The following is a 56538-nucleotide window of genomic DNA, read 5'->3' on the forward strand; positions in this document are numbered from 1 at the left end:
GGGGGGGGGGGGGCCGGGGGGGGGGGGGCCCCGGGGGGGGGGGGGGGGGGGGCCCCCCCCCCCCCCCCCCCCCCCACCGCTGCGCACCGATCACTCAGTGGACGACGGCCGCCACCGGCTCCGGCCGACCGGACGGGAGGCGGTGCGGCTGGACCACCAGGAAGTAGACCAGGGTGGCGGCCAGCATGCCGCCGAAGACGACGACGGCCATCGAGACCGCGCCGACGCCGAGCACCCCGACCAGCGGCGCCGCCAGCGCGCCGACACCGAACTGAACCGCGCCCAGCAGGGCGGCCGCGGTGCCCGCCGCCTCGCCGTGCCGGGACAGCGCCAGCGCGGGGGCGTTCGGCATGGCCAGGCCGACCGTGGCGAGCACCAGCCAGAGCGGGATCAGGATGCCGGCCAGGCCGCCGATCCCGGTGGCGGCCAGGACGAGGAACACCAGGCCGAACCCGAGGCCGGCCAGCAGCGAGCCGCTCATGATCTGCTGAGGTGTCCAGCGGCGGAGCAGGCGCACGTTGAACTGGGTGGCGCCGATCAGGCCGACCGCGCCACCGGCGAAGGTCAGCGCGAACTGCTGCTCGCTCATGCCGAAACCGTCCTGGAAGACGTAGGACGACCCGCTCACGTAGGCGAACAGCGCCGCCATCGCCAACCCGGCCACCAGGATCAGGCCCACGTACACCCGGTCGGTGAGCAGCCTGCCGTAGTCACGGACGGTGCCCAGCACGCCCCCGTTGCGGCGCTTCGCGGCCGGCAGGGTCTCCGGCAGGACCAGCGCGGAGACCGCCATGATCGTGACACCGGCGACGGTCAGGACCACGAACACACCGCGCCAGGACGTCCAGTTCAGCACCAGGCCGCCGACGGTCGGGGCCAGGATCGGGGCCACCCCGACGACCAGCATCAGGCGGGAGAAGAGGCGGGCCGCGGCCCGGTCGCTGAACAGGTCGCGCACCATCGCCATCGCGACGACGGCGGCCGCCGCCGCGCCGAGCCCCTGGAGCACCCGGAGCGTGCCGAGCACGGCCACGTTGGGAGCGACGACGCAGAACACCGAGGCGAGCACGTGCACCGCGATGCCGGCGAGCAGCGGCCACCGCCGCCCGAACGCGTCGGAGAGCGGCCCGATCAGCAACTGCCCGAACGCCAGGCCGGCGAGCGTGCCGGTCAGCGTGAGCTGCACGGCCGCGGCGCTCGTGGCCAGGTCGGTGGTGATCGTCGGAAGCGACGGCAGGTACATGTCGATGGTGAGCGGTCCGAGTGCGGTGAGCAGGCCGAGCACGAGAACGATCCGGAAGCGGCGCCCCAGCGGGAGTCGCTCTCCGGGAGAGAGGTCGTCGTCGGGTGGGGTGATGGTGCGAGTCTCAGCCACCCTTTCGGCAAGTTGCCCCGCGCCCGGGTTCTTCCTGCTTCGCCCGATTGGTAACGGCGGTCACAACGACGCTGGGGCCGGTGTCCTCCGATGGGGTGTTTCTCCTGCTACTTGCGCGTACCGGAGGTGAAGATGTGTTTTCTGGTGTGGGCGCCGCAGGCCGTCCCGGCGGGCCGGCACACGGCGGCGTGCCCCTCGAGGCACAGGCCGCCCGCAGCCCTGGTGCCGGACTAGTGAGTCGCGCGCCGGGAGAGCCGGATACGGTTGGCGACTATGACGACCTATTCCGGTCCGGCGAGGCTGACCCTTGTCGACGGCACACGCGTGCCCGGCATGGCCTCGCTGAGCACCAATCAGCGCGGGGGCATCGAGGGCTGGGGCGGCACGTTCCGCCCGGACCAGACGAATGCGGACATCCGCAACGCGAGCGACGGGCTGTCCCTGGAGTTGCCCTACGACCAGATCGGGGCGGTGGCCGTCACCGGTGTCCGAAAACTGCTCGCGACGCAGATACTGGTGTCGCTCTCCGGCAGCGGGCCCGCACCGTTCTGACCCGTCCATCACCCCGGTTCCCGCCGGCGGCGTGCGCGCCGGCGGGCCATGAGCTCGCACCGCCGGCGGTCGCGGCCCTCGACGGCCGCGACCTCGGCCCTTCGCCGTAGGTGAGAGCGATGTCCGGGGCAGCCGTAGGCGAGAGCGATGTCCGGGGACACCGCGGGACCCGGCGGTGAGCCCGGCCGGCGATCACGGCCGGGCGGGCGCGGACACCAGCAGGACACGGTCGTCGCGGACGATGAGGACCCGGCCGTCCTCGGAGGCGGCGAGCACCTCCCGCCCGGCAATCTCCACGCTGTCCAGGCTCTGGCGGCCGCAACCGGCCGGCCCGCACCTCCAAAGCACCTGCCGCCAGTGTTCGGGCTGCGCCGGCTCGGCCGACGTGCCGATCCTGACGTACAGCCCCGGTGGCTCCGTCGCTTCGGCGGCGGTCGCGTACACCTCGGAGCCGACCGTGGTCACCGCTCCCGACCATGGCGCGATCTCGTTGCTCTCCAGCGGCATCAGCTGCTCCCCGATGCGCAGGCTGCCCGGTTCGAAGCTGACGGTCTGCCCGGTGACGGCGGGAAGCGCGGCCCAGGCGGTGTCCTGGTCGCCGGAGAAAGTCGACGAGGTCCGCGGGTTCGCGCAGGTCACCGGGTCGCACGTCACCAGGTTGGTGAGCGGGCCGGTGCGGATGGCCAGGACCGGGCGCCCGTCGGCGCCGATCGCCAGGGCGGTCCGGCGCCGGCCGGCGAAGTCGTCGTCGGGAAGACGCTCGACGGTGCCGGCGCGATGACGTTCCGGCGCGGCGCAGGTGGCGTCCGGGCACCGGATGAGGGTGACGCCGAAGGTGGGCTCGCCGGGTTCCTCCTCCTCGGAGGCCGTCGCCAGGCCGAACCAGACCGAGTGGTCGGGAGCGACCGCGACGGCGAGTTCCGGCCATCCGTACGCCTCCTTCGCCGAAGCCCGGACCGGCACCCACACCTGTCGGCATCCCTCGCGGGTGCAACGCGCGAAGTCGATGAACGGGCCGCCGTCGTCCGGGCCGCCGGTCATCGCGGCTTTGACGACGGCGGTGCCGTCCACGCTGATCGCGGCCGCGCCGCGACCGTCCCATACGCTCGGCCCGCCGTCCCGCGTCACATGCTCGTCGCACACGTCGTTGTCGCAGAACCGGGCGCCGCTGACGGTCGCGATGACCGGATGGCCCCCGGCGGGCCAGGCCACCGCCGCCGCGCCACCGATCAGATCGGAGTGCGATCGTACGGTCAGCGCGCCGAACGGGTTCACGGCGGCGACCACGGCCGGCGCCAGTAGCACGAGCACCGTCGCCACCGGGGCGGCCCAGGGCCGGCGTACCGGCTCTCCGGAGAGCGTGGCCAGGCGGGCGTCGACGGCCGCCAGATCCACCGCGTCCCGCCCGTCCGTCCGGGGTTCGGCGCGCTGCAGCAGGTGGACGTGGGCAAGGAGGCCGGCCTGCGCCGCGACCACTCCGGTGATCAGGATCGCGCCGATCACCCGTGCGACGACGGGGTGGATCAGGTCGCCGGTGAGAGGCTCGCCGGCCGCCCACGCCAGGACCAGCGGAACGACGACGCCACCTAGCAGGACGGCTCCGGCGGTGCCGGTGACGCGCCCGCTGGTCAGCTCGAGGCCGAGTCCGCCGCCCTGTCGAGCGAACAGGCCGATCAGCAGTCGTGCCGCCAGGACGGCCGCAACCGTGAGCGTGCCCAGGGCCACGATGAGGCCCGGTAGTCCCTCGGCGATCGCGGTGACCATCGTCAGCAGCAGCGTCGCGCCGATCGCCACCGAGCACAGTCCGATCGCGTAGACCGGGAGACGCTTCAGGGCGGCCACGACCGCCGCCCGTGGGCGGACGGTCCGGCCCCGTGCCGCGCCGGTCGCGGCCAGCGCCGCCGCATCGAGCCCGATCAGCCAGAGAACCGCTGCCAGAGCCGCCTTCGCCGTGGTCAGGGTCGCGCCGGCGTGGACGAGCGGAGCGCCGTCGACGATGGTCGTCCGGCCCCGCCCCAGGAGCACGTCCAGCAGGAACAGACCGAGGAGCGCGACGGTCAGGACGGGCAGCAGCACGGCCAGCAGCCGCCGCCGGTGGACCAGTGCCAGCCGGTAGCCGGCCGCGACGTTCCCGAGCAGTCCGAAGGAGGTGTGGGGTGGGGAGGGCACCGCGCGAGACTAGACGACCTGCTCAGCGGGCAGATCCCCTGATCAGACCGGAGACGCGCGGCGTTCGGTGAGCCGGGGAACCCGGCCGTCACGCCGTCAGGGCAGGACGGTCTCCGCGGGCCGGCGAGCGCCCATGACCCGGTCGCGGCCGGCGTGCTTGGCCGCGTAGAGCCGTTCGTCGGCGTGCGCGAGCAGAGACTCCGGCGAGACCGGACCTCCGGTGTAGGTCGCGACACCGATGCTCACCGTGACGGGAATGGCGCCGGCCAGCGCGCTCCAGTCCGTGCTCCGGACCAGGTCGGCGAGCGCCTCGCACCGGTGCAGCGCCGCCGTCGCGCCGGCGCCGGGGAGCAGCAGCAGGAACTCTTCGCCGCCCAGCCGTGCGGCGCACTCGGAGCCCGTGGTGAAACGCTTGAGCAGCGCGCCCAGCTCCTGGAGGACGGCGTCTCCGGCGGCGTGCGACAGGACGTCGTTGATCCGCTTGAAGTGGTCGGCGTCGATCACCGCGACCGAGAGCGGTTCCCCGTCGCGCCCGGCGGCGGCGACCGCGGCGGTCAGCCGCTCGTCGATGTAGCGGCGGTTGTGCAGGCCGGTGAGCGCGTCCTGGTAGGCGAGCGCCTGGAAACGCTCGGAGGACCGCCGGGCCTCCGCCGCCTCGAACACCGCCTGCATCGTGTAGGCGCGGGCCTCCCGCTCGGCCGAGTGCAGAGCCTCCGAACGGGCATGGAAGACCCGGTATTCGTCGTACGCTTCGCGGTACCGGCCGGCCGCGGCGTACCACTCGGCTCGCGCGTGGTGGACCCGTGCCGCCACCCCGGCGAGTCCCCGCTGGTCACAGATGGCGCTGGCCCGGTCGAGGGTCTCGCCGGCGAGGTCGGCGCGGCCGGTCCGTTCGTAGATCTCCACGAGCGTCAGCAGGCACTCGGGGAGGCTGTCCCCCTCGCTGACCAGCGGGCCGTTCGGGTCGTCCAGCACCGGCTGCAGGGCGGCTTCCGCCTCGTCGAAGTGGCCCTGCATGAGCGCGATCCGGGCCAGGGTGTCCAGGTGGAGGCCGTCCAGCGTGATGCCCCGATCGGCCGCGAGTGTGCGCATCTGCCGGGCGAGGTCGTTCGCCGTGTCGACGTCCTCGTTCTCGAAGGCCGTGAACGCCATGTTGTTGATGATGGTCAGGGCCTGGTAGGCGTCGTCGTGCTTCTCCGCGATCTGCAGGGCCTCACCGAAGCGCCGGGACGCCTCCTGATACTGGCCGTTGAGATCCAGCACCAGGGCCAGGGTGATGAGCTGACTGCCGCGCAGCGGTTCGGGCAGGCTGTGGGAGTGCTGCAGTCCGGTGACGGCGTGCGCCAGCGATTGGGCGTTGTCGCCGATGCGGCGGAAGAAGACGGCCAGCAACCGGTTGCCCCGGGCCAGCAGGACGTCGTCGCCGTGCTGCTCGGCCCACATGGTGACGGCCCGGGCGACCCGGCCCAGCTCGGCCACGTCACCTCGGCGGCCCGCGACGTCGGCGAGGATGAGCTGGGCGCGCTGTGCCAGGTCGTCGAACCCGTGGTTGCGGGCCTGCAGCTCCACGGTGGCAGCCGGAGCCGAGACGGCCTCGAAGTTCGAGGGCGTGGAGAGTTCCAGTTCCTCGAGGTACGCGACAAGACGGTCACGTATCGTGGGCTCGTTCGGCGGCGACGCGGTCACGGCACTCGTTTCGGCAACTCGGTCCACTTCTTGAGGCATCGTCCACGGCGGCCCCGGTAGACATCAACCTAGTGCGGCGATCGCGAACAGTCACCGGATGGTTCGCGACCGCCGCGGCTGTCGAGTCGGTCAGCGGCCGGACGCGATGATGAGCTCGTCGTAGGAGACCGGCAGATGGATCGAGCGGGTGATCGAGGCGGGGCACGAGCAGGCCGAGCACGGTCGCCGGGTCTGAGCGGCGAGGGCTGACAGCAGCGTCCAGCCCTCGTACGAGGGCATGGTCGTCGTCCTTGTCTCAGGGGCGGCGGCGCAGGGAGGCGTCGAGCAGCGCCGGCGGCGTGTCGAACTTCTCGTGCGGGGCGAGGTCGACGCCGGGGGCCACGATCGCGTCGATCGCGTCGAGCACGTCACCGGGCAGCACCGTGTCCGCGGCGGCGAGCTGGGAGCGCAGGTGGTCCAGGGTGCGCGGTCCGATAATTGCGCTGGTCACCCCCGGGTGGGCGGTGACGAACCCGAGAGCGAGCTGGATCAGGGTGAGACCGGCCTCCTCGGCGACCGTCACGAGCTGTTCGACCGCGTCGAGCCGGGCGCGGTTGGCGGGGACGGCGAGGTCGAAGCGCTGCCGCATCAGGGCGGAGCGGTTCGTGCTGATCTCCCGCCCGGCACGGATCGCGCCGGACAGCCATCCCGAGGCGAGCGGGCTCCAGGCGAGCACGCCCATGCCGTACTCCTGGGTCACCGGCAGCACGTGGGTCTCGATCCCGCGCTGAAGGACGGAGTAGCCGGGCTGCTCGGTGACGTAGGGGCTCAGGTGGTGTTCCCGGGCGGCCCACCGGGCCTGCACGATGCGATAGGCGGGGAAGGTCGAGGAGCCGAAGTAGCGGATCTTCCCGGCGCGCTGCAGGTCGGTCAGCGCCGCGAGGGTCTCCTCATCGCCGGTCCTCGGGTCCCAGCGGTGGATCTGGTAGAGGTCGACGTGGTCGACGCCGAGCCGGCGCAGGCTGTCGTCCAGGGCGGTGACCAGCCAGCGGCGGGAGCTTCCCTGGTGGTTGCGCTCCTGCCCCATCGGCATGGTGGCCTTGGTGGCCAGCACGATGTCGTCGCGGCGGCCGGCGATGGCCTTGCCGACCATCTGCTCGGACTGGCCGTTGCTGTACATGTCGGCGGTATCGATCAGGTTGATCCCGGCTTCGAGCGCGGCGTCGACGATGGCGGTGGCGTCGTCCTGGGTGGTGTCGCCGATGCCGCCGAAGTTCATCGCGCCGAGCGCCAGGGTGCTGACCTGGACTCCGGTGCGGCCCAGAGTGCGGTACTGCATGGCTGTTCCTCCTGGGGATCTGGCATGCTGGAAGTAAGCGGAACAACGTTCCGCTCTGACGACGAACATACGGAACATCGTTCCGTTTACCAAGAGGCGTGACGGGGGTAACAGTCCAGTGGTCGACGACGGCACCGGATCCGACGCGGCAGTCCCACGAAAGCGATCCGACGCCCGCCGCAACCAGGAGGCGCTGCTGGACGCGGCGGCCGCGGCCTTCATCGCGGCCGGCGTCCATGTGCCGGTGCGCGACATCGCCACCCGGGCCGGCGTCGGCGTCGGCACGATCTACCGCCACTTCCCGACCCGGGCCGACCTGATCGTCGCCGTCTACCACCACCAGATCGAGGCGTGCGCCGCGGCCGGCCCGCGGTTGCTGGCGAGCGCCGGCACCCCGCACGCCGCCCTGGCCGGCTGGATCGACCTCTTCGTCGACTTCCTGGTGACCAAGCACGGCCTGGCCGAGGCTCTGCGGTCCGACGACGCCACCTTCGGAAAACTGCACGCACACTTCCTCGACCGCCTGCTCCCGGTCTGCGCCCACCTGCTCGCGGCAGCAGCCGCCGCTGGTGAGATCCGCCCGGACGTGGGCGCCCTGGAACTGATGCGCGGCGTCGGCAACCTGTGCATCGGCGACAACAGCGACCCCCGTTACGACGCCCGCCGGATGGTCGGGTTCCTCGTCGCCGGACTGCGCCTGCCCGCCGTCCCGTGATTTTTCCCGGCGATCTCCGGCGAGGACGTCAAGACGGCGGCGGCGGCTCCGACCACCCGGCGACGACAGCTCACGAACGAGGAGTACGACATGCGGTTCCTGATCAGCCTGCACATCAACCCGGCCGTGCTGGACGCGCTGACCGACGAGGAGAAGACGGCGATCGGTGACGGGCACGGCGCGTTCATCGAGGCGCTGAAGGAGTCCGGCGAACTGATCACCACCCTGGCCCTGGCCGACCCGTCGCAGTCCGCGGTGGTGTCGGTGCGCGACGACCAGCCGGTGGTCACCGACGGCCCGTTCCTGGAGGCGAAGGAGTTCCTGGGCGGCTTCTACCTGATCGACTGCGAGAACCGGGAACGGGCGATCGAACTGGCGTCGCGGATCCCGGACACCCGGATCGACGGCCTGGGCGTCGAGGTCCGCCAGGTGATGTTCGCCGACGGGAACCTGGACGCGTGACCGTGCCGGCCTTCGAGGACCTGCTGCGTGCGCTCACGCCGCAGGTCCTCGGCGCGCTGGTCCGCCGGTACGGACAGTTCGAGGGGTGCGAGGACGCCGTGCAGGAGGCGGTCCTCGCGGCGACCGTCCAGTGGCCCGCCGACGGGCTGCCGGACAATCCGCGTGGCTGGCTGACGACGGTGGCGTCGCGGCGGCTCATCGACCAGATGCGCAGCGATCACGCGCGTCGGGAACGGGAGTCGGCGGTGGCCGCCGAGGTGGCTCCGCCGGACGTTCCGGACACCGACGACACGCTGGTGCTGCTGTTCCTCTGCTGCCATCCGGCGCTGACCCCCGCCTCGCAGACGGCGCTGACGTTGCGGGCCGTCGGCGGCCTGACCACCGCCGAGATCGCGCACGCGTTCCTGGTGCGGGAGGCGACGATGGCGGCCCGGATCAGCCGGGCCAAACAGAGGATCAAAGCGGCCGGCGGTACGTTCACTCGGGACCCGCAGCGCCTTCCGACGGTCCTGCACGTGCTGTACCTGATCTTCAACGAGGGGTACACCGCGTCCTCGGGCAGTGCGCTGCACCGCGTCGACCTGGCCCGCGAGGCGATCCGGCTGACCCGCACCGTGCACGCGCGGCTGCCGGACGACAGCGAGGTGGCCGGACTGCTGGCGCTGATGCTGCTGACCGACGCGCGGCGGGCGACACGGACGACGCCGGCCGGCGATCTGGTGCCGCTCGGCGAGCAGGACCGTACCCGGTGGGATCGTGCCCTGATCGACGAGGGGACACGGCTGGCGAAGGTGTCGCTGGGCGGGACGGCGCTGGGGCCGTACCAGTTGCAGGCGGCGATCGCGGCGACGCACGCCGACGCGGCGACCGCGGAGGAGACCGACTGGCGGCAGGTGCACGCGCTCTACCTGATCCTGGAGCGGATCGCGCCGAACCCGATGGTGACGCTGAACCGGGCGGTCGCGCTGGCCGAGACGCGGGGCCCGGCGGCGGGCCTGGAACTGCTGGCCACACTGGACGGCGACGAGCGGATGGCACGTCATCACCGGCTGCTGTCGGTGCGGGCGCATCTGCTGGAGAAGGCGGGGGACCCGGCGGGGGCGTACGACTGCTACCGGCGGGCGGCGCGGTTCACCGCCAGCCTCGCCGAGCGGCGTTACCTGGAGTCCCGGGCCGTCCGCTGCGCGGCGCCGGACGCCTAGACCGGGCATCCCGCTTCGCCGCGTCCGAAGAGGACTCCTCCCGGGTGCAACGGTTCGCCGTGTCCGGGCGTGTCATCCTCGTGGTGATACAAGAGGCTTACGCTCGCGGCACGCCGGAGGCGCGGACGGCCATGACCGACCCGTTGTCCTTCGACGATCTGTACGCCGCGCACTACGCGGACCTGACCGTGCAGCTGCACCTGTACTTCGGGGACCGCCAGGAAGCACACGACGTCGTCCAGGAGGCGTTCTGCCGGGCCTACGCCCGGTGGCGGACCGTTTCCGGCTACGAGGACCCGGTCGGCTGGGTGCGCCGGGTCGCGTGGAACCTGGCGCTGAGCCGATGGCGGCGTACCCGGTCGGCGCTGTCCTTCCTGCGCCGGCAGCCCCGCACCGAGAGCCATGTCGCGGGACCGGGCCCGGACCGGGTCGCGGTGATGGCCGCGCTCGCCGAACTGCCCGCCCAGCAGCGCCGGGCGGTGGTTCTGCGATACCTGGCCGACCTCACCGTGCCGCAGATCGCCGACCGCGAGGGCGTCGCCGAGGGCACCGTCAAATCCTGGCTGCACCGCGCCCGCACGACCCTGGCCGACCGCCTCGGCGCCGACGAGAACGAGGAGACACCATGACCGACCCCATCGTGCGGTTGCTGGAGCAGGCGCGCGCCGACGCCCTGCGCGACGTCCGCCCGCCGGGCCCGGACGAGGTCCGCCGCACCGTGCGCCGCCGTCGTGGCATCGTCGCCGGCATCGGTACGGCCGTCGCGGTCGCCGGGATCGCGGCCGCCGGCGCCCTGGCCGTGCCGCCGTCTCCCGGCGCGGTGGCGCCGGGCGCCGACTCCTCGGCGATGCCGTCGCAGTTCCCGGTGATGCCGGAGCCCGATCCCGCCACGTTGCAGCGCATGGCCGTGGCCAGCGCGGCGCTCGGCGACTGGAACACCACCCCGTGGGTGATGGCCACGGACGGCGTGGTGAGCGCCGACTACCAGAACTTCGTCAACGACATCCCCGCCGGCACCTACGACCTGCACCTCTACTGTGTCGGCGAAGGTAAGGCCGACGTGGTCGTGAAAGCCGACCGGGCCGGCGACGACAAACTGGCCGCCGGATCGGTGACGTGTGCCGCCGATCCGAAGCCGGCCCGGCTGACGGTGCGGCAGCCGGTCCACGGCTACCTGCGGATGTACCTCAGCGGCGACGAGAAGGCGTCCGGCACGTCGGCCTTCTCCTTCAAGTTCGTCCGCGCCGACCCCACCGCCACCGCCGGGCCGGACACCACCGCGAACGCCGGTGGCGCGGCGGCGCTGCTGGCCGGGGCCACCCCGGTGACCACCGAGCGGGACAAGACCGTCGAGAAGCCCCTCGGGGCGGGGAACCATCTGGTCAGCTTCGCCTGCAAGGGGCCGGGGACGCTCGCCTTCACGGTCCGCTCCGCCGGTGTCCTGCGGGACGGGACGGTCGCCACGACGGGCCGTACCGAACTGGCCGTGGACAAGGCGTGCTCGTCAGCCGAGAACGCCACCGTGGAGGTGCCGATCACCCTCCCGGCCGACTCGGCGATCACCATCACGGCCGCCGCGGACGACGCCGCCCGGGACAAGGCGGGATGGGCGTACACGATCCGCCCGGCGTGACCCGGAGGATGCGGGTTCCCGGCGGGGCCCGCATCCTCCGGCGGTTAGGCTGACGCGGCCCGGCTTCAGCTCGACAGAGTGGATCGTCGATGGATATCAGCACTGACCGCCGGTCGGAGAAGGTGGTTCACGTCGTCGTATCCGGCGAGATCGACATGGAGACCGTCGACGCGGTGCGGCGGGCCGTGACCGAGGCGCTCCGGACCACCGGTGTCGAGGACGTGCTGGTCGACATGGCCGGTGTGACGTTCTGTGACTCCTCCGGCATCGCCGTGTTCGACGAGACCTATCAGACGGCCGCCGAGCAGGGCGTCCGCTTCCGGCTCTTCGGCGTGCGGCCCGGGGTGCGCCGGGTCCTCGAGATCGTCGGCCTGCTGGAGCCGCTGACCGCGCCGCTCAGCCCCTGAGCGCGCACCTCTCGGCCGGCACCGGGTCCGGACCGGTCCCGCGACCCTGACGGAGCCGCGGTCGGTTTCCGCCCGGGATCGCCGGGCGTCTCAGGAGTCGGCGGCCCGGCGCGCGCGCAGCGCGCGCAGTTTGTGGCGGTTGCCGCAGCGCTCCATCGCGCACCAGCGCCGGGCTCCGGGGCGCGACGAGTCGACGAACACCAGCGCGCAGTTGTCGCCGGCGCACTCCCGGAAGCGCCCGGCCAGCGGCCCGGTCAGCAGGCCGATCATCTCCCGCGCCAGCGTGGACAGGGCCTGCTCGGCAAGCACCGGAGCCGCCCACGGCGAGGTCGTGCCCTCGTCGGTGAGCTGGGGAACCAGCGGCGGCGCGGCGGCGGCCCGGTTGATGACCGCGATGGCGCCGGCGTCGAGGGCCCGGCCCGCGGCGCGGGCGTGCGCGGTCGCCCAGACGGCCTGGCGGAGCGCCTTCGCCGCGCTCAGGTCGCGGGCCGTGGCGGGCGCCGTGAGGACGGCGGCCGGAGGCGCCTGAGCCAGCCAGGCGGTGAGGTCGCCAGGCTCGTGGAGGGTCTCGAACACCGCGTATCGGCCCTCGCCGCCGGTGTGCGCGAAGTCCAGGCAGACGGCGCCGGCGTCGAACCAGAACGACCCCCCTTTGGGGTCGTGCAGCAGCCGGCCGGTTGCGTAGTGGCGCATGACACCACTATAACTGGTGTCGAGGAGCAACCACTTATACCGGTTTCGCGAGCAGAGAGGGTGATCCGTGAGCACACGGCACATCAACCCCGAAGGAGTCCACCGCAGCCCCGCCTTCAGCCAGGCCGTCGTGGTGGAACAGCCGGCCAAGACGATCTACATCGGCGGGCAGAACGGTGTCGGCGCCGACGGGAAGGTCGTCGGACCCACCGTCGGCGAGCAGGCCCTGCAGGCCCTGCGCAACCTCGCGATCATCCTGGAGAGCGAGGGCGCGACCCTGGCGAACGTCGTCCACTGGCGGGTCGCCGTCGCCGACGGCAGCGCGATCAGCGAGGGGGTGGCCGCCTTCCAGCAGGTGTGGAACCCGGCCGACCCGCCGCCGGCCATCACGGTGCACGTCGTCGCGGGGCTGGGCCCCGGATTCCTCGTCGAGATCGACGCGGTCGCCGTTCTCTGACCATGGTGGTCGTACCCTGGTCTGGCCTGTCAGGCGCCGGCGTCGGTCAGGGAGATCGCATGCGGAAGCTCGTGTTGCCCGACGAGGACGCCTGTGGATCGCGTTCGACACCGGCGGTGACCGGGCCGCCTGGGCCGAGATCATCGACGATTACACGATCATCCAGCCGTTCCCTCAGGTGGTCCGCGACGTGCGCGGCCTCGCCGCGGAGTGAGGCCACGCGGTCCGCGCGACGGGACCTAGTTCAGGCGGAGGGCGGCCGTCATCCTCGACCGGAACTCGGCGAGCGTGATCACCGCCGCGTTCCGGTCCTCCACCGGGAAGATCGCGATGTTGGCCTCGTCCTCCTCGAGCTGGGGCAGCCACTGGTTCAGGAACGCCTCCGTGGTGATCCTGATGGGGTGCTCGCCGTCGACCTCGCCCTCGTTCTCCATCCGGGCTACGGTCGCGTGCGGCCAGATCGGCAGCAGGGTGCGGCGCTCCCCGTCCTCGCTGAACAGGACCTCGTCCTCGTCGCCCCAGACCCACAGCGCGCCGGAGTCGGCGAGGATCTCGAACGTCCTGGTGGCTCTGGCCGCCTCGGTCAGGCCGCGCAGCCGTTGCGCTTCGCCGCGCGAAATGTCATCCCGTGTCACATGAACTCCGATTATCCGATCGCCTACGTTCTGCGGCGATGCTATCGGTCACCTCACACGGGCCGTCCGCTGACCGGCGCCGGGAAGGCCCCCGCGACACGTCGAGGGGCCGGGCGGTCAGAGGTCGCGCAGCAGTCCGAGCACCCGGTCCGGGCCGTCACGCAGGACGTTGTGCGTGGTGTCCCACTCCTCGTAATGCCAGGCCGGGTCGTCGCGGACCTTCACCATCGCCGACGGCGCCTGGGGGCCACCGGGCGTGTCCAGGGCCGCGGCGAACCGTTTGACGGGCACTTCGCGCCAGGCGCCGGTCAGGCGTGACTTCTGCAGGAACGTCGCCAGCGGGTGCGGGCGGGCGCGGGAGTCGAAGAACGGCAGCGGGGCCACGCCGAAGCCGTCGTCGCCGATGCCGTCGAGAAACGTCCGGCGGATCGCGTCGGTGGTCACGTCCCACTGTGACTCGCCGTCCTCGACCATGTCGCTGTCCAGGTGGATCAGGGCGCTGATCCGGCGGGGATCACGGTCGGCGACGGCGTTGACGATCAGCCCGCCGTAGCTGTGGCCGACGAGCACGACCTTCTCACCACCCGAGGTGAGCTGGTCCACCAGCGCGTCGAGCTGGTCGACGTGGGTGGTCAGGTTGACGGGTGTGACGGTGAGGTCGTCGTCGGGGCCCAAGCCCGCGAGGGTGACGGCGTGGGCTCGGCGCCCCTGTTCCCGCAACGCGGTCACCAGGGGGTCGTACCACCATCCGCCGTGCCAGGCGCCCGGAACGAGAACGAGAGCACTCATGGTCCTCATGATCCGGGCGCCGGCAGCGGTCCGCATTCCGAACCGGTCAGTCGATGCGCCGGCGGTCGGCGAGCATGTCGTCGAAGGGCAGGTCCACCGCGAGCGGGGCCACCAGGGTCGCCGGAGCACCGGCCCAGCGGCGGAGCATGGCGGTGGCCGCGGCCGCGTCCGCCGGGTCCAGCCGGGAGATGTTCGCGCCGTGATTGGCGCCCGGGGCGACGAACAGCGCGGAGTCACGCTTGTTGGGCGTGAAGCGTTCCGCGCCCCACGGGTCGTTCTCGCCGTAGATGAAGAGCATGCGCTCGGCGTTCGTACGAACCCAGAGGTCCACGTCCAGCATGGGCAGCGGGTGGTGGGCCCGCCGCAGCTCCGCCGGCAGGGACGCGTTCGCGGTGTACAGCCCGGGGTGGGCGCGCAGCCCGCGCAGGTGCTCGAAGCGCAGACTGGGCCAGCCCAGCTGGGAGGCGGCCTGGTAGTAGTACGGCCAGTAGTACTCGAGGGTCTGGTCGGTGTAGAAACTCCACCCGGCAACGTCGTCGATCCAGCCGTACAACGCGTCGTCCGTCGCGGTGGCCGCCGGCACCGTCGCGCAGTCGGCGGCGGAACTGTACTGCCAGAACGCCCACACCGAGTCCAGGACCGTCATCTCGAACGACCGGTCGGCGGTGCCGATGGTCCGGCCGAACGTCCAGCCGCCCGCGGCCGCGGCCGCCTCCAGCCGGGGGACGAGCCGGTCCCGGCGGCGCAGCGCCTCCTGCTGGACGCCGTCGAGGGCGGCACGGCACTCCGGGGTGCCGACGGTGTCGAAGAACCGGTCGTACGCCCGGTCGGCCGGGTTGACCACATCGTTCGGCGCGACGTACGCGACCACGCCGTCGACGTCGTTCGGGTAGAAGCGCCGGTGGTAGACCGATGTCATGCCGCCCTTGCTGGCCCCGGTCTGGATCCAGCGTCCGTCGTAGACGGTCTTGAACGCGGTGACGATCCGGTGTTCGTCGGTCGCCTGCTGCCAGATGTTCAGGTGCGACCAGTCGGCCGGCGCGGGGCGCGACGGGCCGAAGAAGCGGTGCTCGACCGACACCTGGTTGGCACCCAGGAGAGCGGTCGGCTCGGTCTGTGCCGGGCGCGGGGCGGCGGCCAGGCCGTACCCGTTGGTGGCCAGCACCACCGGGGCGTCGCTCGATCGATGCAGGAGCGTGAGGCGCTGCTCGAACGCGCCCTGCCCGGGGTGGCGGTGGTCGGCCGGCTGGCGGTAGGTCAGGACGAAGAACCGGTAGCCGGCGCCCTGGGTCTCGGAGATGACGGAAAGCCCGGCGATCGCCCTCAGCTGGTCGAGCAGAGGATCCTCGGCGGCGCGCGCGGCGGTGGCGGGGGAGAGAACCACCAGGATGGACGCAAGGACTGCCATGATGCGAAGTCTCACGCCGGCAACCATATCGACGGATCGCTATCGCTGGGTGCCCGCCGCCCGCCGTCGACGGCGGGCGGCGGGCGGCCGTTCATGGCGTGCCCGTGCCAGAGGGGCGCCGGCGGTCAGAAGGACAGCTCTGCCAGGTGCCGCATCCGCTCGTACTCGGGGACCCGCATGCCGTGGCCGATCTGCTCCACCGCGGCCTTGAACGTGGCGTAGGTCGTCGCGGCCCGGTCGCCGCGCTCGCCCAGCGGGGTGTCGAAGGCGTCGAAGTGCGCCGGGACGACGTGGCGGGGATATCCGAGGACCCGCAGCAGCCGTGGCAGGTAGTCGTGCGTCGGTGTCGTCGCGGAGGGATTGACGATCACGACGTCGGGACGCAGTCCCTGGTATTCGCGTTCGATGAAGTTGCCCGCGCCGTGGAACAGCACCGACAGCCTGCCGGGCACGGTGACCAGGTAGGACAGGGTGTTGCCCTCGACCAGGTCGCCGATGGTGGCCGGTGCCGGGGGCTGCTCCCGCGCCGGTGTGGTGGTGACCGTGCCCGGCGCCCAGAATCCCCCGCCGGGGAACTGGGTGTGCAGGCTGGTGAAGGCCTGGACCTGCACGTCGGCGATGTCGATCCACTCGCCGCCCCGGCACACCATCACCCGGTCGCCAGCCCCCGGCACCCGGTAGCGGAGGGCGAAGTTGCGGGCGGTCTCCGTGCCCATCACCTTGACCTGCCGGTGACGGCCCATCAGGTAGGGCACGTCGGCGAAATGGTCCCAGTGGGTGTGACTGACCATGATCAGGTCGGGCGGCGAGCCGGGCGGCAGCGCCTGGTCGATCACGGCCGGGTTCACGGCCAGCGGCTTCGACGGATCGATCGCCCTGGCCTCGTCGAGGTACGGGAAGCGGCTCACGTACGGGTCGAACCACACCCGCCGGTCGGCGGTCATCGTGCCGCGGCGGTCGACGAGCATCTCGAACCCGGCCACGCCCAGCCAGCGCAGCCGCACACCGGCCGAGCCGGCGGGGCGTCGCCCGGGGGGCCCGGCCGCCGCGTGCGCCTCCGACAGCCCCGCGGTGGCCGCGACCCCGGACGTGGTGGCGGCGGCGAGTCCGGCGAGCACGGTGCGCCGGGTCCACGCGGAGCCCGATTTGTCTAGATCAACATCCATGCGGGCAGTATGCCGGGGCCGTGCAACCCACGATGGAGCGTGATCCCGCGGAAGGCGTGCGCCCTGCGGGCCCGGGTGACGGCGTACGGCTGCTCGCTCTACGAGTCCGGCGTCCACCGCGGTAGAGGCCGCGCGGGTTTGCGGAACCTCGCGACGTGCCGTGCGAGGTTCCCCGAACGCGGGCCGCCGGAAGGGCCGCGGGCCGCTGGAAGGACCGCGGCCGCCGGAAGGTTTGTGAAGACCCGCCGCCGGGGCACAGTGCGAGCCCACACACGCGGCGGAGCGGGAGAACCATGAGCTGGGCGCAGGTGGTCCGGGAACGGGCCCGCAGGACACTGGCCACGGCGGCCGACCGCAACGTGCCGCCGCCGTTCACGGCCGGCCCCGAGCTGGTGGACCCGGTGCCGCCCGTCGTCGTGGTGAACCACCAGCCGACCAGCTCCGACGTGCTGCCCCGGGGGGTTCGCACGGCGGGCGCCTGGGCGTGGCGGTTCATCCTGTTCGTCGTCGCGGCGTACCTGTTCCTGCGCCTGGTGGCGCTGCTCCGGGTGGTGATCATCCCGGTGCTGGTGGCGATCCTGCTCGCGGCGCTCTTCCAGCCGGCCAGCACGGCCCTGGTGCGGCGTGGCGTCAAGCGGTCGCTGGCGGCGGGGATCGTGCTGGTCGCTGCCCTGCTGCTGGTCTTCGGCGGGCTCGGCTTGATCGTAAGGACCTTCATCTCCCAGCTCGACACCCTGTCGGTGCAGGTCGGCGACGGCATCGACGAGGTGCAGGCCTGGCTGTCACGCGGTCCGCTGCACCTCACCGACGCTCAACTGAGCCAGTACGTGGTCCAGCTGCGGGAGGCGGCCACCGCGAATCAGGGGGCGGTGACCAGCGGGGCGCTGAGCACCGCCGCCACGTTGGGCGAGGTGATCACCGGATTCTTCCTCGTGCTGTTCACGCTCTACTTCTTCCTGCGCGACGGCGGGCAGATCTGGTCGTTCCTGTGCCGGCTGCTGCCCCGCGAGGCCCGGGTGCCGACCGCGCGGGCCGGGCACTACTCGTGGCACACCCTGGTGTCGTACGTGCACGCCACCGTGCTGGTCGCCTTCGTGGACGCGGCCGGCATCGGGATCGGCCTGGCCGTGCTGGGCGTGCCGCTGGCGGTGCCGCTGGCCGCCCTGGTGTTCCTCGGCGCGTTCATCCCGGTGATCGGCGCGGCCCTGACCGGCACGGTGGCGGTGCTGGTGGCCCTGGTCGCGAACGGGCCGGTGACGGCGCTGACGGTGCTGATCATCGTGATCGCGGTCCAGCAGCTGGAGGGCCACGTCCTGCAGCCGCTGATCATGGGCCGGGCGGTGGCGCTGCACCCGCTCGCGGTGATCCTGGCGATCGCCTGCGGGATCGTGGTGGCCGGCGTCGTGGGTGGACTGGTCGCGGTTCCGCTGCTCGCGGTGCTGAACACGGCGATCCGCTATCTGTTCGAGCACCCGTCGGGGGAGCCGACCCCGGACCGTGAGCCGCCGGGCACCGAGCCCGCCGACGACGAGCGGGCCGAGGCGCGGGAACGGGCCGAAGACGCCCGGCGCGCCGCCGACCCGTCGAATCCTCCGCCGCCCAGCACCTCGGTGGCGACCGTGGGCGCCGGAGGCGAGGTGTGATGTCCGGGCAAGCTGTTCGGCCGGCTCCGCCCTCGATCTCCGCCGGATCTAGTCGCCGGTCGTGCCGTCGAGCATCTCGCGCAGGATGTCCAGGTGGCCGTTGTGGCGGGCGGTCTCCTCGGTGAGGTGAAGGAGGATCCAGCGCAGGTCGACATGCAGACCGTCACGGATGGTTCGCTGGGCCTTCTTGTCCAGGCTGTTCCCGGCGACCAGTTCGCGGTAGCGGGCGCTCTGGCCGGCGTATTCGTCGAGCAACTGCGTGAGCGGGAAGTCGACGGCGATACGCATCTCGCGGTCGGGGTCCTCGTCGGTCCAGGGGCCCCGGTCCTCCTCGCCGAGGAAGACCATCTGGAACCAGTAGTACTCGACCCAGCGGAGATGGTTGATCACTCCGCTCATGGTCATCAGTGGTGAGCCCGGCAGGAGCGCCTTGCGGGCGTTCTCCGCGGAGACGCCGTCGCACTTGGCGCGGGCGGTGTCACGGGCGTAGTCGAGAAACGTGGTGAGCTGGGTGCGCTCGTCCCACGCGGGCGGTGTGTCGCTGATCCTTGTCATCGCGCGAAGCATTGCTGATCACCGTGACCGATGTCGAGGTATTTGACGGCGGGCACACCCTGCCCCACCCGGCTCCTCGTCCGGGCGGGGCGCTACCGCGATGCGGCGCCGGTGGGCGGGCCGGCATGGTTCGCCGGGCAGGCTCTAGCGCAGGGGGAGGGGCGCGGTCTCCGCCGGGGTTCGCGGGCCGTGGATGCGCCGGTCGGACTCGGCGATCCGCACGTCGTCGATGCTGGCCTCCCGGCGTGCCATCAGCCCCTGCTCGTCGAACTGCCACAGCTCGTTGCCGTAACTGCGCCACCACTGGCCGGCGCTGTCGCGGCACTCGTACTGGAAGCGCACGGCGATGCGGTCGCCCTCGAACGCCCACAGGGATTTGCGCAGGGCGTAGTCGTGCTCGCGCTCCCACTTGGCGGTCAGGAACTCCACGATCGCGTCCCGGCCGGTGAGGAAGACGTCGCGGTTCCGCCAGATCGAGTCCGGCGTGTAGGCGAGGGACACGCGCCGCGGGTCGCGGGTGTTCCAGGCGTCCTCGGCGGCCTGCACCTTGGCGGCCGCGGTGGTGGCGGTGAACGGTGGGCGCACGGTGGTTCCTCCGAACAGTGGGAGAACGAGTGTTCTCCGGTAGCGTAGAGAACCGTGGTTCTCTCCGTCAACGAAGCCCGCGACAAGGCCCTCGACGCCGCCGAACAGCTCTTCTACGCCCGCGGCATCCACGCCGTCGGCATGGACGACGTCCGGGCGCGCTCCGGGGTCTCGCTGAAACGCCTCTACGGGCTCTACCCCGGCAAGGACGCGCTGGTCGAAGCGGTCCTCGACCGCCGCGATCAGCGGTGGCGGGAGCGACTCACCGCGTACGTCGACAAGGCCGGCGATCCCCGGGCGCGGGTCCTCGCGGTGTTCGACTGGCTGGCGCTGTGGTTCGCCGAACCAGGCTTCCGCGGCTGCGCGTGGATCAACGCCTTCGGGGAGGCCGGCGCCACCTCACCGGCCGTGGCGGCGCAGACCCGGCTGCACAAGCAGCGGTTCGCCGCGCAGATCGCCGAGTGGAGCGCGGCCGCCGGCCAGCCCGCCGAGGTCGCCGAGCAGTTGTTCCTGCTGGCCGAGGGCGCCATGGTCACCGCCGGCATCCGCGCCACCGTGGCCCCGGCCCATGCCGCCCGGGCCGCCGCGGCCGCTCTGCTCCGGCAGGACTGAGACGCCCGGACCGGCGGTGCCGCCCGGGGGTTCGGCGGGACTGAGACGCCCGGACCGGCGGTGCCGCCCGGGGTTCGGCGGGACTGAGACGTCCGGACCGAGGGTGCCGCCCGGGGGGTCGGCTACGAGGCGCGGAAACGCAGCCCGTGCAGGGACGGCCGGCGCGTGACCGCGCGGAAGGCCGTCCGGGCGGGCCGGCTCAGGGCCGCGTCGCGGCGATCCTGTTCCTCGTGGCGGGCCAGGACGGCGCGGACATCGAGCAACCGGTCGGCCCGCAGCCGGATCACCTGGTCGTGGCCCCAGCGGGGGTCGGCACGCAGGCCGGCGAGCTGATCATCGACATCGCGCACGGTGATTCGCAGCGGGTTCGGCGCGGGATCGATGCGCCGGGTGAGGTAGTCGCGAACGGACCGGATCACCTGAACTCCTCTGTCATCGTGCGGCTCGGACCGGGGCGGCCATCGAAATCCGCCGGTCAGTGGGGCACGTTACACAAGTTGATCAAGTAAACCTACGGGGGGCGGTCATGAATATGTTGTCGGCGCCCGGCCGCTGTGGGAGCGTGGCCATCGCGCGTGGTCCCACCGTGAGCCGCCCGCACGTCCCGGTTCCGGAGGAGAGCGCGTGAGCAGCCGATGAGCATCGACATAACCGCACTTCGCGGGCATTTCCCCGCCCTGGGCCACGGTCTCGCCTTCTTCGACGGACCGGGCGGAACGCAGACCCCGCAGGCCGTGGCCGACGCGATCACCGCGACGATGACGGCGCCGCTCTCCATCCGGGGCTCGGTCAGCGTGGCCGAACGCAACGGCGAGCGTGCCGTCACCGAGTTCCGCGCGGCCTACGCCGATCTGCTCGGCGTGCCCGCCGAGGGGGTCGTCCACGGGCGCAGCGCCACCCAGCTCACCTACGACTTCTCCCGGCACCTGGCCAAGAGCTGGCGGCCCGGCGACGAGATCGTGGTCAGCCGGCTCGACCACGACAGCAACGTCCGTCCCTGGCTCCAGCAGGCCGCGCGTGCCGGCGTCACGGTCCGCTGGATCGACGTCGACGGCGAGACCGCGGAACTCGACCTGGACTCGTACGAGCGGGCGCTGTCGCACCGGACCCGGCTGGTCGCGGTCACCGCCGCCTCGAACGTGCTGGGCACCGTGCCGCCGGTCCGCCGGATCGCCGACCGGGCGCACGCCGTGGGCGCCCTGGTGTACGTGGACGGCGTGCACTTCGCGGCCCACCGCCTGGTGGACGTGGCCGAACTCGGCGCCGACCTGTTCGTGTGCTCGCCGTACAAATTCCTGGGGCCGCACTGCGGGGTACTAGCGGCGGCGCCGGAACTGCTCGAAACCCTCCGGCCGGACAAGCTCATCCCCTCGCCCGACACGGTGCCGGAGCGGTTCGAGTTCGGCACGCTGCCGTACGAGATGCTGGCCGGGGCCACCGCCGCCATCGACTTCCTCGCCGGCGTCGACCCGGGCGCGGGGTCCACCCGACGGGAGCGGCTCGCGCATTCGCTGGCGTCGGTGCACGCGCACGAGACGGCGCTGCGCGGGCGGGTCGAGGAGGGACTGCGCGGCCTGGGCGACGCGGTCACCCTGCATTCGCGGGCCGCCGACCGTACCCCGACGCTGTTGATGAGCCTGGCGGGCCGGGACGCCCGCGAGGCTCAGGTCCACCTGGCCGCCCGGGATGTGCTGGCGCCCGCCGGGTCGTTCTACGCGCACGAGGCGTTCGCGGCGCTGAAGCTGGAGGCCCCCGCCCTGCGAGTCGGGCTGGCGCCGTACAACACCGTCGACGAGGTGGACCGGCTCATCGCCGGCCTCGCCGAGTTCTGACACCCGGCGTGTGAGTCCCGGCCGGGTGGGGTCCCGGCCGGGACGGGTCGTGCGGGGGACGGCGCTGATCAGTACCCGTAGCGGCTCTTCAGGTGCCGCCACCAGTCGCGGAACATCCAGGCGTCGAACTCGGTGATCGACGCGGAACTGCCGGCGCGCATGATGAAGTTGCTGACGCCGGTCGGGGTCCAGTCGTAGAAGTCGTCCAGACCCCAGGTGTGGCCGATCTCGTGCAGCAGGATCGTCATGTTCGCCGCGTTGAGGTTGTTCATGAAGTACTCGCGGCCCATCCGCTGGCCCCAGTCGCCGCCGGCGCCGCCACCGAAGCCGTCGGTCAGCCACAGTGACTGGTCGTAATGGCGGGCGTAGCCGCCGGGACAGTGGGGGTACTGCCCGCTCTGATGGAAGAAGCGCCCGCACGGCACCGAGCACTGCGGAGCGTTCTCGCGGATGTCGTTGACGTAGATCGCCACGGACGTGTCGTTCCACTGCAGCTGGGACCGGTTGCGCACGGCCCAGCCGACGACCCGGACCGGCACGTCGCCGTACGGCCAGCCGTTGTGCCCGACCAGTTGGTCCATCCACTTCTTGTGCTGCCGCGCCAGGGCGGCGTGGATCTGGTCGCGCTGGGCGGCGGTCACGGTCGCCGACGAGTCCCAGCGGACGCAGTAGTTGATGTAGCCGCGGTTGGCCATGACCTGGTCCCAACCGTAGTTGCGGAACCCGTACAGATTGCCGTTGTTGTAGGTCTGCTCCTGGTGCTGCCAGACCTGTGCCAGCGGAGTGACCAGGTTGGCCGGCGGACTCCAGGTCGAGGGTGCGGCCTGTGCCGCGGCCGGGGCCAGGACGACGGCCAGCAGCGCGGCGATCAGTGTCACGAGCCGTTTCGTTCTCACGTACAACCTCCCGCTCTCTTTTCATCGACAGGGTGTCGATGTCTTGGGCAGTGTTTCGCCCGACGGGCCCCGATGATTTCGGTGCGCGTGATGCCGCCGGACGGGTTCCCGCGTCTGCGCCGGTGACGCGGTGCTCGTCGGCCACGCTGCCGTACGAAAACGTTTTCGGCAAGATGTTCACGGTGTTAAGAAATCGATCCATGTGAACATGGCGCCCTCCTTGAGGGCCCTCCCGATGGCGAGAGAAGGCGCCGCGGAAAGCGAAGAGGCTCTACCGATGTCGAAAGTCGCGATCCGGCTTCTACCACCGTGTGAGGAGGCCGACCGGGCTCCGGAAGGAAGTGCCCCATGACCCACACACCCCCCGCGGCTCACCGAGACGATCGGCCCGAGACGACAGCGCAGCGAACACCCGCGGCCCACGCCGCCACCGCCGCCTTCGTCGCGGGCACCGCCTTCCTGGCGCTGCTGGCGTTGATCCATGTGATCCGGCCCGACGTGTCGACGGCCCGGCAGACCACCAGCGAATACGCGGCCGGTGGTCTCGGCTGGCTGATGGTGCTGGCGTTCCTGCTGTCCGCCGCCGGTTACGGCGCGCTCGCCGTCGCTGTCATGGCCCGCCGGCCGCGGCGACTCGCGCGGGCCGGCGCGATCATCCTGCTGCTGGCGGCCGGCGGCACAGTCGTCGGCGCCGTCTTCGTCACCGACCCCGCCGGCACGCCGCCGGACGAGCTCTCCACCAGCGGCACCCTGCACGGCGTCGGCGCCGGACTCGCGCTCATGCTGCTGCCGGTCGCCGCCCTGCTGATCGGTCCCGGCCTGGCTCGCGACGGCGGCGCGCCCACCACCGGCGGGCGAGTGCTGCGGTGGACCGCGGGGCTGCCTCTGGCCGCGCTGATCGTGTTCCTGGCCGCGCGGACCGTCCCGGTCGGCTGGTCCGAACGGGTCCTCGTCGTCGCCTACGCCGCCTGGCAGATCATCGTGGCCCGCGTCCTGACGCACCGGACGGTACGGTGACGACGACGTGGGAGACCCGCTCGAAAGAATATCCGTCCGCCGATGTCGAGAACACCGCGCCGGTTTCTACCTGACGGTGAGAACGTCCGAGAACGGGCACCGGAAATTGAGGAGCACCACGTGAAGTACATGCTGTTGATGCAGTTCAGCGCGGCGATGGACGACTTCCCGCCGATCAGCGGCTGGACGCCGGAGGAGATTCAGGCGCACATCGGCTTCATGATCGAGACCAACGGCAAGCTCGCCGCGGACGGGGAACTCGTCGACGCCCAGGGGCTGGCCGCGCCGGAGCAGGCGAAGATCGTCCGTGCGGGCGCGGGCGGGGCGCCGGTAGTCACCGAGGGGCCGTTCCCGGAGACGAAGGAGTTCCTCGCCGGATACTGGATCGTCGACTGTGACACTCCCGAGCGGGCGGTGGAGCTCGCCGCGTACGTCTCGACCGCCCCCGGCCCCGGCGGGGCCCCGCTGAACATGCCGATCGAGGTGCGCCCGATCATGTCGGCGCCGCCCGAGGATCTGTGACGTCTGAATACTTCTGACCGGCTCGCCGACGACCTGCTGCGCGAACTCGTGCCGCAGGTCGTCGGCGTGCTCACCCGCCGGTTCGGCGACTTCGCGGCGGCCGAGGACGCCGTGCAGGAGGCGCTGCTGGCCGCCACCACGCAGTGGCCGGCCCAGGGCCGGCCGGACAACCCCCGCGGCTGGCTGATCCAGACCGCCCACCGCCGGATGATCGAACACGTACGCAGCGAGCAGGCCCGCCGCCGGCGCGAGGAACTCGCCGCCCGGCTGTCGGCGCCGCCGACCGATCTCGACGCCCCCGTCGAGCGAGAGGACACGCTGGTCCTGCTGTTCCTGTGCTGCCACCCGGTGCTGTCGACCGTCTCGGCCATCGCGCTGAGCCTGCGGGCGGTCGGCGGCCTCACCACCGCCGAGATCGCTCGGGCCTTCCTGGTTCCCGAGCCCACTATGGCGCAACGGATCAGCCGGGCCAAGCAGAGCATCAAGGCCGCCGGAAGCACGTTCCGGATGCCGGACGAGCACGACCGGCCGCGCCGGCTCGCCGCCGTGCTGCACGTCCTCTACCTTATCTTCAGCGAGGGGCACACCAGCAGCGCCGGGCCGCGGCTGCGCCGGATCGAACTGTCGGCGGAGGCCGTCCGGCTGACCCGGGCCGTGCACGCGCTGCTGCCCGGCGACAGCGAGGTCACCGGGCTGCTCGCGCTGATGCTGCTCACCGACGCCCGCAGTTCGGCCCGTACCGGCCCCACCGGCGAGTTGATCTCGCTGGCCGACCAGGACCGCGGCCGCTGGGACGCCGGCGCCATCGCCGAGGGCATCGCGCTGATCACCCACGCGCTTCCCCGTGGGCCGGTCGGGCCGTACCAGATCCAGGCGGCGATCGCCGCGTTGCACGACGAGGCGCCGACCGCCGGGGAAACCGACTGGCCGCAGATCCTCGCCCTATACGAGGTGCTGGAACGGCTGTCGGCCAACCCGGTGGTCGCGCTCAACCGTGCCGTCGCGGTCGCCATGGTGCACGGCCCGCACGCCGGCCTCGACGCCCTCGCGGTGCTCGACGGCGACCCGCGCCTGGCCCGCCACCACCGGCTGCACGCGGCCCGAGCGCACCTGTGCGAGATGGCCGGCGACCGGCGGGCCGCCGCCGAGCACTACCGTGCCGCGGCGAGCCGCACCACGAGTCTTCCCGAGCAGCGCTACCTGGCTCTGCGGGCGGCCCGGCTCGGCGGCGACGGCCAAGGGCAGTAGTCTCCCCGGCCGGGTTCGCGCGGCGAATGTCTCCAGGGGTTCCCTCCACCACGGGCCCGCGGTGCGTCATACCTACCGAGGAGGCAGGGTGTTCGAGGTGGATGAGACGGCACGGCGAAGGTTCGAGTCCTTCGCGCGTGCCGAGACCGACGGGTTGCTGAGAGCGGCCTATCTTCTGACCGGCGATCGGCATCATGCGGAGGACCTGGTGCAGACGGCTCTCGCGGAGGTGGCGACGCGCTGGCGGAAGGTCGACGACCCGGCGGCGTACGCCCGGCGTGTCCTCTACACCCAGGCGGTGAGCTGGTGGCGCCGGCGCCGCAGCCGGGTCGTCGAGAGCCTCACCGCCGAGCTGCCGGAACGGCAGGTCCCCGCGTTCGGCGAGCCGGAACTGAGCATGACCCTGCGGGAGGCGCTGGGCCGGCTGACGCCGAAACAGCGCGCGGTGCTCATCCTGCGCTTCTACGAGGACCTCAGCGAGACGCAGACCGCGGCCCGGCTCGGCTGCCGGCTCGGGACGGTGAAGAGCCAGACCCGGCACGCGCTTCGCCGGCTGCGCCAGGTGGCCCCCGAACTCGCCTCGTTCGCGGACCCGGTCCGCCCCGCATCCGATCGGCCGGCCGGCATGGAGGTGACGTCATGAACGTGCGAGACGATCTGCGACACGGTCTGCGGGCGCTCGCCCGGCAGGCCCCCGCGGCAGCGGTCCCGGACGACTTCTTCGACCGGGCCCGCGCCCGTGCCCGGCAGCGCCGGGCCGTCCGGGCGTCGGCGGGATTCGTGCTGGTGCTGACGCTGGCACTCGGCCTCGGGCTGTCCCGGCCTGGCCACGTCGACAGCGCCGGCCAGCCGGAGGCGCCCGCCGCCGGCCTGCCCAGCGAGCTTCACCTGCCCCCGCTGTGGGCTGCCTCGGCCGAGTCGTCCCCGCCCGGGCGAACCGCGATGATCTTCGGGGGTGACGCCACCGCCGACGCGTGGAACGAGGGACGGTTCGCCGCCGTCGCCGCGGACGGCGATCGCTACCGCGTCTTCCGGGACTTCGTGTTCACGGCGCCCGGCTCGGAGGCGCTCCTCTCGCCGGACGGCGAGTCGATCGCCCGCCACCGGGCCGTCCGGTCGCTGACCCGGCCGGGATCCGCCGTCGAGCTGCCCGGTGACGTGCGGGCGTTCTCGCCGGACGGTTCTCTCGTGGTGTACGAGACCGGCGAGGGCACGACCACCCTGAACGGCCGGGACCACTACGGGAGCCGTGTCGAGGTCTACGACCTGGCCCGCCGCAGCGTCATCGCCGCTGTCGACAACAGCGACCTCCCGCTGTTCGCGGGCCTCGCCGTGTCGGTCTCGGCCGACAACACCCGCCTGGCCCTGCACCTCGGCGACGAACTGCGGCTCTACCGGCTCGACGCGGCCACGCCGGCGGCGTACGCGACGGTGCCGCTGAACCGTGAGCTCCTGGCCGGGTCGGGCTCGTGGCTGCCGGACGGGAGTTCCCTGGTCACGGCCCGGCGCGACAGCGACGGCGGCCCCTGGCGGCTGATCCGCCGCGACGCGCTGACCGGCCGGGAGACCTCCGTCTGGGCGGAGCTCGAAGCCACCGAGGCGCGGCACCTGCGTGTGCTCGGCTGGCGTGCGGACGGCGCCGCGGTCGCCACCGCCAAACTCGCCGCGCCGGACGCCGCGCCCGAGTTCAAGGCCGGCGCGGAAGCCGGCATGTTCCAGGAGGACGGCACCGGGCGGGTACGGCTGCTCGCGATCCCGGCGGGGGCGGGCACGCCCGAGGTGTTGTTGGAGACACCCCTCGGGGTGAGCGATCTCGACGTCGCGGCGCAGATCGCCGCCGCGGGGGTGACCCGCGCCTCGGCCAGGCCCGACTACGGACCGCTCCCTCCGGCGTTGCTGTTGGTCGCCGCGGTCCTGGTGGCGATCGGCGGTGGCGTGCTGACGTGGATCGTGCGGCGCAGGATCGTCCGGCGGGCCCGGGAGAACCCCGGCTCGCGTTGACCGGGTAGACAGGTCGTCGTGACAGACGGATCTTCGATCAGCCGGGCCGGGCGCAGCCTGGCCATCGCCACGCTGGCTTCGCGGATCGCGGGTTTCGTCCGCATCCTGGTGCTCGCCGCCGCGTTGGGGCTGGGCACCAGGCTGCTCGACACCTACAACATCGCGAACACCCTGCCGAACGCCGTCTACGAGCTGATCGTCGGCGGGACGATGGCCAGCATCGTGGTGCCGCTGCTGACCCGGGCGGCGCTGCGCGAACCCGACGGCGGGGTGCTGTACGCGCAACGGCTGCTCACCCTGATCGTCTACATCCTCAGCGCCCTCACCCTGGTCGCGATCGCCGCCGCGCCGCTGCTGATCGACCTGTACGCGCCCGGTTTCACCACCGATCAGCGCGAACTGGCGATCGTGTTCAGCCGGTACTTCCTGCCGCAGATCCTGTTCTACGGCATCAGCGCCACCGCGGCCGCGGTCCTGAACATCCGCGGGCACTTCGGCGCGCCGGCCTGGGCGCCGCTGTGCAACAGCGTCATCGTCATCGCGGTCGGCCTGGCCTACGCGGCCGTCGGCGGCAGCACCACGACCACCCTGGAAACGGGCCACCTGCTGCTGCTGTCGCTGGGCACCACGGCCGGGGTGCTGGCTCAGATGGTGCTGGTGGTGTGGGCTCTGCGCCGGGCCGGGTTCCCGGTCCGGCTGCGCCTGGACCCCCGGGGCATCGGGATCCGGCGGATCGGCGAGCTCGGCGCCTGGGTGCTGCTGTCGGTCGTCGCCACCCAGATCCTGGTCGCCGCGGCGACCAGGGCGGCATCGTGGAGCGGGCTCGGCGGCATCACCGCCTACCAGTACGCCAACGCGATCTTCCACGTCCCGTTCGCGGTCGTCGCCGTCTCGGTCATGACGGCGATGCTGCCGCGGCTGAGCCAGTACGCGGCCCGCGGTGAACAGCAGCGGGTCGTCACCGGGCTGTCGCGGGCGGTCCGCACCGCGCTGGTCGTCATGGCGCCGATCGCGACCGCGTTCATCCTGCTCGGCCCGCGGATCGCGACCGTGCTGTTCGACCACGGCAACAGCAGCGCCGCGACGGTACGGGTGCTCGGCCTGGTCCTGGCGGCCTACGGGCTGACGCTGGTGCCGTTCACCAGCTACATGATCCTGCAGCGAGGGCTGTACGCCCTCCAGGACACCAGGACGTCCGCGCTGATCACCGCGGTCGTCGCCGGTGTCGGCGTGGCGGGATGCGCCGTGGCGGGGTGGCTGCTGCAGCCCGGGGACATCGTCATCGGCATCCCCGTCGCCTACGCCGTGGCCTACACCACCGGGCTGAGCCTGACCGCCGTGGTGCTGCGCCGGCGGCTCGGGTACATCGACGGCAAGCGCTTGATCCGTACCCACATCAGGGTGTTCGCCGCCGCGCTCAGCGGCGCGGTGTGCGCGGGCCTGGCCGTCTGGGCGCTGGCGCCGGCGGTGGACGCGTCGGCCTGGGCGGGCGCGCTGGTCACCGGGGTCGCCGCCGGGTTCGCCGGCGCCGCCGGATATCTCGGCGCGGGGCGGCTGCTGCGGCTGGCCGAGTTGCGGCATCTGCTGAACGCGGCGCTGCCCGGCGTGCGCACCTGGTAGGGCGGCGTCACGCCTCCCACATGGCGGCCGAGGCAGGTGGCTCGAACTCCTCGAACACCAGCAGGGTCCGCGTGTTCACCACCTCCGGCATCCCCTGAATCCGGTCCAGGACCAGGCGGCGCAGGTCGGTGTTGTCCCTGGCCCGGACCAGCAGGATGACGTCGAACTCGCCGCCGACGAGCGCGATGTGCACCACTCCGGGCAGCTTGCGCAGCCGTTCGCCGACCTCCCGCCACTCCGCCTGGCGCAGGTTCACCGTGACGTACGCCGAGGTGCCCATCCCGGCGGCGACGTGGTCGACGTCGGCGCGGAACCCTTTGATCACATTCGTCTCGCGCAGCCGCTGGACGCGGGCGTAGGCATTGGCCCGGGAGATGTGCAGCGTCTCGGCGAGCTGGCGGATCGGCATCCGCCCGTCGCGGCTGAGTTCGGCCAGGATCCGCCGGTCGATGTCGTCGAGTGCGTCGGCCACCTGTCTTCAACTCCCTGCCCGAACGCCCGTTCAGTTGGACGTCTGGCATCGTACCGGTGCCCGGCGGAGCCGATCTTCTCGTTCTGCGCCAAGGATCTGGAACATCAGTAACTGAGGTCACACCATTGCCGCATGACATCTGACCCCCGCCGGCTGTTGCCGTCCGCGGATCCGGTCAGCCTCATCGACCCACAAGGCCGGTCGGCTGACAGCCCCTCGTACGCCGTCCCGGACGACGCGACCCTGCTCCGGGCGCTCGGATCGCTGATCACCGCCCGCCGTCTCAACGACCAGGCGTACGCCCTGGTCCGGCAGGGCCGGCTGGCGGTCTACCCGTCGTCACACGGGCAGGAGGCGTGCCAGGTCGCGGCGGCGCAGGTGCTCGCCGCCGACGACTGGCTGTTCCCCACCTACCGCGACACGGTCGCCGCGGTCGGCAAGGGCGTCGACCCGGTGGAGGCGCTGAGCCTGCTCAAGGGCGACTGGCACTGCGGCTACGACCCGTACGAGCACCGGGTGGCCCCGCACGCGACGCCGCTGGCGACCCAGCTCCCGCACGCGGTCGGGGTGGCGCACGCGGCCCGGATGCGCGGCGAGCCGACCGTCGTCATGGCGATGTGCGGCGACGGCGGCACCAGCGAGGGCGACTTCCACGAGGCGCTGAACTTCGCCGCCGTGTTCCGCGCCCCGGTGGTGTTCTTCGTGCAGAACAACGAGTACGCGATCAGCGTCCCCCTCGCACGGCAGAGCGCGGCGCCGTCGCTGGCGCACAAGGGCATCGGCTACGGCATCGCGGGGGAACGCGTCGACGGCAACGACATGGCCGCGCTGCTCGCCGTGCTGGGCGCCGCGGTCGCCCGGGCGCGGGCCGGGGAGGGGCCGCAGCTGATCGAGGCCCACACCTATCGCATGCAGGCGCACACCAACGCCGACGACGCGACCCGTTACCGCGACGACGCCGAGGTCGCGGCCTGGGTGCGGCGCGACCCGATCACCCGGCTGGAGACCCACCTGCGCGACCGGGGGCTGCTCACCGACGAGGTCCACGCCCGGTTCACGGCGGAGGCCGAGCGGGTGGCCACACACCTGCGCGACGGCCTCAACCAGGACGTCACCCCCGACCCCGACGACCTTTTCGCGTACGTCTACGCGAGTCCCACCCCGCAACTGCGGGAGCAGGCGGCGCTGGTGGCCGACGAGCTGAGCCGAGAGGGAGCGCACTGATGACGGTTCTGGCCTCACCCGTACCGAAGACCGAAGTCCGCACCCTGTCTATGGCGCAGGCGCTCAACCAGGCGCTGCGTGACGCGATGGCCGCCGATCCGGCCGTGGTGCTGTTCGGCGAGGACGTCGGGGCGCTCGGCGGGGTCTTCCGGATCACCGACGGGCTGACCGCCGAGTTCGGCGAGGCCCGGTGTTTCGACACGCCGCTGGCCGAGTCGGGGATCGTGGGCATGGCCGTCGGGATGGCGATGAACGGCATGCGCCCGGTGGTGGAGATGCAGTTCGACGCGTTCGCCTACCCGGCGTTCGAGCAGATCGTCAGCCACGTCGCGAAGATGCGCAACCGCACCCGTGGCCGGGTGGCGCTGCCGATGGTGATCCGGGTGCCGTACGCCGGTGGGATCGGCGGGGTCGAGCATCACTGCGACTCCTCGGAGGCCTACTACGCGCACACGCCCGGCCTGCACGTGGTGGCGCCGGCGACTCCGGCCGACGCCTACGCCCTGCTGCGGGAGGCGATCTCCGCCCCCGACCCGGTCGTCTTCCTGGAGCCGAAGAAGCTGTACTGGAGCAAGCAGGAGGTCCAGCTGCCGGTGCGGGAGCCCGGCATCGGCACGGCGGTGGTGCGGCGTGAGGGCACCGACGCGACCCTGATCGCGTACGGGCCGTCGGTGCCGGTGGCGCTGGAGGCCGCCGAGATCGCCGCCCGGGAGGGCCGCAGCCTGCAGGTGGTCGACCTGCGCTCGATCGTGCCGTTCGACGACGAGACGGTGTGCGCCGCGGTCCGGTCGACCGGCCGGGCGGTGGTGGTGGCCGAGGCGGCCGGGTTCGCCAGCGTGTCGTCGGAGATCGTCGCCCGGGTCACCGAGCGATGCTTCACCGCCCTGGCCGCGCCGATCCGCCGGGTGACCGGGTTCGACATCCCGTACCCGCCGCCGAAGCTGGAGCACTTCCAGCTTCCGGGCGTGGACCGGGTGCTCGACGCCGTCGACGATCTTCAGTGGGAGCAGTGATGTCGGCTCAGACGTTCCGCCTGCCCGACCTCGGTGAGGGGCTCACCGAGGCGGAGATCGTGCAGTGGCTCGTGGCCGAGGGCGACGAGGTGGCCGTGGACCAGAGCATCGCCGAGGTCGAGACCGCGAAGTCGGTGGTCGAGGTGCCGTCGCCGTACGCGGGCCGGGTCGCGACCCTGCACGCGCCGGCCGGCGCCGTCCTCGCGGTGGGTGAGCCGCTGATCACCGTCGAGGCGCCGCAGCCGGCCGCCGCGGCCTATCGCGAGGAGGAGAAGGCCGGATCCGGCAACGTGCTCATCGGGTACGGCACGTCCGGCGGCCCGTCCACCACTCGCCGCCGCCGGCCGCGGGCCCGCACCGGCACGCCCGCGCATCCGGGCGCCGGGCCGCAGCGGGTGCCGTCGGTGATCTCGCCGCTGGTGCGCAACCTGGCTCGCGGCAACGGCATCGACCTGCGGACCGTGGAGGGGACCGGCCGTGGTGGGGTGATCACCCGGGCGGACGTCGAGCGTGCGGTGGCGCGCCTGGCCACCCCGGAGCCGGTCGCGCCGGCGAGTCCGGCCTCCGCCGAGGGGGAGCGGCGCACCCCGCTCTCCGGGTTCCGTAAGGCGGCGGCGACCGCGCTGTCCCGCAGCCGGGCCGAGATCCCCGAGGCGACCGTGTGGGTCGACGTGGACGCGACGAACCTGTGGCGGCTGCGCGAGAGCAACCCCGGCGGCCCCGGGCTGCTCGCCTACATCGCCCGGTTCACCGTGGCCGGGCTGCGCGACTACCCGGTGCTCAACGCCCGGTTCGACGCCGAGCGCCAGGAGATCGTGGAATTCGACCGGATCAACCTCGGCATCGCGGTGCAGGGCGACCGTGGCCTGGTGGTCCCGGCGGTGATCGGCGCCGAGGCGATGACGACCGCGCGGCTCGGCGAGGAGATCCGCCGGCTCACCGCCACCGCCCGCGAAGGGCGGGCCACCGCACAGGAGTTGTCGGCGGGAACGTTCACCCTCAACAACTACGGCGGGTTCGGCGTCGACGGCAGCGCCGCGATCATCAACCATCCACAGGTCGCGATCCTGGGGTTCGGACGGATCCTGGACCGGCCGTGGGTGGTCGACGGCCAGGTGTGCGTCCGTAAGATCACGCAGATGAGCTTCGTGTTCGATCACCGCGTGTGCGACGGCGGTGTGGCGGCCGGTTTCATGCGCGGCGTGGCCGACGCGATCGAGAACCCGGCCTCGGCCATCGCCCGGCTGTGACGGCCGGAACCATGGCGGCTTCCCCGAGAGGCGCCGGATGATCTCGCCGGTGCTCCTCGGGGACGACGCGGCGGGCGGCCCGGCGCACGATGTGGCGCTCGGGCCGCTGCTGCTGCGGCAGGGCCTCGGCGAGGCCCGCGACATCCTGCGGATCTACTCGCCGGAGCCGACCGCCGCGTTCAGCCGCCGCGACACCCTGCGCCCCGGCCACGAACGGGCCGCCGCCGCCGTCCGCCGCTTCGGGTTCGTCCCGGTCGTGCGACCGCAGGGCGGCAGCCTCGCCGCCTACCATCGCGGCAGCGTGGTCGTCGACCACGTCCATCGGGCCGAGCAGCGGTCGCCCGACCCGGTGGAGCGGTTCCAGCGGTTCGCCGCCCTGCACGCCGAGCTGCTGTCGCGGCTCGGCGCCGACGCGCGGATCGGCCCGGTCCCCGGTGAGTACTGTCCCGGCGAGTACAGCATCAACGCGGGCGGGATGAAGATCGTCGGGTCCGCGCAGCGGGTGACCCGGGACGGCTGGCTGTTCAGCACCGTCATCCAGGTCACCGGCGCCGCCCGCCTGCGCGAGGCGCTGACGGCCGCCTACCGTGAGCTCGGCTACGACTTCGAGTCGGCCACCGTGGGCGCCCTCGAGGACGTCGTGCCCGGTGTGACGGTGTCGGCGGTCACCGCGGCGGTGCGGGCCGCCTACGGCCTGTCCGGACCCGCGGTGAGCCTGCCGGCGGCGCTGCGCGCGACGATCGGCTGAGGCGGGTCAGCGGTTGAAGACGGTGACCTCGATGGCGTAGTGGTCGGCCCGGTACAGGTTGTCGGAGTACTCGACGGTCGCGCCGGTGCCGTCGAACGAGGTCCGCTGCATGCTGATCAGCGGCGTGTGCGGGCCGATGTCGAGCAGCCGGGCCTGGGCCGGTGTCGCGGCCTTGGCGGTGATCCGCTGCTTGGCCACGGCGGGCCGCCCGTTCCACTCGCCCATCAGCCGGTACAGGCTGCGGGTGGCCAGCGCGTCGGCGTTCAGGTCGGCGAAGCGCGGCGGCAGCCAGTTGCGCAGCACGGCCAGCGGGACGCCGTCGGCGAGGCGCAGCCGTTCGCAGTGCACCAGCCGTTCGGTGGCCGGCAGCCCGAGCATGCGGGCGGCGTGCCGGTCCACGCACTCGCGGTCGAAGCGCAGCAGCCGGGTCTGCGGCTGCCGGCCGGCGGCGGCCAGGTCGTCGAAGAGGCTGGTCAGGGCGACCCGCCGGCGCACCTGCACGTCGGTGACATGCGTGCCGACCCCGCGTTTGCGGGTGAGCAGTCCCTTGCTGACGAGTTCCTCGACGGCCTGGCGGACGGTGGGCCGGGAGATGTCGAGGGCGGCGGCCAGTTCGACCTCGGTGGGCAGGCGCTCACCGGGGACGAGCTCGCCGCGATCGATCGCCTCCTCGAGGCGGCGGCCGATCTGGAAGTAGATCGGAACAGGGCTGGTGCGGTCGATCTCCAGGGGCGGCATGGGCATCGGAAAACACCTCGCTCGCGTGAGCCTTCCTCGGTGCGTGACCCTGAGGTCACCGGGCCGGGTGGCCGGCGGGGCGTCCGCGATCACCGGTTCGAGGAAGATTCATTGACAATCGCGGAAGTTTGTCAGTGCCTTGAGAACAATGTCAATACAAACTCTTGACGTGATCGACATCGCGGCAGAGGCTGCTCCCACGCCCAGCGGAAACCTGGGCGACATGTTGCCGTAACGCCTTTGGAGGTGGGATGCCGGACTTCGAAGTCGTCACCATGGGACGAGTCGGTGTCGACATCTATCCCCTGCAGACCGGGGTCGGCCTCGAGGACGTCACCTCGTTCGGCAAGTTCCTCGGCGGCAGCGCGACGAACGTCGCGGTCGCCGCGGCCCGGCACGGTCGCCGGACGGCGGTGATCACCCGGGTCGGCGAGGACCCCTTCGGCCGGTACGTGCGCCGCACCCTCACCGAACTCGGCGTCGACGACCGGTTCGTGTCCGCGGTGCCCGGCCTGCCGACCCCGGTCACGTTCTGTGAGATCTTCCCGCCGGACGACTTCCCGCTCTACTTCTACCGGCTGCCCACCGCCCCCGACCTGATGATCGACGGCGCCGAGTTGGACCTGGACGCCGTCACCACGGCCGGCGTCTTCTGGTGCACGGTCACCGGCCTGTCCCAGGACCCCAGCCGGACCGCCCACCACACCGCCTGGCAGGCGCGCGGACGCCGCCCGCTGACCGTGCTGGACCTCGACTACCGGCCGATGTTCTGGGCGTCCGAGCAGGCCGCCCACGATGCCGTCCAGCAGGCGTTGCCGAAGGTCACGGTCGCTGTCGGCAACCTCACCGAGTGCCGGGTCGCGGTCGGCGAGGACGACCCGGACCGGGCCGCCGGCGCATTGCTCGACGCCGGTGTCTCGCTGGCCGTCGTCAAACTCGGCCCCGAGGGCGTCCTGGCCAGGACCAGAGACACCGAGGTCCGGGTGCCGCCGGCGCAGGTCGACGTGGTCAACGGGCTCGGCGCCGGGGACGGCTTCGGTGGCGCCCTCTGCCACGGCCTGCTGGAGGGCTGGCCGCTGGAACGGATCATCCGTTTCGCCAACGCGGCCGGAGCGATCGTCGCCGGCCGTCTCGAATGCTCGACCGCGATGCCCACGACCGGCGAGGTCGAGCGGGTACTGGAGGCCGGACGTGTCTGATCAGGACTTCGCCGCACTGCGCGGCCTGCGTGCCACCCGTCCGGAGGCGGTCGCCGAGGCGGCCGCCCGCCGGGTCCGGCGGCCGCTGCTGCCCGACGCCGGAGGGCGGCTGATGCTCGTCGCCGCCGATCATCCGGCACGCGGCGCGCTCGGCGTCCGCGGCGACGGCGGCGCGATGGCCGACCGTTACGAGTTGCTGCGCCGGCTGCGTACCGCGCTGCGCCGCCCGGGTGTCGACGGGGTGCTCGGCACCGCCGACGTCCTGGAGGACCTGCTGCTGCTGGGCGAGCTCGACGGCAAGATCGCCATCGGTTCGATGAACCGCGGGGGCCTGCAGGGCGCGGTGTTCGAGCTGGACGACCGGTTCACCGGATACGACGCGGCGGCCGTCGCGCGGATGCGGTTCGACGGCGGCAAGATGCTGGTGCGGATCGACCCGGACGACCCGGCCAGCGTCCGCACCCTGGAAGCGAGCGCGCGGGCGGTCGACGACCTCGCCGCGCACGGGCTGATCGCGCTGGTCGAGCCGTTCCTGTCGACCCGTGGCGACGGCGGTTCGGTGGTCAACGACCTGAGCCCGCAGGCGGTGGCCCGGTCGGTGGCGATCGCCGCCGGACTGGGCGGGACGAGCGCGTACACCTGGCTGAAGTTGCCGGTGGTCGCGGACATGGAGGCGGTCATGGCGGCCACCACGATGCCGGCGCTGTTGCTGGGCGGGGATCCGTCGGGCAGCCCGGAGGAGACGTACGCGTCGTGGGGCCGGGCTCTGGCCGCGCCGGGCGTGCGGGGCCTGATGGTCGGCCGGGCGCTGCTCTATCCGCCGGACGGCGACGTGGTCGCGGCGGTCGACGCCGCGGTGCGGCTGGTGCGGGCGGGGGTGGCGGCGTGATCCGGCTGGACGTGACCCCGGAGTCGGCGGGCTGGGGCTTCAGCGGCCTGCGGGTCGTGGTGCTGGCGGCGGGGGAGGAGTACCACTGCTCCACCGGCGGCGACGAGGTCGTGGTGGTGCCGCTGGCCGGGTCGGTCACGGTCACCGCCGACGGCGAGAAGGCGGTGCTCACCGGCCGGGCGAGCGTCTTCGACGGTCCCACCGACGTCGCCTATGTGCCGATCGAGGCCGCTCTCACGCTGCGCAGCGACGCCGGCGGCCGGTTCGCGCTGGCCACCGCACGCGCCGGGAGGCGGCTGCCGTTCCGGTACGTCCCGGTCGCCGAGCAGCGGATCGAGATGCGCGGCGCCGGGAACTGCTCGCGGCAGGTCAACAACTTCGCCACCACCGACGTGCTCGACGCCGACCGGATCATCGCCTGCGAGGTGCTCACCCCGGGCGGCAACTGGTCGTCGTACCCGCCGCACAAGCACGACGAGCTGGAGGAGATCTACTACTTCGAGGTCGACGGCGGCGGTCCCGCCTATCAGCGGGCCGACGGCGTGCACGAGGTGCGCAGCGGTGACGTCGTGCTGATCCCGGACGGCTGGCACGGGCCGTCGATGGCCGCGCCCGGCTACCACCTCTACTACCTCAACGTGATGGCCGGGCCGGGGGAGCGGGCCTGGGTGATCGAGGACGAACCGGAACACGCCTGGGTGCGCGACACCTGGACGGACCAGGAGATCGACCCGCGGCTGCCGTTCGGTCCGGGGAAGGGGCGGCAATCATGAGACTGACCGTGGGGCAGGCCGTCGTGCGGTTCCTGGCGGCGCAGCGCACCGAGCGGGACGGGACCGAGCACCGGCTGATCGAGGGCTGGTTCGGCATCTTCGGTCACGGCAACGTCGCTGGGCTGGGTCAGGCGCTGCTGGAGGCGGAGCTGACCGACCCGCACGCGGCCCCCTTCCGGCAGGCCCGCAACGAGCAGGGCATGGTGCACGCGGCCGCCGGCTTCGCCCGGATGCGCAACCGGATGTCGACGCTGGCCTGCACCACCTCGATCGGGCCCGGCGCGACGAACATGGTCACCGGCGCGGCGCTGGCCACCGTCAACCGGCTGCCGGTCCTGCTGCTGCCCGGCGACGTCTTCGCCACCCGGGTCGCGAACCCGGTGCTGCAGGAGCTGGAGGACCCGCGCGGTTTCGACATCAGCGTCAACGACACGCTGCGGCCGGTGTCACGCTTCTTCGACCGGATCTGGCGGCCGCAGCAACTGCCGTCGGCGCTGCTCGGCGCGATGCGGGTGCTGACCGACCCGGCGGAGACCGGCGCGGTCACCCTGGCCCTGCCGCAGGACGTGCAGGCCGAGGCGTACGACTTCCCGGAGGCGCTGTTCCGCCCGCGGGTCTGGCACGTGCCCCGGCCCCTGCCGGAGCCCGGCGCCCTGGCCCGCGCCGTCGCGCTGATCGCGAGCGCCGAACGACCGCTGATCGTCGCCGGCGGCGGAGTGATCTACTCGGAGGCGACCGAGGCGTTGCGGGCGTTCGCCGAGGCGACCGGCATTCCGGTCGCCGAGACCCAGGCGGGCAAGGGCGCGATGGTGTACGACCACCCGCTCAGCCTCGGCGCGGTCGGGGCCACCGGCACCGTGGCGGCCAACGAGTTCGCCCGCGAGGCCGACGTGGTGATCGGCATCGGCACCCGCTGGAGCGACTTCACCACCGCGTCCCGCAGCGCCTTCGCCGACCCGCGGGTGCGCTTCGTCAACGTGAACATCGCCGCGTTCGACGCCGCCAAGCACTCCGGCGAGGCGGTGGTGGCCGACGCCCGCGCGGCTCTGGAAGCACTGACCACGCGACTCGACGGTTTCCGGACGAGCGCCGGATACCAGGAGCGGGCGGCCCGGATGGCGGCCGACTGGGACGCCGTCGTCGAACGCGCCTACCACCTGGGCAGCACGCCGCTGCCCGCGCAGACCGAGGTGATCGGCGCCGTCAACGACGCCGCCGGCCCGCGTGACGTGGTCGTCTGCGCCGCCGGTTCGATGCCCGGCGACCTGCACAAACTGTGGCGCACCCGGGACCCGAAGGGTTACCACGTCGAGTACGGCTTCTCCTGCATGGGCTACGAGATCGCTGGTGGGCTGGGCGTGAAACTCGCCGCCCCGGACCGCGAGGTCTTCGTCCTGGTCGGCGACGGCTCCTACCTGATGATGGCCCAGGAACTGGTCACCGCCGTGCAGGAGGGCGTGAAACTGATCGTGGTCCTGGTCCAGAACCACGGTTACGCCTCCATCGGCCGGCTCTCCGCCTCGGTCGGCGCCCAGCGGTTCGGCACCGCCTACCGCTACCGCGACGACAACGGGCGCCTGGGCGGTGACACCCTCCCCGTCGACCTGGCCGCCAACGCCGCCAGCCTCGGCGCGTCGGTGCTGCGCGCCACCACCGTCGCCGAGTTGCGCGACGCGCTGGCGCGGGCGCGGGAGGCCGGCGGCGTCACGGTCGTCCACGTCGACGCCGACCCCCTGGTCGACGCCCCGTCCAGTGACTCGTGGTGGGACGTCCCGGTCGCCGAGACGTCGTCGCTGGAGACGGTGCGGACGGCACACACGGCATACGTCAACGGCAAGCGCGGACAGCGCGACTACCTGTGAGGAGACGATCTTTCATGACCGGCTTCGCGGATCGCATCGGCGGCGCCCCGATCTCCTGGGGTGTCTGCGAGGCGCCCGGCTGGGGGCACGAGCTGCCCGCCGACCGGGTGCTCGCCGAGATGAGCGGGCTCGGGCTGCGTGCCACCGAACTGGGCCCGACCGGCTATCTGGGCAAGACGCCTGCGGATGTACGGGACACGCTGCACCGGCACGGCCTGCGGCTGATCGGGGGCTTCCTCCCCGTACCGATGCATGTTTGCACCGCGGCCGACCTCGACGAGGCCGCCGCCGCCATGGACACCCTGGCCGCCGGAGGCTCCGAGGTGGTCGTGCTGGCCGCCCGGTCCGGCGACGGCAGCTACGACCACAAGGTCCGTCTCGGCGAGGACGAGTGGCGCACGCTCTTCGCCACCCTGCGGACCCTGCAGACGATGGCCGCCGACCGCGGGCTGCGCCCGAGCCTGCACCCGCACGTCGGCACCGCCGTCGAGGACCGGGACGCCGTGCTGCGGGTGCTCGACGGCAGCGATGTGCCGATCTGCCTGGACACCGGCCACCTGCTGATCGGCGGCATGCAGCCGGCCGAGCTGCTCGGCCTGGCCGCCGCGCGGGTCACGCACGTGCACCTCAAGGACGTCGATCTCGCGGTCGCCGCCACCGTGCAGGACGGTAGCCGCAGCTACATCGAGGGGGTCCGGGCCGGCCTGTACACGCCGCTCGGCGCGGGCGACGTCGACATCCGCGGGATCGTCAGCGCGCTCGAGACCGCCGGATACCGCGGCTGGTACGTCCTCGAACAGGACTGCGCGCTGGAGGGCCCGCCCGCCGAGGGCGACGGGCCGTTCGGCGACGTCCGCCGCAGCCTCACGTTCCTCACCGAGGTGTCACAGTGACCACCCTGCTCGAACCGGGGCACAGCGGTGCCGGGATCGGAGGCGCGACGGTGAAACGGATCGGTGTCATCGGCACCGGCATCATGGGCGCCGACCACGCTCGGCTGCTGACCCACGCGGTCTCCGGCGCGTGCGTCGCCGGGGTCTTCGACCTCGACGCCGACCGGGCCCGCGGGGTCGCGGCGGACAGCGGCGGCGCACGCGTGTTCGCCGACCCGTACGCGCTGATCGCCGACGACGACATCGACGCGGTGCTGATCGCCTCCTCGGACGCGACCCACGAGGACTTCGTACTCGCCTGCGTGGCGGCCGGCAAGCCGGTGCTCTGTGAGAAGCCCCTGGCGCCCACCGTGGAGGGCTGCGCCCGCATCGTCGAGGCCGAGACCGCGCACGGCGGCCGGCTGATCACCGTCGGGTTCATGCGCCGCTTCGACCCCGGATACACCGATCTGAAAGCGCTGCTGCGCGCCGGTGAGGTGGGTGCGCCGCTGATGCTGCACAACGTGCACCGCAACCCGGCCGCGGTGCCCGGCCTGCCCAGTTCCGCCCTGATCACCAACTCGGCGGTGCACGAGCTCGACATCACCCGGTGGCTGTTCGACGAGGAGATCGCCGAGGTCGCCGTGCACACGCCGCGGGCCAGCGGGCAGGCCGGCGGCACCCGGGACCCACAGCTGCTGATCCTCACCACCGCGTCCGGGGTCCTCTCCGACGTCGAGATCTTTGTCAACGCCCGCTACGGGTACGAGGTGCGCTGCGAACTGGTCGGCGAGAGCGGGACGGTTACCCTCGACGCGCCGCCGCCGACGTCGCTGCGCCGGGGCGGGCTGCACGCGCGGGCTCTGCCGGGGGACTGGCGGCCCCGGTTCGCCGAGGCGTACCGGCTCGAACTGCAGGACTGGATCGACGGGACCGACGGCGGCGCGACCGCCTGGGACGGGTTCGCGGCCACGTTCGTCGCGCAGGCCTGTGTGACGGCGCTGGAAAGCGGTCAACGGCATTCCGTGGGACTGCCGCCGGTTCCCGGGATCTACCGCCGCTAGTGATCTTGCCGCAAGGTTCCGGTGCGTTTATGGTCGTTAAAGGAAAGCGCTTGCCGGGCTGGCCCAAAAAAGCGGCGCCTATTTGCGTTTGACATTTCAAGGCGAGGAGGTCACCACCGTCGTGACCGATCCTGATCCCACCCTGGACAGCGACTTCGCCGCCCGGGTGCGTGCCGCTCTGGACTCCGAGGTCCGGGCGATCGTCACGGAGTCCGGTGGCGGCGCGTGGCCGCTCCTGGAGCACCGCAGGCTCGCCGAGCGGGTCAAGACGCTGGTCGCGGCGTGGCGCACCACCGGTGACGCCGGTCTGCTCGGGCACGCGGCGCGCCTGACCGGGCTGCTGCGCGACCGGCAGAATCCCAGCGGGCTGTTCCGGGGCGGCGACAACGTCGACTCGCCCCCCGACTCCGCGTTCAGCGTCAACGACCTCGCCGACGCCGCGTGGCTGCTGCGCGACGCCACCGACGAGGTCGCGCGACGGCTCGCGGACCGTCTCGGTTCCGTGCTGGCCGCGGTCACGCCGGCCTTGATCAACGGGGGTGTGCACACCCCCAACCACCGGTGGGAGCTGTCCGCGGCCCTCGCCCGCCTGCACCGGCTCGCCCCGCGGCCGGCGCTCGCGCAACGGGTCGGGCAGTGGCTGGCCGAGGGCGTCGACATCGAGGACGGCCTCTACTCCGAACGCAGCGCCAACTACGCCGCCCACGTCTCCAACCCGTCGCTGCTCACCATCGCCGAGGTCTTCGGCCGGCCGGCGCTGCTGGACGCCGTCGAGGAGAACCTGACCGCCACGCTCGACCTGCTGTTGCCGGACGGCACCGTGGAGACGGTCCTCTCCCGTCGCCAGGACCAGCGGCATCCGATCCCGTTGCGCGCCTATCTGCTCCCGCTGCGGGCGATGGCCGTCCTGCGGGGCCGCGGCGATCTGGCCTGGGCCGCCGGGCTCGCGCTGGACCAGGGCATTGACTCGCCGGGGTCGGCCGCCACCGCGTTGCTGCTGCACCCGGTGGTGGGGCGGGCGCTGCCGCCGCCGGTGGAGCCGGCCCGGCCGCGGCGACGGCACTTCGCCGCCGCGGGCACGCTGGTCTCCCACGGCCCGGCCACGACGGCGGTGGTGTTCGGCGGCTCCGACCACGCCCGGCACGGCCGGATCCGCTCCGGCCTGGCGAACTCGCCGACCTTCCTGCGCCTGTACGCCGGCGCCGCCGTGCTCGACAGCGTCCGCCTGTCGCGTACCTTCTTCGGGCTCGGCCCGTTCCGCTCCGACGGCCTGGCGCTGGAGAGCGGGCCGTCCGCCGTGCTCAGCGAGACCGTGTCGGCCGCCTACTACCAGCCGCTGGCCGTGCCCGACCGGGATGGCCGGGGCCGTTACGGCCTCGGCGACGACGGCCGGTTCAGCGCCGCGATGGCGTTCGGCCGGCGGCCCCGGGACGAGGTCGCTCTCACCACGGGTATCCGGGTGACGCTGACCGAGACCGGCGCCGACCTGGTGATGGACGTGTCCGGGGCGGTGGTGGACTGGGCCCTGGAGCTCGCGTTCCGGCCCGGCGGGACGATGACCGGCGCTCGTGACCTGGGCGGCGGCCGGTGGCGGCTGGACGCGGGCACGGCCGCCTACCGGGTGGGCGGCGACGAACTGCGCGTGACCGTCACCGAGGCCGCGGCGACGCCCGCGGAGTCGGAGCCCGGGTACCACCCGGGTGAGGAGTACGAATTCCTCGGCGGCACCGACGCGGCGGGCGGAGAACGCCTCTACGTGTCCGGAAAAGCCCCGGCGCGTCTGCGCCTGCGGATCTCGGCGTAGGTCAATTAAGTAAACCTATGAATTAACAAGTCGTTGACGAGGTAAGCGCTTTCCTCTAACGTCCGTCGCCACGAGAAGACATTTCATCGAGGAGATAGTCATGGGCATTTCGGCAACCGTCCGGAAGGGGTACCTGGCAGCGGGAGTCGTCGCCGTTCTCGCTCTCGGCGCCTGCTCTTCCGGTTCTGACAGCGCCTCCGGTGACGCCAAGAGCATCACCTTCTGGTTCTCCACCTCGGCCCAGGCTCAGGGTTACACCGACCTGGCCAAGGAGTTCGAGGCCAAGGAGGGCATCAAGGTCGAGATCGTCAACGTCCCCAACGAGGGCTACCAGGACAAGCTGCGGCAGGCGGCGCAGGCGAACTCGCTGCCCGACACGGCCAGTGTGCCCTCGATCGACACTCTCTGGGTCAACCAGCTCCAGGACCTGAGCAGCATCGCGAACGCGGAAGCCAACAAGATCAACAAGGATCTGATCACCGCTCAGGACAGCAAGGTCCTCGCCATCCCCTCGGACGTGACCGCGGCGGGGCTGTTCATCAACAAGAGCCTGTTCGACAAGGCGAAGGTCGCCTACCCCACCGACCCCAGCCAGACCTGGACCTGGGACGAGTTCCTGGCCGCGGCCACGAAGGTGCGCACCGCCGCCAACGCGAAGTACGACCTCGTCTACGACAACTCGCCCGCCCGGATCCGTTCCTGGATCTACACCCACGGCGGCAAGGGCTTCCAGCTCGCTCCGGACACCACGTTCGCCGCTCCGGACGCCACCACCGTCCAGGCGCTCGCCGACTTCGCCAAGCTCAACGACGACAAGGTGATGCCGAAGTCCGTCTGGACCTCCGGCGCCGACCCGAACGCCCTGTTCAAGAGCGGCCAGGTGGTCGCCTACTACTCCGGCGTCTGGCAGGTCGCCGACTTCGCCAAGGGAATCACCGACTTCGAGTGGGCCAGTGTCCCCACCCCGGCCCAGCCGGTGCACGCCACCGACATCAACCTCGGTGGCAAGGTGGTCGCCTTCAACAACGACAAGGCCGCGGCCGGCAAGAAGTGGGTGGACTTCATCTTCCAGCCCGCCAACTACACCAAGCTCGCCCAGACCAACGGCTACCTGCCGATCGAGTCCGGTCTCACGCTGAACTACCCGTTCGAGAAGCAGGCCGCGAAGGACGCGTTCGCCCTGTACATCAAGGAGATGGAGATGGCCGACCCGATCTCCGCGTCGGGGCAGGCGAACCTGACGAAGCTGCTGCTGGCCGGCAAGTCCATCCAGGAGGACCCGACCAAGGCGGAGATGGCGAAGTTCATCAACGGCGAGCAGGACGTCCAGAAGACCGTCGACAACATCGTCGCCGGGCTCAACCAGCAGATCGGCTAGGACCGCGGCGTACGGGCCCCGTCCTCGCGACGGGCCCGTACCGCTGGGAAGGAAATCGAACCATGGTCCACAAGGTCCGCAAAGCCCGGTACGTCGGGGCGCCCCTGCTGATGATCTCGGTCAACCTGTGCCTGTTCGCGCTGTTCTTCATCTGGCCGGCCTCGATCGGGCTGGGCTACTCCTTCACCAGCTACACCGGTGTCGGCACAGCCCCGTTCGTGGGCCTGGACAACTACGAACGACTCAGTGGCGACCCGGCGTTCTGGGCCGCGCTCTGGCGGACCCTGATCTACACCGGCAGCGTCGTCCCGCTCACCTTCGTGGCGTCGCTCGGCACCGCCTACCTGCTGGTGAGCCCGTACAGCAAGGGCAAGACCATCGCCCGGGTGGTCTTCTTCCTGCCGTGGCTCATCTCGCCGATCATCGCCGGCGTCATCTGGCGGTGGATGTTCGGGGAGAACTTCGGCCTGGTCAACTTCGTCCTCGCGAAGTTCGGCATCGCCGCCGTCCCGTGGCAGTCCAACGCCGACCTGTCGCTGATCGTCGTGATCATCGCCGCGACGTGGATGGGCACCGCCTTCAACATGCTGCTGTTCATCGCGGCCCTCAAGAACGTGCCGGTCTCCTACTACGAGGCCGCCGACCTCGACGGGGCCGGTGCCTGGCAGAAGTTCCGCCGGATCACCCTGCCGGCCATCGCGCCGACCTCGTTCATCGTCGTGCTGCTCAGCACCCTGCACACGATGAAGGAGTACGGCCTGTTCGTCGCGCTGAACGCCGGTGGCCCCGGCACCGCCAACAACCTGATCGTCCAGTACATCTACACGACCGGCTTCAAGCGGGCGCAGATCGGCTACGCGAGCGCGGCGTCGTTCGTGCTCCTGCTGATCCTCGCTCTCATCGCCGTCGTGCAGTTGATGGCCAACCGCCGCAAGGGAGCCTGACATGGCCATCGCCACCCGGCCGCCCGCGCTGCGGCGGACGAAGCCGAACGCGCGTCCCGGAAGCCGTACCGGCGACCTGGCCCGCAAGATCGCTGCCAGCTCGGTCATGTGGCTGCTGGTCGTCGCCTACGGCTTCCCGACCCTGTGGTTCGTGATCAGCTCGTTCAAACCGGCCGGCAAGCTGTTCTCCTACCCGCTGACGTTCTTCCCGGAGAACCCCACCATCGACGGTTACGTCGAGGCCTGGACGAGCTTCGACTTCGCCCGGTACTTCATCAACACGCTGCTGGTCGCGGTCGCCGCCACCCTGCTCACCATCGTGGCCAGCGCCGCCGCCGGGTACGCCCTGGCCAAGTACCAGAGCTGGTGGCTCAAGATCTTCGCGGTCTGCATCCTGCTCACCACCATGCTGCCGGGCGAGACCATCCTGGCCCCGCTGTTCCTGGTGGTCCGCAACCTCGGCCTCTACAACAGCCTCAGCGGTGTGGTCGTGCCCGCCGTGATCACCGCGACCGGCACCTTCATGTTCCGCCAGTTCTTCGTCACCGTGCCGAACGACCTACTCGAAGCCGCCCGCATCGACGGCTCCGGCGAGATCTCCACCTTCATCCGCATCATGATGCCGCTGGCCAAGCCGATCATCCTCACCCTGGCGATCTTCTCGTTCCAGTGGCGCTGGAACGACTACCTCTGGCCGCTGATCATCCTCAACGACCCCAACCAGTTCACCCTCCAGATCGGTGTCGCCAGCATCATCGGCGCCCAGAACGTGAACTGGTCGGTCCTGCTCGGCGCCTCCGTGATGTCGATGGTCCCGCTGGTGGCCATCTACCTCGTGTTCCAGAAGTACGTGATGAACGCCGACATCAACGCCGGCCTCAAAGACTGAGGGAAGACATGACCACCCTGAGCCGCCGCACCCTGCTCGGCGCCGCCGCAGCCGGCATCGCCGCCCCCCTGATGAGCCGATCCGCGCTGGCCGCCGAGGTCAACGCCGCGACCAAGGCCTTCGTCGACGACTACAAGAGCAACATCACCGCCAACCTGACCGCCGACACCAACGCCGCCGTCCGCATCCTCAGCGGTGTCCAGGCCTACTGGCAGACCGGCGCGACCTGGAACACCGGCACCGCGCTGGCCCCGGCCGTGCTCCGCGCCAACATGCGGTTCTGCGAGACCCGTACCGCGTCCCGCACCGCCGCCGAGGGCGCCCGCGCCTTCGTCGTCGACCGGCAGCACCAGAGCTACGCCGTGATCGCCGGCCTCGGCCCGTGGGCCGGCGCCTACCGGAGCGCCGCCCTCGCCGTCACCGGCATCACCGAGGCCCCGGCCACCACCCCGCCGACCACGGTCAGCGACGCCGTCCCGGCGGGCGCCCCGGCCGGTTCGGCGCTCGGCGCCGGCTCACCCACCTCGGCGCTCGGCGCGGTGGTGAACCTGGTCAACACGGTCCGTGGCGCCTGGTCCTCCAGCAACCCGAGCAAGTTCGCCGTCCAGTACCCGCGCCCCTGGCGGACGACGACCGACAGCACGGTCGTCGACACCGGCGCCGTCGACGAGTTCGGCTACCCGGTCTACCGGTCCAAGGTCGTGGTCGTCCCGCAGTTGCTGCGCCAGCGCAGTCTCGTCCCGGCCGACGACGGCGGCTTCCCCAGCGGCCACACCAACGCCCTGCACCTGGCCGCGCTCGCCTTCGCCTACGCGTTCCCGGAGCGCTTCCAGGAGCTGGTCACCTGCGCCTTCGACCTGGCCGACACCCGCATCACGGCCGGCATGCACTCGCCGCTCGACGTGGTCAGCGGCCGCATCCTGGCGACCGCGCTGACCGCCGCGATCCTCAACGACCCGGCCAACGCCGCGCTCAAGGCCGCCGCCCGCGCGCAGGCCGCAGGCTTCCTCGCGGCGAACCCGGGCGACGGCGCCGACGCCTACGCCGACCGGGCCGCCAACCGCGGGAGCGTCCTGCCCCGGCTCACCTACATCCTGCCCCGCACCGGCCGTGACCAGCCGCTGACCGTCCCGGCGGGCGCCGAGGTGCTGCTGGAGACCCGCCACCCGTACCTGACCGCCGCCCAGCGCCGCGCGGTGCTGCGCACCACCGCTCTGCCCGCCGGATACGCCCTGCTCGACGGCCCGGAACAGTGGGGCCGCCTCGACCTGTTCAAGGCCGCCGACGGCTACGGCGCGTTCGAGAGCGACGTGGACGTGACCCTCGACGCGATCGCCGACGTGTGGCGCAACGACATCACCGGCCCGGGCGGGCTCACCCTGCGCGGCACCGGCACCCTCACCCTGACCGGCGCCAACCGGTTCCGGGGCGCGGTCCGCGTTCTCGGCGGCGTCCTGTCCGCCGGCTCCGCGACCGCTCTCGGCGCCGGTGACGTCGAGGTCGCCGGCGGCACGCTGCGCTGCCGGCCGAGGACGAGCGCCGGCGGCACCGTCACGATCGGCGCGGACAGCACCCTGGAGATCGTCGCCGACGCCCCGTGCGGCCTCGTCCCGGTCCTCACCGGCAAGCGCGTGACCGGGCGGTTCGCCAAGGTCATCGCACCCGGGCACCGCGCCGAGCCGGTCTACACCCGTACCGCCGTCCTGGCCCGAATCAGCCGGGCATGAGCGCGCCACGGGTGGTGCTGGCCGGCGCGCACGGCCACGGGCGCGGCTATCTCGACCAGCTCGCGAAACTGCACGCGACGGGCCGGGTGCGGTTCGTCGGCGTCGCCGACCCCCGGCCGCTCTGCATCGAGGAGCGGGCCGTGGCCGGCGACGCGGCGTGGTGCCCGGACGCGGTGACCCTGTTCGAGGCCACCGCCCCCGACCTGGTCGTGCTCTCCACGCCGGTGCACACGCACGTCGCGCTGGCCGAGGCGGCGATGCGGGCCGGCGCGCACCTGCTGCTGGAGAAGCCGGCCGCGCCGACGCTCGCCGGGCTCGACCGGCTGCTGACCCTCCAGCGGGAGACCGGCCGCACCGTGCAGGTCGGTTTCCAGGCGTTCGGGTCCGGCGCCGTCAGCGAACTGCGGCGCCGCGTCAATGCCCGGGAACTCGGCGAGATCCGCGCCATCGGGGCCACCGGGCTCTGGTGGCGCGGGGAGGCCTACTGGAACCGGGCCGGGTGGGCCGGGCGCCGCTGTCTCGACGGCCACGACGTCAACGACGGCGCGCTGACCAACCCGTTCGCGCACGCGGTCGCGCTCGCGATCACCGTCGACGGCTCCGGCGGCGACCAGCCGGTCCAGCGGGTCGAGCTGGACACCTACCGGACCCGGGCGGTGGAGGCGCACGACACCGGGAGCGCCCGCGTCCGCACCGCCCGCGGCACCCTGGCGACGATCGCGGTGAGCCTCTGCGCCGAACCGGAGGCCGAACCGGTGGTCACCGTCTACGGCACCCGTGACAGCGCCGAACTGCGCTACACCGAGGATCTGCTGGTCACCGCGGGCGGCGTGACCCGGCACGCCCGTACCGATCTGCTGGAGAATCTGATCGGTCATCTCGCCGACCCCCGCGTCGCGCTGTTGGTGCCGCTCGCCGACACCCTCGGGTTCACCCAGGTCGCCGAGGCGGTCCGGCACAGCCCCGCCCCGGCCGAGGTCGACCAGGCGGAACTCGGGGACCTGGGCGAGCTGACCCGGCGGGCCGCCGCCACCGGCCACCTCTACCGCGAACTCGGCGCCGGCTGGGCGCGGGCCGACCCGTTCACCTGGACCCCGGAAGGCGCCTGATGAGGATCACCGCGATCGAGGGCACCGATCTCTTCCTCGGCCCGGCCGCGGCGCCCCGGCAGGTCGTGCGGGTCACCGTCACCGCCACCGCGGCGACAGAGCCTCTGCGGGTACGGGTGGAAGGGCCGACCGTCCGCACCCCCGAAGCCGCGACGACCCCCGCCCTGGCCGCCGGCGAGCAGCAGACCGTCGAGGTCGGAGTGCACGTGGCGGCGCCGGCCGGCGAGGGCTCCCCGCACCGGGTCACCGCGATCCTCGACACCGCCGACGGCCCGGTCACCGCCGACGGCGAGATCCGTGCCGCCGCCACCGGCTGGACCATGTGGATGGTCTCGCACTTCCACTACGATCCGGTCTGGTGGAACACCCAGCGCGGCTTCACCGAGCTGTGGCAGCAACTGCCCGACGTGCCGAAGGCCGACAAGCTGCGGCCGCCGTTCGTGCGGACCGCGTTCGACCTGGTCCGGGCGCACATCGACGCGGCCCGCCACGACGACGACTACCGGTTCGTGCTCGCCGAGATCGACTACCTGAAACCGTACTGGGACGTGTTCCCCGACGACCGCGCCGACCTGCGCCGCATGCTGCGCGAGGGACGCGTCGAACTGGTCGGCGGCATGTACAACGAGCCCAACACCAACCTGACCCATCCCGAGTCGACGATCCGCAACACCGAACTCGGCGTGGCCTATCAGCGCGACGTGCTCGGCGGCGACCCGAAGACGGCGTGGATGCTCGACGTCTTCGGCCACGACCCGGCGTTCCCCGGCCTGATGGCCGACGCCGGCCTCACCTCCAATTCCTGGGCGCGCGGGCCGTTCCACCACATCGGCCCGCGGCGGCACACCGGCGACATCACCCGGATGCAGTTCCCCAGCGAGTTCGAGTGGATCTCCCCGAGCGGGCGGGGCCTGCTCACCGCCTACATGGCCAACCACTACGTGGCCGGGTGGGACGTCGAGCGCAAGGAGACCCTGGAAGAGGCCCTCGCCGAGGCCTACCACCAGTACCGGGAACTGCGGAAGGTCGCCGCCACCCGCAACGTCATGCTGCCGGTCGGGCACGACCACAACATCCCGTCCCGCTGGTGCACCGAGATCCACCGGGAATGGGCGCGACGCTACGTGTGGCCGCGGTTCACGATGGGACTGCCGCGGGACTTCTTCGCCGCGGTCCTCGCCGAGAGCCCCCGGCTGTCGCCGCAGACCCGGGACATGAACCCGGTCTACACCGGCAAGGACGTCTCCTACATCGACACCAAACAGGCGCAGCGGGCGATCGAGACGATCGTCCTGGACGCGGAACGCCTCGGCACCCTGGCCGCCCTGCTCGGCACCGGCTATCCCGCCGACGCCCTGGACAAGGCGTGGCGGCTGCTCGCCTACGGCGCCCACCACGACGCGGTCACCGGAACCGAGTCCGACCAGGTCTATCTCGATCTCCTGGCGGGCTGGCGGGAGGCCTACGAACTGGGCGTCACCGCCCGGCGGACCGCGATCGGCGCGCTGGCGGCACGGGCCGACACCAGCGGCGCCGGACAGGCCGTGCTGGTCGCCAACCCGCTGTCGTGGCAGCGCGACGGCATCACCCGGATCGACCTGGACTATCCGGCGCCCGGCCCGCGCACGCTGACCGTGTCCGGCCCCTCCGGCGCGCCGGTGCCCGCGGTCGCCGAGACGCTGACCCGGCACCCGGACGGCACGATCGCGACGGCCACCCTGTCGGCCGCCGTCCGCGACGTTCCCGCCCTGGGCTACCAGGTGCTGCACATCAACCCCGGCGACGACGCGCCGGTCACCGTCTGGCGCGACACGCCAGGAGCCCCCGTGATCGCCAACGACACCTTCGAGGTACGGGCGGACCCGTCCCGCGGCGGGGCGCTGACCAGCATCGTCGACCTGCGGACCGGCCGGCAGCTGCTGCGGCCCGGTGGCCTCGGCGGCGAACTGGCCGTGCAGGAGGAGTACGCCGAGCACCCGCACTGGGGTGAGGGGCCGTGGCACCTGCTGCCGAAAGGGCCCGGCCGCGGACTCGACGGGCGGCCCGCCGAGGTGCGGGTCTCGCACAGCGCGATCGGCAGCCGGCTGGTCAGTGTGACCGGGATCGACGACCTGCGGATCACCCGCGAGGTGCTGCTGCCGCACGGCGCCGACCGGATCGAGTTCCGGACCCATGTGGACGGGTCGATCGGGCAGGACCGGCTTCTGCGCGTACGCTTCGATCTCGATCTTCCCGGCGCTCTGCCGGTCTCCGAGGTGGGTTTCGCGGCCATCGGCCGCTGTTTCGGCTTCCCCGACGCGGACGCCGCCGAGAACCTGTGGACGCTCGACAACCCGGCGCACACCTGGGCCGGACTGTCCGCCACCGTCCGGCTCCAGTTCGACGGCGGCGCCCGGATCGCGATCGGCGTCGCCGAGGTGATCAGCGACGACGACATCCGCGACCTGCTGATCGCGCTGGTCCGGCAGGGCGTCACGGCGACCGGCACCCGGCCGGACGGGCACCGGTACGGCGACCTCGACGTCGACTCGAACCTGCCGGACGTGCGGATCGTGATCGGCGAGAACGCCTTCGCCGCGTCGGTGCTCGCCGCGGCGGGGCCCGAGTACCCGGCCCTGCTGGCCGCCACCGGCCGCGTCTTCGTGCCCGCCGCGGGCGACGGCCTGCCGGTGCTCGTCGTCGCCTCCGGCGGCCTGCCCGCCCTGATCGCCGACCTCGACGACGCCGTCATCCGCGTCCCGCAGACCGTGACCGCCGCGTTCGCGGACTACTCGGCCGCGCTGGTAAACCACGGCACCCCCGGGTTCGTCGCGAGCCGGGACGGCTCGCTGTACCTGTCGCTGATGCGCGCCTGCACCGGCTGGCCCAGCGGCGTCTGGATCGACGGCCCCCGCCGCACCGTTCCCGACGGATCCGGGTTCGCATTGCAGCACTGGACCCACACGTTCCGCTACAGCCTCGTCGCCGGGCCGGGGGACTGGCGGCGGGCCGGTTTCGTCCGGGCCGGGCAGGAGTCGAACCATCCCCTCGTCGCCGAGCCGGTCGCGAACGCGCCGGGCGACCTGCCGCCGCGAGTGTCGCTCGGTTCGGTGGAGCCGCCGTCCGCCGTTCTCACCACCCTCAAACCGCTCGGCGACCGGGTCATGGCCCGGGTGTACGAATCCACCGGCGCCGCGGCACGGGCCCGGATCCGGCTGCACGGCGGGCTGCGGGACGCCACCCTGGCGAACGTCCTCGGCTCGCCGTCGGGAGCGGCGGAGACCTCCGGCGGCGACGTCGTCGTCGACCTGGCGCCGGCCGACATCGTGACCGTCGCCGCCCGGCCAGCGACGGCCCTCGCCGGCCCGGCCACGCCGGCGGGCGAACCGGTCCAGCCCGTCTTCACCCGGTACTGGCTGCACAACAAGGGCCCGGCGCCGCTCGGCAACCTGCCGGTGAGCGTCCACGTCCACCCGACGGCCGCGACCCTTCCGGCGACCGTACGGGTCACGGTCAGCTCCAGCACCGTCGCCACCACCGGAGCGGTCGTGCTGGACGTGCCGCCGGGCCTGACGGCCGACCCCGCCGGGCCGTTCGCGTACGACCTGCCGGCCGGCGGGCACCAGCACTTCGACCTGCGCGTGACCGGCTCGGCGGCCGGGCCGCACCACCTCGCCGCCCGCATCCGCGACCCGCACGGTCAGCTGCTGGAGGACGCCGTCGCCCTGACGGCGGCGCCGTCCGGCCCGGCCGTGCTCGACGCGGAGCTGTCCCCGCCCGCCGTGACCGTCGCCCCCGGCCGGACCGGCCGCCTGCTGTTGCGCCTGCACAACCCCGGCAGCGGCCCGCTGCGCGGCGAGGCGCAACTGCTCTCGCCGTACGGAACGTGGGGCGACACCGGCGACGAGCTCGCGGTGCGGCCGTGGATCCAGGGTTACGACCTGCCCGCGAGCGCGACCACGACGCTCGAGTTCACCGTGCGGGCGGCGGCGACCGCCCGTCCCGGCGGCCGGTGGTGGGCCCTGGCCCGGGTCACCGCCCTGGGCGAGGTCACCTACACCGCCTCAGTGCCCCTGGAGATCAGCTGACCGGCCGCCGGTCCCCAGTGGCCGGTTTCCGGCGGCTGGGGACCGGCGGCCGGGCGCCGTCGCCCCGGCACACGGTCTCACTGGACCAGCGTGACCGAATCCCACGGTGGGCCGTAGAGCTTCTGCGCGCCCTCCCGGTCGACCTCGGTGATCTTGAGGTCGGGTGAGCCGACGCCACCGCAGAAGTAGTGCATGACCGATTTCGGGTCGTACGCCGTCAGGTCGACCGTGTCGGCGAGCGGCTCATTGGGGCACACCGCGGGGGCGTTGCTGCGGATGTGCTCGTGCCTGAAGCCCAGGACGTGGCCGAGCTCGTGGCGCAGCACGCCCACCCGGTCGAAGGTCAGATCCTCGGCGAAGTACGACGGGTCGATCAGCACGCGGCGACGGTCCGGGGGATAGGTCGGGAAGAAGGCCGCGGCGATGAACTGGGCGCCCGCGTCGATGTATCGGACGCTGAACACGAGGGAGGGGTCGATGTCGCTCGCCGGGGTGGACGGGTCGGGGTGGCCGTCGTGCAGTGGCATGTACGCGAAGTCGACGCCGCAGGTGGCCTCCCATGCCGCGGCGGCCGCGGCCATGTTGTCGCGGACCTTCTCGTACTGCTGCTGGTCGGGGAAGCTGGCGCGGATCACGCAGTAACCCAGGACCCGATCGGGGGCCCAGCGGACGACACGGTTGCCGGCGGCGATGCCCACCAGCGCCGGCGCGGGCTCGATGGCGGCGGAGGTGTTCGGGGAGACGAGGGCGTCTCCCTGGCTCTGGGCCTTCTGTAACGCGTAGATGGTGAGCTCGTCCTCGTCGAAGAGCAGGTCGCCTTCGAGCACGTAGTAGGACCGCTCGCCGTCCAGTATGACGCGGCGGCAGCGTTCCTCCAGTTGAGCGTAGGTTTGCGTGCGCTGGGCGGCCTGCCGTAGCTCCGGGGTCTCCGCCAGGATCTGGGCCGCGAGGGTGGTGGGTGCAACCTGACTAAGCATTGAGAAGGCCTCTTTCCAGACTCAACTTGCGTTTCGCATGACGTAATGTCTTGTATATGTCTAAATCACCGGAACCGGCCGACCAGCGCGCCGATGACGATCCCGAGTTCCTCGCCTGGAGGGCGCAGCTTCCCTCGTTCGAGATGGACGGGGAGCGGCTCTATCTCCCGACCGGCGACGTCCCCATGGACGAGGAGCAGATCAGGCAGATGTGGAATCGGCGGCAGCCGTAGCGGCCTCGTCCGCGGCCGTCGGTGACTGCCGTGCCACCGGGAGCAGCGCGTGCACGAGGAACCCGGTCGAGAGCGGGCAGGCCTGCAGGGTGCCACCGACGATGGTGACCCGTTCCCGTAGGCCGAGCAGCCCATGCCCGGTGGAGAGCCCGCGCCCGGCTTTCCGGTGTGGCGCGGCGGGCGCCCGGTCCTCGATCGTCACCGCCAGATGCCCGCCGTTCCAGACCAGGCGAACCTCGGCCGCGGCCCCCTCGCCGGCGTGTTTCATGACGTTGGTGAGCCCCTCCTGGACCAGCCGGTAGGCGGTGAGCCCGACGCTCGAGTCCACGCGGACCGGGGTGCCCTCCACCGCGTAACTCACCGCCAGCCCGGTCGCCCTGATCGTCTCGATGAGCGCTGGGATCTCCTCGGTACCCGGGCAGACGGAGCTCGCGCTCGCAACCTCGTCTCCGGCCGCCGACCGGAGTAGGCAAAGCAGCCTGCGCAGCTCGTCCATGGACTGCACACCCACGTTGTGGATGATGTCCAGCGCGCCGGCCACCTCAGCCTGTTTCGCGGGGAAGACGGCCCGGGCGCCCGCGGCCTGGATGACCATGACATTGACCGCGTGGGAGACGATGTCGTGCAGTTCCCGCGCGATCCGGAGCCGTTCCGCGCGCAGGGCCTGCTCCGTGGCGATGTGCTCAGCTTCCATACGGGCAGCTCGAAGATCCGAACGCCGCAGGATGTATCCCAACCACCAGGCGACGGATCCGATCATCACGATCATGAGCATCTGGAGCAGAAGCTCCATCCTGTCGATAGCCGACAGGGAGGAGGGGACACCTAATGCGACGAAGGTGAGGAACAGCCCGGACACCGACCACATCAGGCCGCGGCGTACGGCTACGGCATGCAGAGCCACCAGGGCGCCCATGAAAGGCGTGTAGAACATCATGACCGCCCCTGCCCCGCCGGCCCAAAGCACCTGGACACCCAAGACCGACATCGGGTACCGCCGCCGCAGCACGAGCGTTGCGAACACGGCGCAGCTGACCACCGGGATTAGCCAGTTCGGGGCCTGGCCCCCGAAGCGCAGGTCGTTGTCGTTGCTCCAAATGAGCAGGTCGACGAACCACGCCCCAGGCACCACCAGAACCTCGAGCGACCACGCCCGCCAGATCGTTCGTCTCTGCGGCCCTCTACGCATGGCATGCCCTGTGGTCCTTGCACGAGCAACCCAGCCGGCCGAAGAGGAAACACCACACGCGGGCGTCAGCGTCGGAGTTCTCCGGCAGCCCCGACCGATCCGCCCACGCCTGCACTGCGGCCTCTAGCCAGGTCTCGGACGGAACCGGCACCTCCGCCACCGACGTCTCCGGGACCAGCTCCAGCACGAGCAGCGGCACCCCGGTGTCTCCCACCCGCACCGGCGTAGCGGCGACGACCCGCGCGGTGGAGACCGTCTTCCCGTCGATTCGAGCGGGCCCGCTGAGGACCCAACACGAGCCGCCACCCTCGATCAGCTTCTCACCGCCGTCCGGTGCGAGCATCACGGCGACCCGCGGTGTCACCAAAGTGGCGAACCCGATGTGCTGACCTCCGAGAAATCCTTCCGTGCGGCGCCGCACCGACGCGTATACAGCAGTTCCGAACGATTCGTCGCTTCCAGTAGTCATGTGAATATAATCCCGGTACGCCCATATCCTGCGCAGCGGTCCAGCGCGGTATCCGGGATGCCCCCGAGTACATCCGTAGCGGTACCGCTACGGGTTGACCCCCAGCTTGGCCGGCACCGCTACGGAAGGGTGCCCGGACCGCCGCCGGGCCAGCACAATATCCCCATGAATCATCTGAAAACAGACGGCCCCTCGGCGGGCGGCATCCGGGTGATGCTCGCCGACGACCAGGCCCTCATCCGCAGCGGCCTGCAGATGCTGCTCTCCGTGCACCCCGGCATCGAGGTCGTCGGTGAGGCGAACGACGGCGCCGAAGCCGTCGACCTGGCACGCCGTCTGCAGCCCGATGTCGTGGTCATGGACGTCGGCATGCCCGGCACGGACGGTGTGGCGGCGACCCGGCAGATCACCGCCGACGCCTTCACCGAGGACCCCGGTCACACCATCAAG

The 56538-nt window shown here is 72.0% G+C and carries 55 protein-coding genes (1 of these 55 running past the window's edge); 36 read left to right on the forward strand and 19 right to left on the reverse strand.

Annotated elements, in window-relative coordinates; translation table 11 throughout:
- Window positions 1–94: 94 nt before the first annotated feature.
- Window positions 95–1375 carry a multidrug effflux MFS transporter gene (locus QLQ12_RS17170; RefSeq protein ID WP_282761060.1) on the reverse strand — a complete coding sequence of 427 codons (1281 nt, stop codon included), beginning with the start codon at window positions 1373–1375 and terminating at the stop codon, window positions 95–97.
- Window positions 1376–1648: 273 nt separating this feature from the next.
- Here QLQ12_RS17170 and QLQ12_RS17175 point away from each other — a divergent pair, with 273 nt between their 5' ends.
- Window positions 1649–1927 carry a hypothetical protein gene (locus tag QLQ12_RS17175; protein WP_282761061.1) on the forward strand — a complete coding sequence of 93 codons (279 nt, stop codon included), beginning with the start codon at window positions 1649–1651 and terminating at the stop codon, window positions 1925–1927.
- Between the two features lie 192 nt (window positions 1928–2119).
- On the opposite strand, the gene QLQ12_RS17180 is transcribed toward QLQ12_RS17175, so the two are convergent.
- The 4 genes from QLQ12_RS17180 to QLQ12_RS17195 form a co-directional block, all read right to left on the reverse strand.
- Window positions 2120–4096: a hypothetical protein gene (locus tag QLQ12_RS17180; RefSeq protein ID WP_282761062.1), complete on the reverse strand. Its 1977-nt coding sequence runs from the start codon at window positions 4094–4096 to the stop codon at window positions 2120–2122.
- 96 nt (window positions 4097–4192) lie between these two features.
- On the reverse strand, window positions 4193–5782 hold the full coding sequence (locus tag QLQ12_RS17185) for a tetratricopeptide repeat-containing diguanylate cyclase (RefSeq protein WP_282761063.1): 1590 nt from the start codon (window positions 5780–5782) through the stop codon (window positions 4193–4195).
- Window positions 5783–5911: 129 nt separating this feature from the next.
- Window positions 5912–6061 carry a hypothetical protein gene (locus QLQ12_RS17190; RefSeq protein WP_282761064.1) on the reverse strand — a complete coding sequence of 50 codons (150 nt, stop codon included), beginning with the start codon at window positions 6059–6061 and terminating at the stop codon, window positions 5912–5914.
- A 16-nt stretch (window positions 6062–6077) separates the two neighbouring features.
- Window positions 6078–7100: an aldo/keto reductase gene (locus QLQ12_RS17195; RefSeq protein ID WP_282761065.1), complete on the reverse strand. Its 1023-nt coding sequence runs from the start codon at window positions 7098–7100 to the stop codon at window positions 6078–6080.
- 118 nt (window positions 7101–7218) lie between these two features.
- Between QLQ12_RS17195 and QLQ12_RS17200 the strand changes: the two genes are divergently transcribed.
- The 6 genes from QLQ12_RS17200 to QLQ12_RS17225 all read left to right on the forward strand — a co-directional run bounded on the left by QLQ12_RS17200 (window position 7219) and on the right by QLQ12_RS17225 (window position 11519).
- Window positions 7219–7815: a TetR/AcrR family transcriptional regulator gene (locus QLQ12_RS17200; protein WP_282761067.1), complete on the forward strand. Its 597-nt coding sequence runs from the start codon at window positions 7219–7221 to the stop codon at window positions 7813–7815.
- Window positions 7816–7905: 90 nt separating this feature from the next.
- Entirely contained in the window at window positions 7906–8277 is a 372-nt protein-coding gene (locus tag QLQ12_RS17205; protein ID WP_282761069.1) for a YciI family protein, read from the forward strand.
- Window positions 8274–9479: an RNA polymerase sigma factor gene (locus tag QLQ12_RS17210; RefSeq protein WP_282761071.1), complete on the forward strand. Its 1206-nt coding sequence runs from the start codon at window positions 8274–8276 to the stop codon at window positions 9477–9479. The genes QLQ12_RS17205 and QLQ12_RS17210 overlap by 4 nt, the downstream gene beginning before the upstream one ends.
- 131 nt (window positions 9480–9610) lie before the next feature.
- A complete protein-coding gene (locus tag QLQ12_RS17215; protein WP_282761072.1) occupies window positions 9611–10108 on the forward strand; it encodes an RNA polymerase sigma factor in 498 nt (165 codons plus the stop codon).
- Window positions 10105–11112: a hypothetical protein gene (locus tag QLQ12_RS17220; protein WP_282761074.1), complete on the forward strand. Its 1008-nt coding sequence runs from the start codon at window positions 10105–10107 to the stop codon at window positions 11110–11112. Before QLQ12_RS17215 ends, QLQ12_RS17220 begins: the two co-directional genes overlap by 4 nt.
- Before the next feature lie 89 nt (window positions 11113–11201).
- Window positions 11202–11519, forward strand: a complete 318-nt coding sequence (locus QLQ12_RS17225; protein WP_282761075.1) for an STAS domain-containing protein — start codon at window positions 11202–11204, stop codon at window positions 11517–11519.
- 90 nt (window positions 11520–11609) lie between these two features.
- Here the strand turns inward: QLQ12_RS17225 and QLQ12_RS17230 are convergent, their stop codons facing one another.
- On the reverse strand, window positions 11610–12212 hold the full coding sequence (locus tag QLQ12_RS17230) for a CGNR zinc finger domain-containing protein (protein WP_282761076.1): 603 nt from the start codon (window positions 12210–12212) through the stop codon (window positions 11610–11612).
- A gap of 67 nt (window positions 12213–12279) precedes the next feature.
- On the opposite strand from QLQ12_RS17230, the gene QLQ12_RS17235 reads away from it, so the two are divergent.
- Window positions 12280–12669: a RidA family protein gene (locus QLQ12_RS17235; protein ID WP_282761077.1), complete on the forward strand. Its 390-nt coding sequence runs from the start codon at window positions 12280–12282 to the stop codon at window positions 12667–12669.
- Window positions 12670–12908: 239 nt separating this feature from the next.
- Here the strand turns inward: QLQ12_RS17235 and QLQ12_RS17240 are convergent, their stop codons facing one another.
- From QLQ12_RS17240 to QLQ12_RS17255, 4 genes are all read right to left on the reverse strand, one after another.
- A complete protein-coding gene (locus tag QLQ12_RS17240; RefSeq protein ID WP_282761079.1) occupies window positions 12909–13304 on the reverse strand; it encodes a DUF2750 domain-containing protein in 396 nt (131 codons plus the stop codon).
- Window positions 13305–13421: 117 nt separating this feature from the next.
- A complete protein-coding gene (locus QLQ12_RS17245) occupies window positions 13422–14093 on the reverse strand; it encodes an alpha/beta hydrolase (RefSeq protein WP_282761081.1) in 672 nt (223 codons plus the stop codon).
- A gap of 46 nt (window positions 14094–14139) precedes the next feature.
- The gene (locus QLQ12_RS17250) at window positions 14140–15516 is read right to left on the reverse strand and encodes a S28 family serine protease (RefSeq protein ID WP_282761083.1); all 1377 of its coding nucleotides are present in this window, start codon (window positions 15514–15516) and stop codon (window positions 14140–14142) included.
- 110 nt (window positions 15517–15626) lie between these two features.
- Window positions 15627–16667 (reverse strand): MBL fold metallo-hydrolase, encoded by a 1041-nt coding sequence (locus QLQ12_RS17255; RefSeq protein WP_282761085.1) that lies wholly within the window; start codon window positions 16665–16667, stop codon window positions 15627–15629.
- A 293-nt stretch (window positions 16668–16960) separates the two neighbouring features.
- Here QLQ12_RS17255 and QLQ12_RS17260 point away from each other — a divergent pair, with 293 nt between their 5' ends.
- The gene (locus QLQ12_RS17260) at window positions 16961–18310 is read left to right on the forward strand and encodes an AI-2E family transporter (RefSeq protein ID WP_282761086.1); all 1350 of its coding nucleotides are present in this window, start codon (window positions 16961–16963) and stop codon (window positions 18308–18310) included.
- A gap of 48 nt (window positions 18311–18358) precedes the next feature.
- Here QLQ12_RS17260 and QLQ12_RS17265 read toward each other — a convergent pair whose 3' ends face one another.
- A complete protein-coding gene (locus tag QLQ12_RS17265) occupies window positions 18359–18865 on the reverse strand; it encodes a DinB family protein (RefSeq protein ID WP_282761088.1) in 507 nt (168 codons plus the stop codon).
- A 144-nt stretch (window positions 18866–19009) separates the two neighbouring features.
- Window positions 19010–19450 carry a nuclear transport factor 2 family protein gene (locus QLQ12_RS17270; RefSeq protein WP_282761090.1) on the reverse strand — a complete coding sequence of 147 codons (441 nt, stop codon included), beginning with the start codon at window positions 19448–19450 and terminating at the stop codon, window positions 19010–19012.
- 54 nt (window positions 19451–19504) lie between these two features.
- Between QLQ12_RS17270 and QLQ12_RS17275 the strand changes: the two genes are divergently transcribed.
- Window positions 19505–20062, forward strand: coding sequence for a TetR/AcrR family transcriptional regulator (locus QLQ12_RS17275; protein WP_282761092.1), 558 nt, complete (start codon window positions 19505–19507; stop codon window positions 20060–20062).
- Between the two features lie 122 nt (window positions 20063–20184).
- On the opposite strand, the gene QLQ12_RS17280 is transcribed toward QLQ12_RS17275, so the two are convergent.
- Window positions 20185–20481, reverse strand: a complete 297-nt coding sequence (locus QLQ12_RS17280; RefSeq protein WP_282761093.1) for a hypothetical protein — start codon at window positions 20479–20481, stop codon at window positions 20185–20187.
- A gap of 216 nt (window positions 20482–20697) precedes the next feature.
- On the opposite strand from QLQ12_RS17280, the gene QLQ12_RS17285 reads away from it, so the two are divergent.
- Complete coding sequence (locus QLQ12_RS17285) at window positions 20698–21894, forward strand: cysteine desulfurase-like protein (protein WP_282761094.1); 1197 nt, start codon at window positions 20698–20700, stop codon at window positions 21892–21894.
- 68 nt (window positions 21895–21962) lie between these two features.
- On the opposite strand, the gene QLQ12_RS17290 is transcribed toward QLQ12_RS17285, so the two are convergent.
- Entirely contained in the window at window positions 21963–22790 is an 828-nt protein-coding gene (locus tag QLQ12_RS17290; protein ID WP_282761096.1) for a hypothetical protein, read from the reverse strand.
- A gap of 348 nt (window positions 22791–23138) precedes the next feature.
- On the opposite strand from QLQ12_RS17290, the gene QLQ12_RS17295 reads away from it, so the two are divergent.
- From QLQ12_RS17295 to murJ, 6 genes are all read left to right on the forward strand, one after another.
- Window positions 23139–23807 carry a DUF998 domain-containing protein gene (locus QLQ12_RS17295; protein WP_282761098.1) on the forward strand — a complete coding sequence of 223 codons (669 nt, stop codon included), beginning with the start codon at window positions 23139–23141 and terminating at the stop codon, window positions 23805–23807.
- A gap of 129 nt (window positions 23808–23936) precedes the next feature.
- Window positions 23937–24329 carry a YciI family protein gene (locus tag QLQ12_RS17300; protein ID WP_282761248.1) on the forward strand — a complete coding sequence of 131 codons (393 nt, stop codon included), beginning with the start codon at window positions 23937–23939 and terminating at the stop codon, window positions 24327–24329.
- Window positions 24330–24332: 3 nt separating this feature from the next.
- Window positions 24333–25577 (forward strand): RNA polymerase sigma factor, encoded by a 1245-nt coding sequence (locus QLQ12_RS17305; protein WP_282761249.1) that lies wholly within the window; start codon window positions 24333–24335, stop codon window positions 25575–25577.
- A gap of 88 nt (window positions 25578–25665) precedes the next feature.
- The gene (locus QLQ12_RS17310; RefSeq protein ID WP_328518286.1) at window positions 25666–26220 is read left to right on the forward strand and encodes a SigE family RNA polymerase sigma factor; all 555 of its coding nucleotides are present in this window, start codon (window positions 25666–25668) and stop codon (window positions 26218–26220) included.
- Window positions 26217–27578: a WD40 repeat domain-containing protein gene (locus tag QLQ12_RS17315; RefSeq protein WP_282761099.1), complete on the forward strand. Its 1362-nt coding sequence runs from the start codon at window positions 26217–26219 to the stop codon at window positions 27576–27578. Before QLQ12_RS17310 ends, QLQ12_RS17315 begins: the two co-directional genes overlap by 4 nt.
- A gap of 57 nt (window positions 27579–27635) precedes the next feature.
- Window positions 27636–29198 carry a murein biosynthesis integral membrane protein MurJ gene (murJ, locus tag QLQ12_RS17320; protein ID WP_282761252.1) on the forward strand — a complete coding sequence of 521 codons (1563 nt, stop codon included), beginning with the start codon at window positions 27636–27638 and terminating at the stop codon, window positions 29196–29198.
- A 7-nt stretch (window positions 29199–29205) separates the two neighbouring features.
- On the opposite strand, the gene QLQ12_RS17325 is transcribed toward murJ, so the two are convergent.
- On the reverse strand, window positions 29206–29670 hold the full coding sequence (locus QLQ12_RS17325) for an Lrp/AsnC family transcriptional regulator (protein WP_282761100.1): 465 nt from the start codon (window positions 29668–29670) through the stop codon (window positions 29206–29208).
- Between the two features lie 132 nt (window positions 29671–29802).
- Here QLQ12_RS17325 and pdhA point away from each other — a divergent pair, with 132 nt between their 5' ends.
- From pdhA to QLQ12_RS17345, 4 genes are read left to right on the forward strand one after another with little or no spacing between them, the layout of a single operon-like run.
- Window positions 29803–30894, forward strand: coding sequence for a pyruvate dehydrogenase (acetyl-transferring) E1 component subunit alpha (gene pdhA, locus QLQ12_RS17330; RefSeq protein WP_282761101.1), 1092 nt, complete (start codon window positions 29803–29805; stop codon window positions 30892–30894).
- Complete coding sequence (locus QLQ12_RS17335; RefSeq protein ID WP_282761102.1) at window positions 30894–31907, forward strand: alpha-ketoacid dehydrogenase subunit beta; 1014 nt, start codon at window positions 30894–30896, stop codon at window positions 31905–31907. The genes pdhA and QLQ12_RS17335 overlap by 1 nt, the downstream gene beginning before the upstream one ends.
- The gene (locus QLQ12_RS17340) at window positions 31907–33157 is read left to right on the forward strand and encodes a dihydrolipoamide acetyltransferase family protein (RefSeq protein ID WP_282761104.1); all 1251 of its coding nucleotides are present in this window, start codon (window positions 31907–31909) and stop codon (window positions 33155–33157) included. Before QLQ12_RS17335 ends, QLQ12_RS17340 begins: the two co-directional genes overlap by 1 nt.
- A gap of 49 nt (window positions 33158–33206) precedes the next feature.
- Window positions 33207–33905 carry a lipoate--protein ligase family protein gene (locus tag QLQ12_RS17345; protein ID WP_282761106.1) on the forward strand — a complete coding sequence of 233 codons (699 nt, stop codon included), beginning with the start codon at window positions 33207–33209 and terminating at the stop codon, window positions 33903–33905.
- Between the two features lie 6 nt (window positions 33906–33911).
- Here QLQ12_RS17345 and QLQ12_RS17350 read toward each other — a convergent pair whose 3' ends face one another.
- Window positions 33912–34649 (reverse strand): GntR family transcriptional regulator, encoded by a 738-nt coding sequence (locus QLQ12_RS17350; RefSeq protein ID WP_282761108.1) that lies wholly within the window; start codon window positions 34647–34649, stop codon window positions 33912–33914.
- Between the two features lie 245 nt (window positions 34650–34894).
- On the opposite strand from QLQ12_RS17350, the gene iolC reads away from it, so the two are divergent.
- The 13 genes from iolC to QLQ12_RS17415 all read left to right on the forward strand — a co-directional run bounded on the left by iolC (window position 34895) and on the right by QLQ12_RS17415 (window position 53220).
- The gene (gene iolC / locus QLQ12_RS17355; protein ID WP_282761109.1) at window positions 34895–35842 is read left to right on the forward strand and encodes a 5-dehydro-2-deoxygluconokinase; all 948 of its coding nucleotides are present in this window, start codon (window positions 34895–34897) and stop codon (window positions 35840–35842) included.
- Complete coding sequence (locus tag QLQ12_RS17360) at window positions 35835–36731, forward strand: Cgl0159 family (beta/alpha)8-fold protein (protein WP_282761111.1); 897 nt, start codon at window positions 35835–35837, stop codon at window positions 36729–36731. The genes iolC and QLQ12_RS17360 overlap by 8 nt, the downstream gene beginning before the upstream one ends.
- On the forward strand, window positions 36728–37504 hold the full coding sequence (iolB, locus tag QLQ12_RS17365; RefSeq protein ID WP_282761113.1) for a 5-deoxy-glucuronate isomerase: 777 nt from the start codon (window positions 36728–36730) through the stop codon (window positions 37502–37504). Before QLQ12_RS17360 ends, iolB begins: the two co-directional genes overlap by 4 nt.
- A complete protein-coding gene (gene iolD / locus QLQ12_RS17370; RefSeq protein WP_282761115.1) occupies window positions 37501–39366 on the forward strand; it encodes a 3D-(3,5/4)-trihydroxycyclohexane-1,2-dione acylhydrolase (decyclizing) in 1866 nt (621 codons plus the stop codon). Before iolB ends, iolD begins: the two co-directional genes overlap by 4 nt.
- Window positions 39367–39380: 14 nt before the next feature.
- Window positions 39381–40259, forward strand: coding sequence for a TIM barrel protein (locus QLQ12_RS17375; RefSeq protein ID WP_282761117.1), 879 nt, complete (start codon window positions 39381–39383; stop codon window positions 40257–40259).
- Complete coding sequence (locus QLQ12_RS17380; protein ID WP_282761118.1) at window positions 40256–41302, forward strand: Gfo/Idh/MocA family protein; 1047 nt, start codon at window positions 40256–40258, stop codon at window positions 41300–41302. Before QLQ12_RS17375 ends, QLQ12_RS17380 begins: the two co-directional genes overlap by 4 nt.
- Window positions 41303–41423: 121 nt before the next feature.
- Window positions 41424–43106 (forward strand): hypothetical protein, encoded by a 1683-nt coding sequence (locus QLQ12_RS17385; RefSeq protein WP_282761120.1) that lies wholly within the window; start codon window positions 41424–41426, stop codon window positions 43104–43106.
- Window positions 43107–43206: 100 nt separating this feature from the next.
- A complete protein-coding gene (locus QLQ12_RS17390; RefSeq protein ID WP_282761121.1) occupies window positions 43207–44484 on the forward strand; it encodes an ABC transporter substrate-binding protein in 1278 nt (425 codons plus the stop codon).
- A gap of 62 nt (window positions 44485–44546) precedes the next feature.
- Entirely contained in the window at window positions 44547–45428 is an 882-nt protein-coding gene (locus QLQ12_RS17395; RefSeq protein ID WP_282761123.1) for a carbohydrate ABC transporter permease, read from the forward strand.
- Between the two features lies 1 nt (window position 45429).
- Window positions 45430–46317: a carbohydrate ABC transporter permease gene (locus tag QLQ12_RS17400; RefSeq protein ID WP_282761124.1), complete on the forward strand. Its 888-nt coding sequence runs from the start codon at window positions 45430–45432 to the stop codon at window positions 46315–46317.
- Window positions 46318–46325: 8 nt separating this feature from the next.
- Window positions 46326–48044: a phosphatase PAP2 family protein gene (locus QLQ12_RS17405; RefSeq protein WP_282761125.1), complete on the forward strand. Its 1719-nt coding sequence runs from the start codon at window positions 46326–46328 to the stop codon at window positions 48042–48044.
- A complete protein-coding gene (locus QLQ12_RS17410) occupies window positions 48041–49153 on the forward strand; it encodes a Gfo/Idh/MocA family protein (RefSeq protein WP_282761127.1) in 1113 nt (370 codons plus the stop codon). The genes QLQ12_RS17405 and QLQ12_RS17410 overlap by 4 nt, the downstream gene beginning before the upstream one ends.
- On the forward strand, window positions 49153–53220 hold the full coding sequence (locus tag QLQ12_RS17415; protein ID WP_282761129.1) for a glycoside hydrolase family 38 N-terminal domain-containing protein: 4068 nt from the start codon (window positions 49153–49155) through the stop codon (window positions 53218–53220). The genes QLQ12_RS17410 and QLQ12_RS17415 overlap by 1 nt, the downstream gene beginning before the upstream one ends.
- Window positions 53221–53297: 77 nt before the next feature.
- Here QLQ12_RS17415 and QLQ12_RS17420 read toward each other — a convergent pair whose 3' ends face one another.
- Window positions 53298–54197: a zinc metalloprotease gene (locus QLQ12_RS17420; protein WP_282761130.1), complete on the reverse strand. Its 900-nt coding sequence runs from the start codon at window positions 54195–54197 to the stop codon at window positions 53298–53300.
- A 56-nt stretch (window positions 54198–54253) separates the two neighbouring features.
- On the opposite strand from QLQ12_RS17420, the gene QLQ12_RS17425 reads away from it, so the two are divergent.
- On the forward strand, window positions 54254–54430 hold the full coding sequence (locus tag QLQ12_RS17425) for a hypothetical protein (RefSeq protein WP_282761132.1): 177 nt from the start codon (window positions 54254–54256) through the stop codon (window positions 54428–54430).
- On the opposite strand, the gene QLQ12_RS17430 is transcribed toward QLQ12_RS17425, so the two are convergent.
- Both QLQ12_RS17430 and QLQ12_RS17435 read right to left on the reverse strand, forming a co-directional pair.
- Complete coding sequence (locus QLQ12_RS17430; RefSeq protein WP_282761134.1) at window positions 54399–55559, reverse strand: sensor histidine kinase; 1161 nt, start codon at window positions 55557–55559, stop codon at window positions 54399–54401. The two genes, QLQ12_RS17425 and QLQ12_RS17430, sit on opposite strands and share 32 nt — an antisense overlap.
- Before the next feature lie 52 nt (window positions 55560–55611).
- Entirely contained in the window at window positions 55612–55983 is a 372-nt protein-coding gene (locus tag QLQ12_RS17435) for a hypothetical protein (RefSeq protein WP_282761137.1), read from the reverse strand.
- Between the two features lie 270 nt (window positions 55984–56253).
- On the opposite strand from QLQ12_RS17435, the gene QLQ12_RS17440 reads away from it, so the two are divergent.
- On the forward strand, window positions 56254–56538 hold the 5' portion of the coding sequence (locus QLQ12_RS17440; RefSeq protein ID WP_282761140.1) for a response regulator. Its footprint extends 435 nt past the window's final position; the window shows 285 of its 720 coding nt (coding positions 1–285); its start codon is at window positions 56254–56256; its stop codon lies off the right edge, out of view.

This window comes from Actinoplanes sandaracinus (assembly GCF_030009775.1).
In the GTDB taxonomy this organism is placed as follows: domain Bacteria; phylum Actinomycetota; class Actinomycetes; order Mycobacteriales; family Micromonosporaceae; genus Actinoplanes; species Actinoplanes sandaracinus.

Excerpts from the sequence above, each read along its gene's own strand:
- QLQ12_RS17410 (WP_282761127.1), top strand. The coding sequence starts at position 48,041 with ATGAGCGCGCCACGGGTGGTGCTGGCCGGCGCGCACGGCCACGGGCGC.
- iolC (WP_282761109.1), top strand. The coding sequence starts at position 34,895 with ATGCCGGACTTCGAAGTCGTCACCATGGGACGAGTCGGTGTCGACATC.
- QLQ12_RS17225 (WP_282761075.1), top strand. The coding sequence starts at position 11,202 with ATGGATATCAGCACTGACCGCCGGTCGGAGAAGGTGGTTCACGTCGTC.
- pdhA (WP_282761101.1), top strand. The coding sequence starts at position 29,803 with ATGACATCTGACCCCCGCCGGCTGTTGCCGTCCGCGGATCCGGTCAGC.
- QLQ12_RS17300 (WP_282761248.1), top strand. The coding sequence starts at position 23,937 with ATGCTGTTGATGCAGTTCAGCGCGGCGATGGACGACTTCCCGCCGATC.
- QLQ12_RS17220 (WP_282761074.1), top strand. The coding sequence starts at position 10,105 with ATGACCGACCCCATCGTGCGGTTGCTGGAGCAGGCGCGCGCCGACGCC.
- QLQ12_RS17195 (WP_282761065.1), bottom strand. The coding sequence starts at position 7,100 with ATGCAGTACCGCACTCTGGGCCGCACCGGAGTCCAGGTCAGCACCCTG.
- QLQ12_RS17265 (WP_282761088.1), bottom strand. The coding sequence starts at position 18,865 with ATGACAAGGATCAGCGACACACCGCCCGCGTGGGACGAGCGCACCCAG.
- QLQ12_RS17400 (WP_282761124.1), top strand. The coding sequence starts at position 45,430 with ATGGCCATCGCCACCCGGCCGCCCGCGCTGCGGCGGACGAAGCCGAAC.
- QLQ12_RS17335 (WP_282761102.1), top strand. The coding sequence starts at position 30,894 with ATGACGGTTCTGGCCTCACCCGTACCGAAGACCGAAGTCCGCACCCTG.
- QLQ12_RS17350 (WP_282761108.1), bottom strand. The coding sequence starts at position 34,649 with ATGCCCATGCCGCCCCTGGAGATCGACCGCACCAGCCCTGTTCCGATC.
- QLQ12_RS17405 (WP_282761125.1), top strand. The coding sequence starts at position 46,326 with ATGACCACCCTGAGCCGCCGCACCCTGCTCGGCGCCGCCGCAGCCGGC.
- QLQ12_RS17340 (WP_282761104.1), top strand. The coding sequence starts at position 31,907 with ATGTCGGCTCAGACGTTCCGCCTGCCCGACCTCGGTGAGGGGCTCACC.
- QLQ12_RS17415 (WP_282761129.1), top strand. The coding sequence starts at position 49,153 with ATGAGGATCACCGCGATCGAGGGCACCGATCTCTTCCTCGGCCCGGCC.
- QLQ12_RS17205 (WP_282761069.1), top strand. The coding sequence starts at position 7,906 with ATGCGGTTCCTGATCAGCCTGCACATCAACCCGGCCGTGCTGGACGCG.
- QLQ12_RS17395 (WP_282761123.1), top strand. The coding sequence starts at position 44,547 with ATGGTCCACAAGGTCCGCAAAGCCCGGTACGTCGGGGCGCCCCTGCTG.
- QLQ12_RS17175 (WP_282761061.1), top strand. The coding sequence starts at position 1,649 with ATGACGACCTATTCCGGTCCGGCGAGGCTGACCCTTGTCGACGGCACA.
- QLQ12_RS17190 (WP_282761064.1), bottom strand. The coding sequence starts at position 6,061 with ATGCCCTCGTACGAGGGCTGGACGCTGCTGTCAGCCCTCGCCGCTCAG.
- QLQ12_RS17390 (WP_282761121.1), top strand. The coding sequence starts at position 43,207 with ATGGGCATTTCGGCAACCGTCCGGAAGGGGTACCTGGCAGCGGGAGTC.
- QLQ12_RS17255 (WP_282761085.1), bottom strand. The coding sequence starts at position 16,667 with ATGGATGTTGATCTAGACAAATCGGGCTCCGCGTGGACCCGGCGCACC.
- QLQ12_RS17425 (WP_282761132.1), top strand. The coding sequence starts at position 54,254 with ATGTCTAAATCACCGGAACCGGCCGACCAGCGCGCCGATGACGATCCC.
- QLQ12_RS17260 (WP_282761086.1), top strand. The coding sequence starts at position 16,961 with ATGAGCTGGGCGCAGGTGGTCCGGGAACGGGCCCGCAGGACACTGGCC.
- QLQ12_RS17295 (WP_282761098.1), top strand. The coding sequence starts at position 23,139 with ATGACCCACACACCCCCCGCGGCTCACCGAGACGATCGGCCCGAGACG.
- iolD (WP_282761115.1), top strand. The coding sequence starts at position 37,501 with ATGAGACTGACCGTGGGGCAGGCCGTCGTGCGGTTCCTGGCGGCGCAG.
- QLQ12_RS17285 (WP_282761094.1), top strand. The coding sequence starts at position 20,698 with ATGAGCATCGACATAACCGCACTTCGCGGGCATTTCCCCGCCCTGGGC.
- QLQ12_RS17375 (WP_282761117.1), top strand. The coding sequence starts at position 39,381 with ATGACCGGCTTCGCGGATCGCATCGGCGGCGCCCCGATCTCCTGGGGT.
- QLQ12_RS17230 (WP_282761076.1), bottom strand. The coding sequence starts at position 12,212 with ATGCGCCACTACGCAACCGGCCGGCTGCTGCACGACCCCAAAGGGGGG.
- QLQ12_RS17315 (WP_282761099.1), top strand. The coding sequence starts at position 26,217 with ATGAACGTGCGAGACGATCTGCGACACGGTCTGCGGGCGCTCGCCCGG.
- QLQ12_RS17245 (WP_282761081.1), bottom strand. The coding sequence starts at position 14,093 with ATGAGTGCTCTCGTTCTCGTTCCGGGCGCCTGGCACGGCGGATGGTGG.
- QLQ12_RS17420 (WP_282761130.1), bottom strand. The coding sequence starts at position 54,197 with ATGCTTAGTCAGGTTGCACCCACCACCCTCGCGGCCCAGATCCTGGCG.
- QLQ12_RS17215 (WP_282761072.1), top strand. The coding sequence starts at position 9,611 with ATGACCGACCCGTTGTCCTTCGACGATCTGTACGCCGCGCACTACGCG.